At 38.0% G+C, this 47,021-nt stretch carries 44 protein-coding genes, 1 tRNA gene, 1 pseudogene and 1 CRISPR repeat array (1 of these 47 only partly in view); of the genes and pseudogenes, 10 read left to right on the forward strand and 36 right to left on the reverse strand.

The window, feature by feature from the left end:
• The 8 genes from cls to ilvA all read right to left on the reverse strand — a co-directional run.
• Positions 1-1,045, reverse strand: partial view of a cardiolipin synthase gene (gene cls, locus LKE05_RS08825; RefSeq protein WP_022230849.1) — the 5' portion only. The gene continues 491 nt to the left of window position 1, outside the view; the window shows 1,045 of its 1,536 coding nt (coding positions 1-1,045); its start codon is at positions 1,043-1,045; its stop codon lies beyond the left edge, outside the window.
• A 22-nt stretch (positions 1,046-1,067) separates the two neighbouring features.
• The gene (locus LKE05_RS08830) at positions 1,068-1,589 is read right to left on the reverse strand and encodes a DUF5662 family protein (protein WP_022230850.1); all 522 of its coding nucleotides are present in this window, start codon (positions 1,587-1,589) and stop codon (positions 1,068-1,070) included.
• Positions 1,590-1,716: 127 nt separating this feature from the next.
• Complete coding sequence (gene hisIE / locus LKE05_RS08835; RefSeq protein WP_308456572.1) at positions 1,717-2,355, reverse strand: bifunctional phosphoribosyl-AMP cyclohydrolase/phosphoribosyl-ATP diphosphatase HisIE; 639 nt, start codon at positions 2,353-2,355, stop codon at positions 1,717-1,719.
• A gap of 36 nt (positions 2,356-2,391) precedes the next feature.
• Positions 2,392-2,943: a CDP-diacylglycerol--glycerol-3-phosphate 3-phosphatidyltransferase gene (gene pgsA / locus LKE05_RS08840; RefSeq protein ID WP_022230852.1), complete on the reverse strand. Its 552-nt coding sequence runs from the start codon at positions 2,941-2,943 to the stop codon at positions 2,392-2,394.
• The gene (rimO, locus tag LKE05_RS08845) at positions 2,943-4,271 is read right to left on the reverse strand and encodes a 30S ribosomal protein S12 methylthiotransferase RimO (protein WP_022230853.1); all 1,329 of its coding nucleotides are present in this window, start codon (positions 4,269-4,271) and stop codon (positions 2,943-2,945) included. The genes pgsA and rimO overlap by 1 nt, the downstream gene beginning before the upstream one ends.
• A 4-nt stretch (positions 4,272-4,275) precedes the next feature.
• Positions 4,276-4,758, reverse strand: coding sequence for a regulatory protein RecX (locus LKE05_RS08850; RefSeq protein ID WP_308456573.1), 483 nt, complete (start codon positions 4,756-4,758; stop codon positions 4,276-4,278).
• Positions 4,755-5,942, reverse strand: coding sequence for an HD domain-containing protein (locus LKE05_RS08855; protein WP_308456574.1), 1,188 nt, complete (start codon positions 5,940-5,942; stop codon positions 4,755-4,757). Before LKE05_RS08855 ends, LKE05_RS08850 begins: the two co-directional genes overlap by 4 nt.
• Positions 5,943-5,948: 6 nt before the next feature.
• Complete coding sequence (gene ilvA / locus LKE05_RS08860; protein ID WP_308456575.1) at positions 5,949-7,157, reverse strand: threonine ammonia-lyase; 1,209 nt, start codon at positions 7,155-7,157, stop codon at positions 5,949-5,951.
• 442 nt (positions 7,158-7,599) lie between these two features.
• Here ilvA and LKE05_RS08865 point away from each other — a divergent pair, with 442 nt between their 5' ends.
• Complete coding sequence (locus LKE05_RS08865) at positions 7,600-8,958, forward strand: MATE family efflux transporter (RefSeq protein WP_308456576.1); 1,359 nt, start codon at positions 7,600-7,602, stop codon at positions 8,956-8,958.
• Positions 8,959-9,094: 136 nt separating this feature from the next.
• Here LKE05_RS08865 and LKE05_RS08870 read toward each other — a convergent pair.
• Positions 9,095-9,171 (reverse strand) — tRNA-Pro (locus LKE05_RS08870).
• 117 nt (positions 9,172-9,288) lie between these two features.
• Positions 9,289-10,422 carry an acyltransferase family protein gene (locus LKE05_RS08875; protein WP_308456577.1) on the reverse strand — a complete coding sequence of 378 codons (1,134 nt, stop codon included), beginning with the start codon at positions 10,420-10,422 and terminating at the stop codon, positions 9,289-9,291.
• A gap of 273 nt (positions 10,423-10,695) precedes the next feature.
• Between LKE05_RS08875 and rplM the strand changes: the two genes are divergently transcribed.
• Complete coding sequence (rplM, locus tag LKE05_RS08880) at positions 10,696-11,136, forward strand: 50S ribosomal protein L13 (protein ID WP_022229377.1); 441 nt, start codon at positions 10,696-10,698, stop codon at positions 11,134-11,136.
• A 14-nt stretch (positions 11,137-11,150) separates the two neighbouring features.
• Entirely contained in the window at positions 11,151-11,546 is a 396-nt protein-coding gene (gene rpsI / locus LKE05_RS08885) for a 30S ribosomal protein S9 (protein ID WP_022229376.1), read from the forward strand.
• 211 nt (positions 11,547-11,757) lie between these two features.
• Here the strand turns inward: rpsI and LKE05_RS08890 are convergent, their stop codons facing one another.
• The 3 genes from LKE05_RS08890 to LKE05_RS08900 all read right to left on the reverse strand — a co-directional run bounded on the left by LKE05_RS08890 (position 11,758) and on the right by LKE05_RS08900 (position 15,233).
• Entirely contained in the window at positions 11,758-12,981 is a 1,224-nt protein-coding gene (locus LKE05_RS08890; RefSeq protein WP_308456578.1) for an ATP-binding protein, read from the reverse strand.
• 691 nt (positions 12,982-13,672) lie between these two features.
• Positions 13,673-14,842 carry a glycoside hydrolase family 88 protein gene (locus LKE05_RS08895; RefSeq protein WP_349164113.1) on the reverse strand — a complete coding sequence of 390 codons (1,170 nt, stop codon included), beginning with the start codon at positions 14,840-14,842 and terminating at the stop codon, positions 13,673-13,675.
• A gap of 151 nt (positions 14,843-14,993) precedes the next feature.
• Positions 14,994-15,233, reverse strand: coding sequence for an ABC transporter permease family protein (locus LKE05_RS08900; protein ID WP_308456580.1), 240 nt, complete (start codon positions 15,231-15,233; stop codon positions 14,994-14,996).
• Between the two features lie 44 nt (positions 15,234-15,277).
• Between LKE05_RS08900 and LKE05_RS08905 the strand changes: the two genes are divergently transcribed.
• Positions 15,278-15,874 carry an immunoglobulin-like domain-containing protein gene (locus LKE05_RS08905; RefSeq protein ID WP_308456581.1) on the forward strand — a complete coding sequence of 199 codons (597 nt, stop codon included), beginning with the start codon at positions 15,278-15,280 and terminating at the stop codon, positions 15,872-15,874.
• 17 nt (positions 15,875-15,891) lie between these two features.
• On the opposite strand, the gene LKE05_RS08910 is transcribed toward LKE05_RS08905, so the two are convergent.
• Genes LKE05_RS08910 through LKE05_RS08920 form a run of 3 tightly spaced genes read right to left on the reverse strand, consistent with a single transcriptional unit; the run spans position 15,892 to position 18,411 of the window.
• Complete coding sequence (locus LKE05_RS08910; protein WP_308456582.1) at positions 15,892-16,278, reverse strand: DUF4186 domain-containing protein; 387 nt, start codon at positions 16,276-16,278, stop codon at positions 15,892-15,894.
• Positions 16,265-17,818 (reverse strand): 4-alpha-glucanotransferase, encoded by a 1,554-nt coding sequence (gene malQ, locus LKE05_RS08915; protein WP_308456602.1) that lies wholly within the window; start codon positions 17,816-17,818, stop codon positions 16,265-16,267. Before malQ ends, LKE05_RS08910 begins: the two co-directional genes overlap by 14 nt.
• Positions 17,749-18,411: an HAD family hydrolase gene (locus tag LKE05_RS08920; protein WP_308456583.1), complete on the reverse strand. Its 663-nt coding sequence runs from the start codon at positions 18,409-18,411 to the stop codon at positions 17,749-17,751. Before LKE05_RS08920 ends, malQ begins: the two co-directional genes overlap by 70 nt.
• A gap of 159 nt (positions 18,412-18,570) precedes the next feature.
• On the opposite strand from LKE05_RS08920, the gene LKE05_RS08925 reads away from it, so the two are divergent.
• Entirely contained in the window at positions 18,571-19,167 is a 597-nt protein-coding gene (locus tag LKE05_RS08925) for a DUF5067 domain-containing protein (protein WP_308456584.1), read from the forward strand.
• 262 nt (positions 19,168-19,429) lie between these two features.
• Here LKE05_RS08925 and LKE05_RS08930 read toward each other — a convergent pair whose 3' ends face one another.
• The 6 genes from LKE05_RS08930 to LKE05_RS08955 form a co-directional block, all read right to left on the reverse strand.
• Positions 19,430-20,449, reverse strand: coding sequence for a GGDEF domain-containing protein (locus tag LKE05_RS08930; RefSeq protein WP_308456585.1), 1,020 nt, complete (start codon positions 20,447-20,449; stop codon positions 19,430-19,432).
• 133 nt (positions 20,450-20,582) lie between these two features.
• Positions 20,583-20,936, reverse strand: a complete 354-nt coding sequence (gene rplT / locus LKE05_RS08935) for a 50S ribosomal protein L20 (protein WP_022229366.1) — start codon at positions 20,934-20,936, stop codon at positions 20,583-20,585.
• 22 nt (positions 20,937-20,958) lie between these two features.
• A complete protein-coding gene (gene rpmI, locus LKE05_RS08940) occupies positions 20,959-21,162 on the reverse strand; it encodes a 50S ribosomal protein L35 (RefSeq protein ID WP_022229365.1) in 204 nt (67 codons plus the stop codon).
• 29 nt (positions 21,163-21,191) lie between these two features.
• Positions 21,192-21,689, reverse strand: a complete 498-nt coding sequence (gene infC, locus LKE05_RS08945; protein ID WP_337599319.1) for a translation initiation factor IF-3 — start codon at positions 21,687-21,689, stop codon at positions 21,192-21,194.
• Positions 21,690-21,940: 251 nt separating this feature from the next.
• Complete coding sequence (putP, locus tag LKE05_RS08950; RefSeq protein WP_308456586.1) at positions 21,941-23,500, reverse strand: sodium/proline symporter PutP; 1,560 nt, start codon at positions 23,498-23,500, stop codon at positions 21,941-21,943.
• 75 nt (positions 23,501-23,575) lie between these two features.
• Positions 23,576-24,931 carry an MATE family efflux transporter gene (locus LKE05_RS08955; RefSeq protein WP_308456587.1) on the reverse strand — a complete coding sequence of 452 codons (1,356 nt, stop codon included), beginning with the start codon at positions 24,929-24,931 and terminating at the stop codon, positions 23,576-23,578.
• A gap of 182 nt (positions 24,932-25,113) precedes the next feature.
• Between LKE05_RS08955 and LKE05_RS08960 the strand changes: the two genes are divergently transcribed.
• Positions 25,114-26,037: a DMT family transporter gene (locus LKE05_RS08960; RefSeq protein ID WP_022229361.1), complete on the forward strand. Its 924-nt coding sequence runs from the start codon at positions 25,114-25,116 to the stop codon at positions 26,035-26,037.
• A 208-nt stretch (positions 26,038-26,245) separates the two neighbouring features.
• A CRISPR array of direct repeats spans positions 26,246-27,897; the repeat unit is 33 nt; unit sequence ATTTCAACTCACACGCTCCGTGGGGAGCGTGAC.
• A gap of 145 nt (positions 27,898-28,042) precedes the next feature.
• On the opposite strand, the gene cas2 is transcribed toward LKE05_RS08960, so the two are convergent.
• The 9 genes from cas2 to rbr form a co-directional block, all read right to left on the reverse strand.
• A complete protein-coding gene (gene cas2, locus LKE05_RS08965) occupies positions 28,043-28,333 on the reverse strand; it encodes a CRISPR-associated endonuclease Cas2 (protein ID WP_022228957.1) in 291 nt (96 codons plus the stop codon).
• A gap of 9 nt (positions 28,334-28,342) precedes the next feature.
• The gene (gene cas1c / locus LKE05_RS08970) at positions 28,343-29,365 is read right to left on the reverse strand and encodes a type I-C CRISPR-associated endonuclease Cas1c (protein ID WP_022228956.1); all 1,023 of its coding nucleotides are present in this window, start codon (positions 29,363-29,365) and stop codon (positions 28,343-28,345) included.
• A complete protein-coding gene (gene cas4, locus LKE05_RS08975; RefSeq protein ID WP_303672448.1) occupies positions 29,362-30,006 on the reverse strand; it encodes a CRISPR-associated protein Cas4 in 645 nt (214 codons plus the stop codon). Before cas4 ends, cas1c begins: the two co-directional genes overlap by 4 nt.
• Positions 30,003-30,854 (reverse strand): type I-C CRISPR-associated protein Cas7/Csd2, encoded by an 852-nt coding sequence (gene cas7c, locus LKE05_RS08980; RefSeq protein ID WP_308456588.1) that lies wholly within the window; start codon positions 30,852-30,854, stop codon positions 30,003-30,005. The genes cas4 and cas7c overlap by 4 nt, the downstream gene beginning before the upstream one ends.
• A gap of 16 nt (positions 30,855-30,870) precedes the next feature.
• Positions 30,871-32,652, reverse strand: a complete 1,782-nt coding sequence (gene cas8c / locus LKE05_RS08985) for a type I-C CRISPR-associated protein Cas8c/Csd1 (RefSeq protein ID WP_308456589.1) — start codon at positions 32,650-32,652, stop codon at positions 30,871-30,873.
• Positions 32,646-33,368 (reverse strand): type I-C CRISPR-associated protein Cas5c, encoded by a 723-nt coding sequence (cas5c, locus tag LKE05_RS08990; RefSeq protein WP_308456590.1) that lies wholly within the window; start codon positions 33,366-33,368, stop codon positions 32,646-32,648. Before cas5c ends, cas8c begins: the two co-directional genes overlap by 7 nt.
• A gap of 10 nt (positions 33,369-33,378) precedes the next feature.
• Complete coding sequence (gene cas3, locus LKE05_RS08995; protein ID WP_308456591.1) at positions 33,379-35,523, reverse strand: CRISPR-associated helicase Cas3'; 2,145 nt, start codon at positions 35,521-35,523, stop codon at positions 33,379-33,381.
• A gap of 231 nt (positions 35,524-35,754) precedes the next feature.
• On the reverse strand, positions 35,755-37,275 hold the full coding sequence (locus tag LKE05_RS09000) for a right-handed parallel beta-helix repeat-containing protein (RefSeq protein ID WP_308456592.1): 1,521 nt from the start codon (positions 37,273-37,275) through the stop codon (positions 35,755-35,757).
• Between the two features lie 195 nt (positions 37,276-37,470).
• On the reverse strand, positions 37,471-38,010 hold the full coding sequence (gene rbr / locus LKE05_RS09005) for a rubrerythrin (RefSeq protein ID WP_308456593.1): 540 nt from the start codon (positions 38,008-38,010) through the stop codon (positions 37,471-37,473).
• Between the two features lie 124 nt (positions 38,011-38,134).
• Between rbr and LKE05_RS09010 the strand changes: the two genes are divergently transcribed.
• Positions 38,135-38,905, forward strand: a complete 771-nt coding sequence (locus LKE05_RS09010; RefSeq protein WP_308456594.1) for a MerR family transcriptional regulator — start codon at positions 38,135-38,137, stop codon at positions 38,903-38,905.
• Between the two features lie 39 nt (positions 38,906-38,944).
• Here the strand turns inward: LKE05_RS09010 and LKE05_RS09015 are convergent, their stop codons facing one another.
• The 5 genes from LKE05_RS09015 to LKE05_RS09035 form a co-directional block, all read right to left on the reverse strand.
• On the reverse strand, positions 38,945-39,928 hold the full coding sequence (locus LKE05_RS09015; protein WP_308456595.1) for a Rho termination factor N-terminal domain-containing protein: 984 nt from the start codon (positions 39,926-39,928) through the stop codon (positions 38,945-38,947).
• Between the two features lie 382 nt (positions 39,929-40,310).
• Positions 40,311-42,485 carry a hypothetical protein gene (locus tag LKE05_RS09020; RefSeq protein WP_308456596.1) on the reverse strand — a complete coding sequence of 725 codons (2,175 nt, stop codon included), beginning with the start codon at positions 42,483-42,485 and terminating at the stop codon, positions 40,311-40,313.
• A 97-nt stretch (positions 42,486-42,582) separates the two neighbouring features.
• Positions 42,583-42,804 (reverse strand): hypothetical protein, encoded by a 222-nt coding sequence (locus LKE05_RS09025; RefSeq protein WP_308456597.1) that lies wholly within the window; start codon positions 42,802-42,804, stop codon positions 42,583-42,585.
• The gene (locus tag LKE05_RS09030) at positions 42,788-43,204 is read right to left on the reverse strand and encodes a hypothetical protein (protein WP_308456598.1); all 417 of its coding nucleotides are present in this window, start codon (positions 43,202-43,204) and stop codon (positions 42,788-42,790) included. Before LKE05_RS09030 ends, LKE05_RS09025 begins: the two co-directional genes overlap by 17 nt.
• 48 nt (positions 43,205-43,252) lie before the next feature.
• Complete coding sequence (locus LKE05_RS09035; RefSeq protein ID WP_308456599.1) at positions 43,253-44,407, reverse strand: hypothetical protein; 1,155 nt, start codon at positions 44,405-44,407, stop codon at positions 43,253-43,255.
• 287 nt (positions 44,408-44,694) lie between these two features.
• On the opposite strand from LKE05_RS09035, the gene LKE05_RS09040 reads away from it, so the two are divergent.
• From LKE05_RS09040 to LKE05_RS09050, 3 genes and pseudogenes are all read left to right on the forward strand, one after another.
• The gene (locus LKE05_RS09040; protein ID WP_308456600.1) at positions 44,695-44,871 is read left to right on the forward strand and encodes a helix-turn-helix domain-containing protein; all 177 of its coding nucleotides are present in this window, start codon (positions 44,695-44,697) and stop codon (positions 44,869-44,871) included.
• 19 nt (positions 44,872-44,890) lie between these two features.
• Positions 44,891-46,462 (forward strand): type I restriction-modification system subunit M, encoded by a 1,572-nt coding sequence (locus tag LKE05_RS09045; protein ID WP_308456601.1) that lies wholly within the window; start codon positions 44,891-44,893, stop codon positions 46,460-46,462.
• Positions 46,446-47,021 (forward strand): annotated as a pseudogene (locus tag LKE05_RS09050) (restriction endonuclease subunit S); the annotation flags it as partial. The gene LKE05_RS09045 and the pseudogene LKE05_RS09050, both read left to right, overlap by 17 nt.

The raw sequence follows: 47,021 nt of genomic DNA on the forward strand, positions 1-47,021 counted from the left end.
GCTTTCCGACATAAACTTCATCAAGCGGAGTATCGCCGAACGGTATTACAAATCCGTCCGTACTTACGGAATATTTTTTTGACGCTTGGATATATTCACCGCAATCCTCAATGTGTTCATCATTTACGTTCCACATTTCAAGAAACATCGCCGTAAATCCCGCGACCGCCTCGCCTCTGAGCATAAATCCCGTATCTTTCCAATGCCCGAAACGCATCTTTTCATTAATATATTCATCTGAAATATTTATCCCACCGCAAAACGCCACCGCACCGTCTATAACCATTATTTTTCTGTGGTCACGATTGTTTTGGTGAGTTGACAAAAGCGGTACAATCGGCGAAAATATACGACATTTAATCCCCTGTCTTTCAAGATATTCATTGTATTTTCGCGGAAGCGTCACGATACAGCCCATACCGTCATACATAACGCGAACTTCAACGCCCTGTTTAACTTTTTTCTTTAAAATTTCAAGAATTTCATTCCACATACGGCTCGTGTGATTTATAATAAAGAACTCCAAAAATATGAATTTTTCCGCTTTCAAAAGCTCCTTTTTCATATCCTCAAACATTCTCTCGCCTATGCTGTAATACTGTACACCCGTATTTGTGTAAGCAGGAGAACCGCCGTATTTCGATAAATACCTTGCAAATCCGTCCTGATTTTTATCGGTCTGATAAATATTTTTCATAACATCATTGTCTTGAACAAGATACTTTTTGTTTGCCTCTTGAATATTCTTGTAATCGTCACCTATATTCATTGACACTCCCTGTGCCCTTGTAAACAGATAAAACAAAGCACCGAATATAGGTATAATCGCAATAAGCGTTATCCACGTCATTTTAAAAGTAGATTCCTCTGTACGATTAATTTCAAATATTATAAGTACGGCACTCAAAACAGTCGAAAGACCGAACAAAACCTTTGAATAGTCGGAAATCCATATATACATTGCAACAAACGTAATGATTTGCATTAAAAGCATTACCATTGCAACGAATTTGTTTGAATATAAAAGTCTGTAAATCTTTTTCATTCAAAATCCTCCTTTCAAACGGCTATTTTAAATTTTTTATATACGCAAACGTTTTTTCTTCCCCTTCTTGCTGCAACATCATAAGCCACCCTTCAAGCAGCTTTGCAGTGTTTGGGTGCATACTTGTTTTAGCATTTCCCTTTAAGAAATATTCTATCGGATTATCGTTTGTATATTTGTCGTCCAAATAAATTTTTCCTGCCGCAACACGGTCGCAAAACATTTCTTTAACATATTTTAACGGCATTTCGACCGCCTCCATACGTCTTGTTTTGGGATTGTAGTCTGTCCAATATTCAAAGTGATGTTTGTTTCTTCCTTTGTGGTGCATCCAAGCCTTTGAATAACCGTATTCACGTCTTTCGCCCTCTGTCGGACTTCTGTCACCGAGATAAAATCTTGCTCCCGGTAAAAATTCAGTCGGTGAATATTTCGACAAATCGTGACGCATACCCTGCCACAAAATTCCGCACCTTAGGCAATGATACATTACCTTGTGACGGTGCCTTGTGATTGTCATAAAATGTTTTATAAAATGCCACATACAGTGATTCTTCCTTTTTCTATAATAGTTTATTATATCACAAATACCGACATTTTACAATACCAAAACGTTGCACCTCTCAAAACAAAAAAAATCGGCTGCCAAAATTTCGGCAACCGATTTTCGATTAGTTACTTCTTCTTTCCATTTCCTTATAAATATCTTCCCAAGTCATACCGTTGTCAACCAGCATAACAGTAAGGTGATAAATAAGGTCAGCGGTTTCGTAGCTGATTTCGTCCTTATCGCGGTTTTTACCTGCAATAACAACTTCGGCAGCCTCCTCACCGACTTTTTTCAAAATCTTATCTTCGCCCTTATCGAACAAGTAATTTGTATAACTGCCCTCTTCAGGGTGTTCTTTTCTGTCCATAACTACAGCCTGTTCACGCGCAAATACATCTGTCTTAGTCTGTTCCTTTGCGTCCTCAACAAGCTTGCCGTCCTCAATCTTTCTGAAGAAACAACTTCTGTTTCCCGTATGACACGCAGGACCGGCAGGATTAACAAGCACAACAAGACAATCGCAGTCGCAGTCAACGCGAACTTCTTTAACGTACATATAATTACCCGAAGTATCGCCCTTTACCCAAACTTCCTGTCTGCTTCTTGACCAAAAAGTTGCTCTGCCTGTTTCAAGAGTTTGCTTAATCGTGTCCGCATTCATATATGCAACCATAAGCACCTCGTTAGTTTCAATATTCTGCACAACCGCCGGAATAAGTCCGCTTGCGTCAAATTTAAGAGTATTTATTAATTCGTCCATTTATGTAATTCCCCTTTCAATTTATATAAAACAAATTCATTTCATTTCCATTAAATTCCAATTCTTTGCTATATAGTCCACACCCGAAATTATTGTGAATACAACCGAAATCCAAATAAGTATATCTGAAATCAATTTAGGGTGTACACCTAAGAATGTATTCTGAATCGGAAGCAAAAGCATTGCAACGATAATTGCAACCATTTGCGTAACGGTTTTAAGTTTGCCCCACATACTTGCGGCAACAACCTTGCCTTCCCCCGCCGCAACAAGTCTTATACCCGCGACCGCAAATTCTCTTACAAGCACAATCATCAATGCCCACACACTCATACGGTCATAGTACATCAATATCAAAAATGCCGCCGTTGTAAGTACCTTGTCCGCAAGCGGATCGACGAATTTGCCGAAAGTCGTTACTTGATTATATTTTCTTGCAACGTGACCGTCTATTGCATCAGTTATCGACGCAAGTACAAAAACACCAAGTGCCGCATAATGACACATTACGTTATCTATCATAAACAACACCATAAATATCGGTACAAGAACTACACGAATCATTGTAATTTTATTAGCTGTATTCATCAAATCACCTCCGCTTGACCTGTAAGGTCATATTCATCTGCGTCAAGAATTTTCACTTTTATAATATCGCCCGGAGTAACTTCTTCCTCCGTTGCAAAATATACTTTTCCGTCAACATCAATACTGTCGCCGCGACTTCTGCCGTAGAACAAGAAACTTTCTTCATCGTATCCCTCAACCAAAACTTCAAGTGTTTTGCCAAGCTTAGCCTTGTTAAGTTCAAGCGATATTCCCTGTTGAAGTGTCATAAGTCTGTCAAGACGTTCTTCCTTGATTTCCTCATCAACCTGATTCGGAAAATCAGCCGCAGGAGTATCTTCTTCCTGTGAATATGTGAAAGCACCCATTCTGTCAAAACGCACCTTTTTAACAAATTCATAAAGGTCGTTAAACTGTTCCTCCGTTTCACCCGGAAAACCTACAATTATAGACGTTCTGATTGTGCAGTCAGGCATTTTTTCTCTTATTTTATTGATTCTCTCAACCATTTGTTCTTGAGTTGTACGTCTTGCCATACGTCTTAAAATCTCATTGTTGCCATGCTGTACGGGCATATCGATATAATTGCATATTTTATCATATTTAGCCATTGTATCAATAAGACTGTCCGTAATAGCCTCGGGATAGAAATAATGCACTCTTATCCACTTGATACCGTCAACCGTGACAAGTTTTTCAAGCAACTTATCAAGCGAATATTCGCCGTACAAATCTTTTCCGTAACGTGAAGTATCCTGTGCAATAAGTATAAGTTCCTTAACACCGTTTTTCGCAAGATTTTCAGCTTCTTCAACTATATCTTCAATTTTTCTGCTCCTAAAATGTCCTCTAATCATAGGAATAGCACAATAAGTACAGTTATTGTCACAACCGTCGGCAATTTTCAAATATGCCGTATATGACGGTGTTGACAAAATTCGCGGAAGCCGTTCATCTGGAGTTCTGTCATTATGACCGCATATTACAGGCTTTTCGCCCTTAAACGCCTCGCGGATAACCTCCGCGATTTTATCATAATCACCTGTTCCGACTATTGCGTCAACCTCGGGCAGTTCGATTAAAATATCACTGCTGTATCGTTCTGCCAAGCAACCTGTCGCAATAAGCAATCGACATCTTCCGTTTTTGTATTGAGCCATTTCAAGTATAGCGTCTATTGATTCCTGTTTAGCCGACTCGATAAAACCGCAAGTATTTACGATTATGACATCGGCGTCTGACGGATTATACGTTATATTAAAACCGTCATTTGCCAATATACCGAGCATAATTTCGGCATCTGTCTGATTTTTCGCACAGCCAAGCGAAACAAGACCGATGTTATACATAAGTTTACTCTCCATATTCTTCTTTTATATTATCTATACAATTTTTAATGTCAGAAAAGCCGTAACCTCTGTACATAAAATATCGTATACATTTATCAATGTTTTTCTTTTCAAAGTTACCTTTAAGCCTTTTTTCAACAAGAGGCAAAAGCATATCTTCTTCGTCCTCCTCAAGATACGAAACCGCCTCCTCAACGTATTCCGTGTCTATGCCCTTGCTGTAAAGCTCGGACTTAATACGTCTTTTACCGTATTTTTTCAAATTCTTTAAATCTTTTGCCTTTGCAATCGCATACTTTCTGTCGTCCAAAAAGCCGTAATTTCTGCAAAATTCAAGAATTTCATCTATATCTTCTTCCTTTGCGCCGGCTATTTTCAGCTTATCCGAAAGTTCACGCTCACTGTGTGAACGAAATTCAAGCAATCTCAAAGCCTTATCTTTAGCCTCATCAAAGGTCAGTTCTTTTTTTTCTCTGTTATATCTCATAATACAAAGTAATCAAATAATTCTCCAAAATTAATTCCGCCGATAACCTTATCCTTGTATTTGCCTTTCAAATGGTCATATCCGCCCTGCATTTGCTCTGACTTAATGCCATAGCTAAGCGACATATATGCCTCAATGTATGCGGAAAGGTGGTCACATCCGCGTATAATCTGTCCGTCTATCGGATTGTATTTGTCTTCATTATACTTTTCGTTTATCAAGTCCGACGTAACCATATTGATTTCGCCGTCATCAATAATTTTAGAGTCAAATTCATTCTGCGTGTAATACTCTATCTCCCTGTGCCAAGCAGGCGGTAAAAGCGGATAAATAACTTCACGCATTTGTTCATCTTCTATTTCACTGATTATGCTGTCCAAACCCTTGACGCTGTTCTTTACCGGTGACACAATATCCCTTGTCAAGACCTCGGGTAAATCGTGAAAAAGTCCCGAAAAGAAGTTGTTTTCAAGACGTTTTCTGCAAGGATTGTCAAGTTCAAGCGACATAAAGTACGACAAAATCGCAACGACAAGCATATGCCCCATAACAAAAGTTTCGGGCATTCTTACTGCTTTTGCCCACCTTTGTTGGTATCTCAGCTTTCCTATAAGCGACAAAAACTCTTGAAGATACTTACTTCCGGCAAAATATCTGAAGCCGTGAAAAGTATCGCAAGCCGCCAATCCCTGTGCCATTTCGGTTTTAACCTGTTCTATACCGAAAGTCTGCGGATTCATAGGGTAAATTATTTTAAATTCCCAGTTGCTTGCATGGTAATGTGCGGCTTTTAAAATCTGTTTTTCAAGAGATGCGTAATCTTTGTCAAGATAATACTTTTTCATTCTCTCAAAGAAACCGCCGCCGATACCGTCCATATGTTCTTCAAGCTCAGAAAGTACCCAATTATCTATTTGAAAGCCTTTTTCTTTTACAAGTTTATGATAAATAGGCGGTTTAATGTCAGTAAGCACAATTCTGTGGAAAAACTCAAATATTCCGCCCTCAATAAGCTTTATCATATTAACGCTTTCGCCCTCACACTTTGCAAGCACATAAGCATAAAACATCTTGTGTGCCTGCTTGTCAAGCTCCGTAAAGCCGGTCCAAGGACGGATATGGTCGTTCCAACGCTGAATAGATGCCGCCTCATACATCAGAGAAATAAGAGATTTTTTAATCATTTAATTTTACTCCATCACAATATTATAACCGTTCTTTTCAAGTACCTTAATAACTCTTTCGCCGTGTTCTCTGCCGCCGACTTCACAAGCAATATGAATAATTGCCTCGTTAGGATCAAGGTCTGCACTCAATCTGTCGTGCTGTACCATTACGATATTTGCGTTTGCCTCGGCAAGAATGTGTGAAAGATGTTCCAAACTTCCCGGAATATCAAGAAGTGTAGTCTTGAATTTAAGCTTTCTCTCACGCGTAACAAGACCAAGCTCGATAATTCTGTGAATAAAGCTAACATCAATGTTACCGCCAGAAAGTACGCAAGCGATTTTCTTACCCTTAACGTCAACCTTGTTGTTAAGAACAGCCGCAAGCGGTGTGGCACCGGCAGGTTCAACAACTTGCTTTGTTCTTTCAAGAAGCAGTAAAATAGCCTCTGAGATTTCCGCATCTGATACCGTTACAACATCATCTGCATACTTGTTGATAAGTTCAACAGTTTTGTCACCCGGTATTTTAACCGCAATACCGTCTGCGATAGTAACGGCAGAATCAGTAGTAACGTGTTTTTTCTCTTTAAATGAATTGTAAATTGCAGGAGCGCCCTCAGCTTGTACACCTATAATTTGTACACGCGGATTGATTTGCTTTATGCAAGCCGCAACACCGGCCAAAAGACCGCCGCCACCTGCCGGTACAAGTACCATATCAACAGTAGGTAAATCCTCAAGGATTTCTATACCGATTGTACCTTGTCCTGCCATAACTTCAAGATCGTCATATGGGTGAAGAAAAGTTGCACCCTCTTTTTCTTGAATTTCAACCGCTTTTTTGTAAGCGTCGTCATAACAATCTCCGTAAAGCACTACCTTGGCACCGTAACCCTCTGTCGCACTCACCTTAGCGATAGGAGCAGACTTCGGCATAACGATAGTTGCGGGAATGTTGTGAACGTGTGACGCATACGCAACACCTTGTGCATGGTTGCCGGCAGATGAAGCAACGGCTGAAGTAATTTCGCCTCTTTCAACAAGTGCGGCAATCTTATTTGACGCACCTCTTATTTTAAATGAACCTGTTTTCTGTTGGTTCTCAAATTTTAAATATATCTCTCCGCCTGTCATGTCAGAGAAAGTTTTAGATGATTCAATCTTAGTTCTGTGAATAGTCGGCTCAAGACGTTTAGCCGCAAGTTCAATTTCTTTTAATTCCAAATCCATTTTTTTCGCAAGTCCTTTCTTACTTTTCCTTATCTTATAATTATACCGCAATTATATCTATTTTTCAATAGCAGATTTTATTTATATGCAAAATCATTATATTATTCACAAAACAATTCTCCGTTCCTCCCATTCATTCGTATAGGGCGGCACACATAACATCCCTCATGACTCCCCTTGAGGGGAGCTGGCGGCTCAGCCGTCTGTTGAGTGGCTTTTTTATTTTCTCGATTGCCACCTCTCCGTCACTCTGTGACACCACTCTTCCGTAGGGGCGACCAGTGGTCGCACGTTATCCCATATACTTTCCACTCGGGCGGTCAGTGGTCGCCCTCTTACCATACACAAAAATCCCACAATCCCCTCACCTTCCCTTGCAAACCGCCACAAAATATAGTATAATAAAAAAGTTGCATACAGAGATCGAAAGGAGTCACAATAAATGGAACAAACGAAAGAAAATAAAATGGGTACAATGCCTGTAAACAAGCTGCTTGTAACAATGTCACTGCCTATGGTTATATCAATGATAGTGCAAGCACTTTATAACATAGTCGACAGTATATTCGTATCAAGACTTTCCGAAGACGCATTGACAGCCGTTTCAATGGCATTTCCAATGCAAAACCTTATGATTTCCGTAGCAGTCGGAACAGGGGTAGGTATAAACGCAATGCTTTCACGCGCACTCGGCGAAAAAAAGTTTGAAGCGGCAAACAAGACCGCCGAAAACGGTATATTTATAGAAGTTCTCGGATATGTTTTATTTTTACTTATAGGAATTTTCGTAACAAAGCCGTTTTTTCTTGCACAAGCGGGTGCAGGCGATATTGCAAATATGGGTATTGAATATACAAGAATTTGTCTGCTTATGTCATTTGGTATTTTTATGCAGATTGGTTTTGAAAGAATCCTTCAATCTACCGGACGAACAATATTCACAATGATAACACAGTCAACAGGTGCAATTATCAATATCATACTCGATCCTATATTAATTTTCGGTTTATTCGGTATGCCGAAAATGGGTGTTGCCGGTGCGGCGATTGCGACTGTAACAGGTCAAATATGTGCGGCAATTCTTGCGATTACATTTAACCTTACCAAAAATCCCGATGTACATATCAGCTTTAAAGGTTTTAAACCGCAGATTATATTTGTAAAGAACATTCTTTCTGTCGGTATTCCTTCAATAATTATGTCGTCAGTCGGCTCTGCAATGACTTTCGGTATGAATAAAATTCTTATAACTTTTTCATCAACTGCCGTTGCGGTATTCGGTGTATACTTTAAACTTAACAGTTTTGTATTTATGCCTGTATTCGGTCTTAATAACGGTATGGTGCCGATTGTTTCATATAACTACGGCGCACAAAACAAAAAACGTCTTACAAAAACCATTAAGCTCGCAATTATGTACGCGGTTTGTATTATGTTTATAGGAATTATGCTGTTCCAGTTTATACCCGATGTACTTTTGAGATTGTTTGACGCTTCAGACCATATGCTTGAAATCGGTATTCCGGCATTGAGAGTAATCAGCCTCAGCTTTGCATTTGCAGGTATATGTATAGTTATTTCATCAAGCCTGCAAGCATTGGGACACGGCTTTTTAAGTATGATGATTTCTATAACACGTCAGCTTATCATACTTCTTCCGTCAGCATATATCCTTGCAAAATTCGGCGGTATCCACGCGGTTTGGTGGTCATTCAACATTGCCGAAATCGCCTCATTGACGTTATCATTGTTATTCTTTAAACATATGTATAACAAGATAATTAAACATTTAGGAGAATAGTAAATATCCCCCGGCTATACCGGGGGATATTTATTTAGCACAGATTCTTTTATCACTTCTGATTCAGTATTATTTCTGCTCACATTTGGCAATAAAAAAAACAAACCGCATAATAATGCGATTTGTTTGCCGTTTTTGGTCGGGATGACAGGATTTGAACCTGCGGCCCCTACGTCCCGAACGTAGTGCTCTACCAAACTGAGCCACATCCCGATATGACCTATAAACAACATAGATTATTATACCACCACTCTTCCGCAAAGTCAACCACCAAAATAAAATTAATCCAATATTTTTTACAAAGCAAAAAAGACGGATTGCTCCGTCTTTTTAAAAATCGGTTTCATCATCGTCTGCAACCGAAACAGGTTGTTTAACAATTTGTTTTTCTTCATTTTTTTCTTCAATTTTTTCTTCTTTAACTTCATCTACTCTCAGTTTCTTCTTATTAAATATACGCGCAACGGTATCGTCTACAAGATAATGCGATATAAGCGCACACAACACAGCAATAGCATAAACCGCCGCAACATATCCCATATTACCCACCAAACCGATTTGCACGAATATATCAACAACAACCATATGATACAAATACAATCCGTACGACAAATCAAACTTAAATCTGATTTTACCGAAACTGTAACCGAAACCGACAGTCATAAGGCAAAGCAAAAGCACTTGAATCATATCCATATACTCGCCTATCCTCACGCCGAACCTGTCGCAATAAATCGTACGGGCAATAAACAAAATCACACACAATATTTTTGTTTTTGAAAGTATCGGCACGTTTTTTTCACGATAGCGGTACATAAACCAACCTGCAAAATACATATAAAAATACGGCATACACGAATGTGAGATGAGCAACCGTCCCGTTTCGGGCAATATTTCCTGTAAATGCGGCACAACAAGATTAAGTGCCATAGACAATATCATTACAAATATCCATACCCACAGTTTTCGATTTTTTAAAAATCTGTATATTATCGCAGTAATAATGTAAAACTGGACTGTAAATATCATTGTCCAAAGATTTGCTTGAAAATTTCCTATTCCGAAATTACTTATAAAATCCGGTTGTGGCAAATCCCGTATAAAAACAAGCTGTCCCAGAAACCACGTCACAAAAGTCTTGTTCAGCACAAATCCGCAAAATGCCGCCGCCACAATCACTCCGACAATTATACACACCCACAGCGACGGAATTATTCTAAGTACACGTTTTTTCAAAAACTCCCACGTGTTTTTACTTCTCTCCATAGATGCCGGAACCAAAAAACCGCTTATGCAAAACAGCACAACGACACCGTTCCACCAATCAAATACAGGCGACACTTCCTGTAATCTTATATGTCGGAATATGTGCAAAGTCATAACGTAAAATGCACTGTACAGTCTAAGCACATCAAAACAGTTGTTCGCAAAATCAAATTTAATCTGTTCTTTTACCTTGTTCATCACTTCACCCCAATACTTTTTGTCGTATATTCTTATTATATGTCATAAAATATTATTAGTCAAGTGAACAAAATAATACAGCAAATTTTAAAATGAAAGTTGTGATTTAAAGAGTATTAATGAGAAATAAAGAGAAAATAAGAGATTGTTATTTGATTTATTAAAAATTTTTCAAAAAGTGTTGACAACAATCAAAAAACATAGTAAAATAGCCGTTGTGAGTTAAAGAAGTAAGCTTTAACATGAATAGATTAAGTATAGGAGGACACAACTATGAATTCAAGCTATTTGCAAAAGCCACAAGACGTAGAAAGAAAGTGGTATGTTGTTGATGCAGCTGACAAGCCACTTGGTCGTGTTGCTGCAACAGTTGCAAGCATTTTAAGAGGTAAGCACTTACCTACATTTACACCAAACGTAGATTGCGGTGACCACGTTATCGTTATCAATGCTGATAAGATTATCCTTACAGGTAATAAGCTTAACCAAAAGGTTCGTTACTACCACACAGGCTGGGTAGGCGGAATTAAAGAAATCCACTACAACAAGCTTATGGCAGAAGAACCTGAAAAGGCTGTTATGTACGCTGTAAACGGTATGCTTCCAAACAACACAATCGGAAGAAAAGCTCTTACAAGACTTCGTGTTTACAAGGGTACAGAACATGATCATCAAGCACAAAATCCAATCGCTTGGACAGGCGAAATAAAGTAAGGAGGACAATATAAATGGCTAAAGAACAATACTACGGTACAGGTAGAAGAAAATCTTCTGTTGCAAGAGTTCGTCTTGTTCCGGGCAACGGAAAAATCACAATAAACGGCAGAACAATCGATGAATACTTTGGTCTTGATACACTAAAGCTTATCGTTCGTCAGCCACTTGAACTTACAAAGACAACAGATAAGTTCGACGTAATCGCAAAAGTTGAAGGCGGTGGTTTCACAGGTCAAGCCGGTGCAATCCGTCACGGTATCTCAAGAGCACTTCTTGAAGTTGATACAGAAGCTTACAGAGCAGACCTTAAGTCAGCAGGCTTCCTTACAAGAGACTCAAGAATGAAGGAAAGAAAGAAGTACGGTCTAAAAGCCGCTCGTCGTGCTCCACAGTTCTCAAAAAGATAAGTTTTTTATCAAACAAATCCCACAATCATGCCGATTGTGGGATTTATTTTTTGTCTTTTACCGCAATTTTGCCACAAATAATTGTGGTAATCAGTAATATATCATTTTACACAAGAGTAATTTGTATAATTCTTGCTTTTAGCATATTTTTTTATTTTCAACCGGATTCATGATACCACCTCGATTTTGTTTCTTCTAAATACAACATAAATTAAATCATCCAAATAGGTACAATATAATTGTCGCTATCAACTGCGGAAAGAGTTTCTTTCATACAAATAATTGCACCTTTACCTCTTGGAACAGATGCTTTATCTAATAATTTAAACGGTTTTATAAGTTCGGTTCCGGGACTGGCAGTTCTTTTTATTTCAATAGGATGAAGCATACCGTCACTTTCAATTACAAGGTCAATTTCATTACTGTTTGTATCACGGTAATACCATATAAGGCATTCTTTTGCATTGTTGTGATACGTTTTGATAATCTCAGACACAACGTAATTTTCAAGTATTGCACCATTAATTGCACCGTTTGCTAAAATCTCAGGAGATGAATATCTTGTAAGATATGCAACAAGTCCGGTGTCAAAGAAATACATTTTAGGAGTTTTTATTGTTCTCTTTAGCAAGTTATTTGAATAAGGACGCAAGAAAAATACAATATCAGATTTTTCAAGAATCTTTAGCCAACGCTTTGCCGTATCGTTAGAAATCCCAACATCTCTGGCAATATCTGACACATTGAGCATTTGACCTGCTCTACAAGCAGCAGAACGAATAAAATCGCTAAATATCATTGTATCATCAATATCAGCTATCTCTTTTACGTCTCTCTCTATATAAGTTTGAAGATAACTGCTATAAAACAGATCTCTGTCTGTGTATTTTCCACTTATATGTCCGGGCAAAGAGCCACTCCATATACGTCTGTATATTTCATTAAGATCAGCCGGCTTATTTATTTTACTACGTTTCTTTAATTTATCTAAATCAACAGAAAATGGTTCGGTTTTATCATTCCCATAGATTTCATGTTGTGAAAGTGAAGGCATATGAATAATAGCAATTCTTCCGGCCAGAGATTCTTGCGCAAGTTCCATGAGCTTAAATGGTTGAGAACCCGTTAGCCAAAATGAACCGGGAGCAGCGCCTTTGTCTATTGCCATTTTTATATAAGAAAACAGTTCAGGTGCATATTGAACTTCATCTATCAAAATCGGTAATGAGTGCATTTGCAAAAAAAGTGCCGGATCCTTTGATGCTAATTTTCTTTCTTCTATATCATCCAACAAAACTTCTTCACGATTATCATCCATTAATCGCTTTAGTACAGTGGATTTACCAACTTGCCTTGCACCTGTTATCAAAATACAAGCATATTCTTTAGAAGCAGATTTAATTTTTTCCTCTAAGTCACGATTTATATATGTCATGGATATTCTCCTCTCATATTTTAATCCAATTATATTATATATCAATCACGCATTATTGTCAACGTTAATTTAAGATTGCATCGTAAATCAGCCTAAAACATTTGTCGATTGTTTCTATCCAAAAAAATCACGTTTTATATTTTTCTCTTGGCGGTACATAGCTCTTATCATAATAACAAATACTATAACTACTATTATCTATCATCTCATAATTTGCTCTACATAAACAAATTCTCTGATATTATTTTTTAATAATTAAGTATCTTCTAAATCTTCCATAACATCACCATAAAATATTATAGATATAATATACATCTATTTATTGACATTATATCACATAATATTAATAAAATAAATCCAATAATTAAAAATTGTATTTTTAACTTATATGCTATACTCATTTAGGAGTCACTCTCTTAACCACTGCTTTCTTTTTTCATAAATACTAATGTGTTATATTTTAAGAGAGTAAACTCCTTTCGATAAACGTTATATGCGAATTTGTAAGTTCTGAAAAGTTATGGAACCCCTTGAGCAGTCTACCGTGTATAACACGTATGCAAAATTTGGTGTGAGAAATCCCTTGTTTCAAGGCTTTTCAAGATATTAAAACATTATCAAAAAGATAAGTTTTACGACATATCAAAAATACCGCAGTCTTACGACTACGGTATTTTTTATTGTCTATATACTAAAACCAATACGGATCCCAGTCGCTTGTCAGACGTGTTAGTGCCTCCATATAGAAATAATCTCCCCATGTATTACACTCATCAACACCGCCGTTATTACATGTATTATGCGGTGTTTTCTTTGCGTATGTACCGTGAAGTAAAAGTCCGTTAGACTCTTTACTGTCTTTAACGGCACAATTATCAATAATTGCTTTAAGCAATCTTTTAGCCGTCTGCGTATAATATTCAGCCTCATCTTTATCAAGATATTTAGCCATTTCAAGCATACCGCATACCGCTATAACACCTGATGAAGAATCACGCGGTTCATCACTGCCGGTATCAAAATCAAAATCCCAATAAGGCACTAAATCCTTCGGCAAATGTTCCATAAAATATTTTGTTACACGTTTAAATATATCCAAATATTCTTTATTTCCTGTTTTAGAATACGCAACCGCACTGCCGTATATTCCCCAAGCCTGACCTCTCGCCCAAGCCGAGCCGTCACGATTCCCCTGACAAGTAACACCCTTTGTAGGTTTACCTGTTTCCATATCAAAGAAATATGTATGATATGTCGAATTATCGTCACGCACGATATTTTCCATCGCTGTTTTTATATGCGCCTGTGCTTTTTCTTCATACTTTTTATCACCTGTCACCTTGCTCGCCCAGAAAAGCAACGGCATATTCATAAGACAATCTATTATAAGTCTGTAATTGTCCTTATCGCCTATTTTGCCCCACGCCTGAAAGAACTGACCTTTTTCGTGAAAACGTTTCATCAAATTATCCGCCGCCAAAAGTGCCGCACGTTTACCAACTTCACTGCCTGTAAGCTTATATGCCGCAACGCAAGACGGGCTGTACAAAAAGCCCATATCGTGATGGTCGGTATTAATATGATGTTCTATTCTGTAAAGGAAGTTGTCCACTTGACAAAGTGCCGCTTCCTTTAATTTATCGTCTTTGTTACTCTCATAAGCAAGCCACAATTCACCGGTCCAAAACCCCTCTGTCCAGTCTGTATTTTCTGTTTGCCTGTAAAAATTATTTTCACTGTTTGCACCCGGAAAACAGTCAAAAAACTCGTCAACATTATGTTCAATAAGCGAAACCGCCTTATTGTGTGCATCACGAATTTCTTTATCATCAGCCACCGGATAGCCTTGTAATTCTTCCATAGTTATCATACTTAAAATCACACTCCTTATATAATAATTATACCAACACGGCCAAGTTATTTCAATAGCAATAATTTAATGTCAATAAATTGAATGTATAACAATAGGCAAGCCGAAAATATAGGCTTGCCTATTCAGTCTACCTCTTTAATTATCCTTTAACTCCCGAAGATGTAGCGTTTTCAATAAAGAATCTCTGACAGAACAGGAATACTACGATTATCGGCAGCAATACAAGTGTAGCCGCCGCCATTTGTGCACCGTAATCCTGAACTTGTCCGACTGAAAACAACTTAATACCTACAGAAAGCATTTGTTTGTTTATATCCGATATGTACAAGTACGGACTCATATAGTCGTTCCATGTCCATACAAATGAGAACAATATCATTGTTGCGATAGACGGTTTATGTTCGTTTCACGGCAAACAAGAATATGACCCCGACCGATTTTGTAAAGATTAAATCGCTAAAACTGTACGAAATTGAAAGAATGGCTGATACAGCCGTTGACAGTGCCGTAGCGGCAATCACAATCGATAAACTTACAAGCACACCGGAATGTGTAGAGCAAAACATCACTTTGCCGCAAATCACTTCAGACGACGCAGAAGTAACATGGACATCTTCCGATACATCGGTTATCGGCAATGACGGTACATTCTACGGTTCATCAAAGGCGACAGACGTTACAATGACGGCACAAATCACAAATAAAACAGACAGCTTTACAGTTTATAAAGACTTCCGTCTTTCTGTTCTGGGTGAAGAAACAGTAAAATTGAGCAAAACTTTTGACGACAACAGCATGAACGTAACAGTTAAGAACAATTCTTCGGACAGCTTAACTATAAAGGTTACAGTCGGCGTATACAACGACAATGATACTCTTAACACGGCTAAACTTCAAACCGTTACACTTGATTCAAAAGCAGAACAAACAATTTCATTTGCAGGTATCACCTCCGACAAATCAGTTTCAATATTTGCATGGGACAAGGATATGACACCACTTACAAATGTATTGCAATAACACAAAAAATACACCTATCATTCGATAGGTGTATTTTTCATTTGTTTTTCAATCCAAGCCATAAGCAAATTCACTATTTTTTCTTGTTGGGCAGGAGTAAGTTCAACATTTTTCGGTATTCTGTACCACTTGTTAAGGCAACCGCGGCAGCAGCACGCCGTTGCGTGTTGTGCAATAAACACAGGGTGTCCGCGCATGGGTGTTTGCTTGCCGTCATTTGCAATAAATGACGGTGCAAGTCTGTCACGAACAAAGTCGCGTGCGTGTGAACGCACAGTATCCATACCTTTATTTTTTACATACTCCCTATCCTTTTCTTTCAGCTTAAAACTACTTCTGAACTTTGACTTTTCCAACTTTAAAAGTGCCTGTTCAATCGTCTGCATAAAATCACTGTCTTTCATATCTTCCGTATGTACAGGTTATATCGGCAATTTTCTTTGCGAGTTTGTCAGTCAAATCATTCTTACCCATTCTCCACTGCCAGTTGCCGCCGAGTACAGACGGTATATTCATTCTTGCCTCACTGCCGAGTTCAAGATAATCCTGCATTTGAATTATCGCCGTATCGCTCACACTTGCCATTGCGGTTTTAATGAGTTTCCAAACAATATCATCCTCCGAATCAATGTACTTTTTACAAAATTCAAGTGTATCTTCGTCAAGCTCATCAATCCAACCAATCACTGTATTATTATCGTGCGTGCCGACATAGACAACGCTGTTTGAATTATATGTATACGGCAAATAATTACTTTCTTCACGCGGATCAAATGCAAATTCAAGCACTTTCATACCCGGAAAACCCGAATCCCTCAACAGCTTATGCACGTCCTCAGTCAAAAATCCCAGATTCTCCGCTATAATCGGCAAATCGCCCAATTCATTTTTAACGGCATTGAACAATTCAATTCCCGGACCTTTCAGCCACTGACCGTTTTCGGCGGTTTTATCCCCGTAAGGAATCGAATAATACCCCTCAAATCCTCTGAAATGGTCGATACGAACAACATCATACAATGACGTTGCACTCTTTATTCTGTCTATCCACCAATTAAAGCCGCATTCTCTGTGCCTGTCCCAATTATACAGCGGATTTCCCCAAAGCTGACCTGTCGGAGAAAATGCGTCCGGCGGACAACCTGCAACAGCTTTCGGCACAAGATTTTCGTCAAGTTCAAATAAATCGGGATATACCCACACTTCCGCACTGTCAAGCGCAACGTAAATCGGAATATCGCCGATTATCGACACACCGTTGTCATTGGCATACTTTTTAAGTTTGTTCCACTGTTCAAAAAATTTAAACTGCACAAACTCCCAAAACATAACGTCATCTTCGTGCGACGACTTAAATTCCCATAACGAATGAGAATCACGTTTTCTTAGTCCGTCCTCCCATTCAAGCCAAGACTTGCCGTCATTTTCATTCTTTATGCTCATAAACAACGCATAGTTTGAAATCCATCTTTCGTTTTTCTGCAAGAAGTCGTAAAATTCCGACAAATCACCTTTTTTAAATTCTTCAAAAGCAATTTTCAAAACCTTAAAACGATTTTCATAAATTGTTTCGTAGTCAACATTTTTTCTGTCTTTACCCCACTCAAGCTTTGAATAGTCCGATTTTTTCAAAAGACCTTCTTCACGCAAAATATCCATATCTATAAAATACGGATTGCCTGCATTCGTTGAGAACGACTGATACGGCGAATCGCCGTAACTTGTCGGGCCAATCGGAAGAATCTGCCAACACTTTTGTTTTGCACTCTTTAAAAAATCTACAAATTTATATGCCTCTTTGCCCATTGTACCGATACCGTAATCAGACGGCAACGATGATATGTGCATTAAAATACCGCTTTTTCTCATTTCTTCTACCTCCCGATAAGTTGTAAAATTACATGCGGATTTTCCGCAATATAGTCTGCACCGGCTTGTACCAATTCATTTCTTGTTCTGAATCCCCAAAGCACTCCGACCGACGTCATTTCGGCATTTTTCGCCGTAAATATATCAACATTGGTGTCACCCAAGAACAGGCACTCTGACGGCTTTACACCGAGTTTTTTCGCTATTTCAAGCGCCGTAAAAGGATTGGGTTTTGTCGGCATACCATCAATAACTCCATGCACCGCGTCAAAATAATTTTCACCGAAAATATTATCGGTAACAAAATGCACGACATTATCCGGTTTATTTGAGCATACCGCAATTTTTATGCCGTTCTCTTTCAGTTCTTCAAGCAATTCTCTTATTCCGTCATACGCATCCGTATCATAAAGATAATCATTTTCATAATTTTCGTCATACACATCACGCACTTTTTCAAACATTTCCGCATTATCCTTGCCGTAAACTCCGAGCATTCTGTGAATAAGTTTATCTCTGCCGTCACCGACATATATTTTATAATCCTCTACCGGAATTTCGGGCAAACCGAATGCCGCAAGTGCAATATTACCAAAATGTGCAATAGCATTTATCGTATTTGTAAGCGTACCGTCAAGATCAAATATACACGCTTTAATATTACTCATAAAATCACCTCATTATGTTAATTATATATCTTGAAAACTATTATGTCAATGTGAATAGATTATGAATTTTTCTTGATATGCTTGATTTTTAAAAAACACTGTGATAGTATATCATTAAAGCTTCTACAAAAATTTTTTTTGAAGAAAGGATATGTAAATATGAAAAAAAGTTTAATCGTTATTGCCGCATTAATTCTTGCAATGTCAGTTGCGGGCTGTGGTAAAAAGACAGAAAATACAAATACAACACCTCAGCAGACTGCGCAGGCAGATGCGTCGGGTGCATACGAAAACGGCAGTGCAACAGAAACTCTTGACGGTCAGGACTATTCAAAGAATGTCGATATGGCGGCAGTTGAAGGTACAGAGGCAAAATCAGATACAAAAGCGGACAGCTATTCGGGTGAAGTAAGCAACAATGATATTTCTATCGAGGAAGCAAAACTTATCAATTATGATGACAGCGACGTTGTTGTTGTGTCATTTGAATTTACAAACAAAACCGATTCAGACCAATCATTCAGCGGAGTATATGACGTCGTCGCCGAACAAAACGGTTCTTCATTAGCTCCTGCAACAGTAATCGGCGTGGACGGTGTTGAACTTCTTACACTTTCACAAAATATTGCTCCGGGTGAAACAATCACTGTTCAAAAAGCGTACAAGCTTGACAGTAAGTCGTCACCGCTTGAAATAACAGTTCAGCCGTTCTCTTCAGACGACGAATCATTCGTTACAAAGACATTTAATTTCTAAAGCAAATAAACCGTAGACAAAACCATAATGGTTTTGTCTACTTTATTCTTGGGTGTTTGAGGTGCTAACCTCATTAAAAATCATTTCTGACGACCTGTGCGACAGAAATGGCTTAAAATCTAAAGTTTCAACTTTAGAGGAACTTTAGATTTTTTCTCTAAAAATACTCAAAAATTACATCGCAAGATGTGATTTTTGGAGCTGTCGACATCTGTCGACAGGCTCAAAAAAATATCTCTGCACAATGCAGAGATATTTTTTATTATGCTTTAACAACCACATTTTTACCGTTAATTTTGCCTCTGTACAGCAATTTATCGGCACTTTCAAGAAGAACATCATCGACTTTACCGCTATCACGTTCGATAATTCCGAACGTCATCGTAACGTAAATATTGTTATTTTCATAAACAAAATTTTTATTTTCGATAGTTTTTCTTAAGTTTTCAACTTTTACAAATGCGCTGTCAATATCATCATTACAGAACATAAACACAAATTCTTCACCGCCCCACCTGCATATATCAATATTCTCCAAGCCAAGCGATTTTCTCATAATCTCCGAAATATTCTGCAGTACATAGTCACCGCATAAATGACCGTATGTATCGTTTATTTTTTTGAAATCATCAATATCACCGATACAAATGACCACAGATTTATTGTCCTCGCTGTCCTTAATTCGTTCCATAAACATTCTTCGGCTTTGCAAGCCTGTAAGTCGGTCGTAATTTGCAAGATTGTTAAGAGTCTTGTTTTCATCAACGAGCTTTCTATGCGTTACAGTTGCCGATACGTCCGATATGTACGCACCTATCAATATAATTCCGACTGCCAAAACGGTATTGTATATTGAAACAAAAACGATATGTACTTCTGCCTCCGAGTAAATATGACGGCAATGCAACGTCAAACCTATATACAACAGTACCTCACATATCGAAAATATATATGTTACACTCCGATGTTTAAACGGATTAAAATACACAAATGTTGCCATAGAAATCAAATACAAGGCAAAATCCGACGAATATCCGCCATTTAGCACCGTCACCGTAACAAACGCCGATACTTCCAAATGCACCAGTACAATACAAACGCGATAATATCCTTTCAGCACAACAAACAGCATTAATATATAAAATATCACACTGCCGATATTATACATAAACGGTATCTGCATTGAAAAATGCTTAAATATAAATAGAAACGAAATATGGAATATTTCACATAAGACAATAATCTGTGTGTAGACACTTTTAACATTGTCTTTAATTCTCATAATATATCTCCCTATTCTCTATGAGTATATTATACACGTTTCTTTCGACAAAAACAAGATTAATTTAGAGTTATTTTTCATTTTTTGCATAAAAAAAGTGACAGACTGAAAATCTGTCACAATGTACTCCAAATTAAAGAGCAGCCTTAGCTGTTTCAACAAGCTTTGCGAATGCAACGCTGTCAGCGATAGCGATTTCAGAAAGCATCTTTCTGTTCATTTCGATACCTGACTTCTTAAGACCGTTCATAAATGTTGAATAGTTCATACCGTTTTGCTTACAAGCAGCAGAGATTCTTGTAATCCAAAGACGACGGAAATCTCTCTTTCTTCTTTTTCTGCCTACATAAGCATTTTGCATTGAACGCATAACAGCTTGGTTAGCAATTCTGAATTGCTTGCTTTCAGCACCTCTGAAGCCCTTAGCAAGCTTTAATATCTTCTTATGTCTTTTTCTTGTATTTAATGCACCTTTTACTCTTGCCATTAGTTTCTACCTCTCTTTCGAATTATTTGTAAGGAATAAGCTTTTTAATAACTGCTGCGTTAGCCTTTGAGCAGTAAGCTTGCTTTCTTAGATGTCTTTTTCTCTTAGTTGTCTTTTTGTTCAAAATGTGTCTTCTGAACGCCTTGTTCATCTTAACCTTACCATTCTTAGTTACGTTGAATCTCTTAGCGGCGCCTCTGTGAGTCTTTATCTTAGTCTTAGCCATAATGCACACTCCTTCCGAATTAAATAATATTATGACAAGGGAGCAAGAAACATTGTCATATTTCTGCCCTCAAGCTTAGCCGGTTTTTCAACAGTTCCGGCTTCTTTAGCCTGTTCTGCAAATCTTTCAAGCAAGGTATAACCAATCTGTGAATGACTTACCTCTCGACCTCTGAAACGAACTATAACCTTTACCTTATCGCCCTTTTTAAGGAACTTTATTGCATGATTACATTTCGTATTGAAATCATTTGTATCGATAGACGGTGAAAGCTGAACCTCTTTGATGTTAATAACCTTTTGGTTCTTTCTGTTTTCTTTTTCACGCTTATTAAGCTCAAACTTGTACTTTCCGTAGTCCATAATCTTGCATACCGGTGGCTTTGCCTGCGGAGCAATCTTAACCAAATCCATTCCCTTTTCATACGCAATATCCTGTGCCTCTTTTGCACTCATTACGCCAAGCTGTTCGCCATCAGCTGAAACAACTCGAATTTCGTTATCACGAATTTGTTCGTTAATCTGCAAATCATTCTTACTAATTGTTAATCCCTCCTTAAAACATAAACAAAAAAACGGCTGCAAAACGCACCCGCACAATACACCGATACCTAAAGTATCTGTATATTTACCGCAAAGCCTTCGCCGTACGGTGAGAACGGATTGTTCTGCTTGTTTTCTTTTCTGAAATATTATATCAGATTATTTATTCACTGTCAAGCATTTTTATTAAATATTTTCAAAAAAGGTTGCCGGCATTAGCCGACAACCCTTTTATATTATACATCTGCTGTTTTAACCGATTCAAATTCTTCTATAACTTCCTTTGACGGAGCTTTTGTGGCAAGTGACACTATAAAGATAAGTGCAAGCGATACAATAAATCCAGGAATAATTTCATATACGGTAAATATACCCGGAAGATTATCCGCACCCCATATAGCGGTCGGAACATATGCCCACAAAAGTGCTACCGCACCGCCGGATATAACACCTGCCAATGCACCGTATTCATTACAGCGTTTCCAGAACAAGCTGCAAAGAATAACCGGACCGAATGCCGCACCGAAACCCGCCCATGCGTGAGCAACGATTTCAAACACCGATGAATTAGGGTCAAGTGCAAGCAAGCAAGCTATAATTGCAACAACCACAATCGTGATACGGCTTACATTAAGCAATGTCTTTTCCGAAGCATTCTTGTTGAAAAGCGTGTTGTATATATCCGATGAGAATGATGATGACGCAACAAGAAGCTGTGAATCGGCTGTTGACATAATAGCCGCAAGTACAGCCGAAAGCAACAATCCCGCAATCACTGTCGGGAACATATTCTGTACAAGTACCATAAATACTTTCTGTGTATTTGCGCCCTCAAGCATACCGTTTGCATTCAAAATGCTAAGTGATGAAGGGTCTGTAATCTGACCTGTTTTGAACATATATTGAATATACGGCGATGCCAATATACCAACCAATACTGCCATAGCAAGACTTACAATAACCCAAACCATAGCAATTCTTCTTGCAGGCTTAATATCCTTTGACGACTTTATGGCCATAAATCTTGTAAGGATATGCGGCTGACCGAAATATCCAAGTCCCCACGCAATAGCACTGACTATACCCATTGCACCGAAACCTTCCGATACACCAAGTGTAATTTTACCGATTTCCGACCATTCAAATGTATTTGAATTAAGACCTTTATACATAAAGCAAGGTACAACGATTATTGCGGCAAACATAAGCAATCCCTGAAACAAGTCTGTCCAACAAACCGCTTTAAATCCGCCAAGGAATGTATATGCCGTTACAACGACAACGCTCAAAATAAGTGCAGGTATATATCCGATACCGAATACATAATCAAACAAATTAGCACCTGCCGCAAACATTGACGATGTATAAACCGTAAAGAATATCAAAATAAACAACGCCGAGAATATACGAAGTACGTTTGATTTTGAATGAAATCTGTTTTGCAGAAAGTCTGGAATTGTGATTGAATTGCCTGCAATCTGTGTATATTTTCTAAGCGGTTTTGCAACGATTAACCAGTTAAAATATGTACCGAGTGCAAGACCTATTGCAGTCCAAATTGCGTTTGTAGCACCCGAACCCAACAAATATGCAGTACCCGGAAGTCCCATCAACAGCCAACCGCTCATATCCGAAGCCTGCGCACTTAGTGACGTTACCCAAACGTTCATACCGCGTCCGCCAAGTACATAATCGGAATGTGTTGAATTTTTTTTGTAGAAAACAAATCCGACCATTACCATAGCGATAAGATACAGAAGTAATACAATACCCTGTATTATACTTTGTGATGTCATATTAATACCTCTCTTTTTTTAAATATACTACTCATTATATCAAAAAAGGATAAAGTTTGCAATATTAAATATACATCAATAATTAATTTTAGCGAAATTTGCTTTTTTAATAATGCGATTTATGATAATGAAGTAAGCAATCATAAGCCAAATTGTCGCCCCAAACCACGCAACAGGTGACGCAATACATACCGCCGCAAACTTCAAATACGACACAAGCACAAATGCAACAAGCGAACGCATAACCAGTTCCCAAACACCGCCGAAAAACGCAATCATACTACTGCCTATACCTTGCAGAGCATTTCTGTAAACGAACAGTAAACCGAGTATCACATAGAATACGCCGTTTAGAACAAGGTATTCTTTTGAAAGCGACATAACTTCATTCTGACCGCTGCCGACAAACAATGCAACAAGCGGTTTTGCGAACATAATAACAACAAATCCGCCTACAATACCGCAAACCGTTGCGATAATCGCCGCACCCGTCACACCTTTTTTAATTCTTTCAAGCTCTCTTGCGCCGTAATTTTGTGCGGTGTATGTCGCAACCGCAACGCCCAATGATGCAAGCGGCTGTGTTGCAAATTGGTCTATTTTCGAGCCGGCTGTAAATGCCGCAACGGCAGTTGAACCGAGCGAATTAAGTGCCGATTGGATTACCATTGTACCGATGGCGGTTATCGAAAACTGAAACGCCATAGGCAAGCCGACTTCAAGGTGTTGCCAAGCAAATTTCCAAGAGAATTTCCAATCGTGCTTTGTAAGTCTTAGAATCGGGAATTTTTTCAAACTGTATACAAAGCACAATATACCCGAAATAAATTGTGCGATAACAGTTGCCCAACCCGCACCGGCAACACCCATTTTAAATGTAAGAATAAACACAAAGTCAAGTATAATATTGATAATACTTGCGATTATCAAGAATACAAGCGGTGTTTTACTGTCGCCGAGCGAACGGAGTATACTTGAAAACAAGTTGAAAAATACCGCTGCCGCAATACCTTCAAAAATTACTATTATGTAGTTGTACGAATCGTCTATAATGTCGGACGGAGTTTTCATAATCTCCAAAAGCGGTCTTGCCGCCAATACGCTTATCGCAGTCATAACAATCGTTACGGCTATACCTAAAATAATGCTTGTCGCAACGGAACGCCTTACGCCGTTTTCACTGCCTGCACCGAATCTCTGTGCGGTTATAACCGCAAAACCGCTCGTCACACCTTGCACAAATCCCACAATCAAAAATGAGATTGAACCTGTCGCACCAACCGCCGCAAGTGCCTCAACACTTATAGTTCTTCCGACAATAATCGTATCCGCCATATTATAGAACTGCTGAAATATATTACCTATAAGAAGCGGTACCATAAAGCTTAATATCAACTTTATCGGACTGCCATTAGTCATATCGTTAGTCATATGTAATCTCCTCTCTTTGTTTAATGCTTGAACTATTATAGCACAATGTTTTTATTTTTCAATACTTTTTTCAAAAATTATCAAATAATCGCAAAAGTTATAAAAAACCAAAAATTTTTCTTGTTTTAATTGTGATTTTGTGGTACAATCGAATGGTTGTTTTTTTTGAGGAGGGTAATATTATGAATAAAAAATTATTAACAAAAACACCTGTCGTCTGCGGACTTGCGATTATATGCTGTCTGCTTTGGGGAAGTGCTTTTCCTTGTATTAAAATAGGTTATCAGATGTTTAACATTCCGTCCGGTGCGGTCGGCTCACAATTTCTTTTTGCCGGTATTCGTTTCACACTTGCCGGTATACTTACAATTCTTTTCGGAAGTATTTTAAGCAAAAAAATACTTGTACCGAAAAAAGAATCACTTTTTTCTGTTTTTAAACTTTCTATGGTGCAAACAGTTTTGCAGTATGTGTTTTTCTACATAGGCTTGGCGAATACATCAGGCGTAAAATCTTCTATTATAAATGCCGCAAACGTATTTCTTTCAATATTATTCGCAGTATTTATATTCAAGTACGAAAAAATGACGGTTTTAAAAGTTTTGGGATGTGTTGTAGGATTTTTAGGAGTTGTTGTAATTAACCTTGCGAACGGCGGTTTTGATATGAGTATAAAACTTTCCGGTGAAGGTGCTATATTGCTTTCAGCGGCAGCTTATGCACTTTCATCGGGTATGATTAAAAAATATTCTAAAGATGAAAACCCTGTGGTTCTTAGCGGTTATCAGTTCTTTTTAGGCGGTATTATTCTTGTCGTTGTCGGAATAGCAACAGGCGGTAAGATTTCCGGATTTACTCTTGCATCTATCGCACTTCTTATATATATGGCGATGATTTCAGCCGTAGCATATACTTTGTGGGGAATATTGCTTAAATATAACCCTGTCGGTAAAGTTGCCGTTTTCGGTTTTACAAATCCGATATTCGGCGTTATCCTTTCGGCTGTTTTTCTCGGTGAGAAAAATCAGGCTTTCGGTGTTCAGGGTCTTGTAGCACTTGTCCTTGTTTCAGTCGGTATTTTTATGGTTAATAAATCTAAAAATTAGTTATTCTTCGGGCGGTTATTCACCGCCCATTTTTTGTTTGCTTGCCACTTAGCCGACTTCGTCACCGGCTCCCATCAACGGAGCCTTTTATACCTCTCCTTGAGGAGAGGAGGCACGCAGTGACGGAGTGGTGGCTCCGTAAGGCGGTAATCTGCCACTTATCTCCTATTTTCTGTAATTACTATTTTGTATAGGATGGCACCCCGACGTCCTCACTTACACGCTCCGTGGGGAGCGTGACTTTAACCCATACAGTCGCGAAATCGAACAGTTGATTTCAACTCACACGCTCCGTGGGGAGCGTGACACGAACTTGAAATTGCACAGATGATTAATTACCTCAATTTCAACTCACACGCTCCGTGGGGAGCGTGACTGTACACGAAATGGACACAACAGAGATTATTCAAAATTTCAACTCACACGCTCCGTGGGGAGCGTGACGTTAAAAGAGACAGTATTGTTTGAACAGCTAAAAATTTCAACTCACACGCTCCGTGGGGAGCGTGACGCAAAGGAATTAGGTATCAACGCAAATACTGACAATTTCAACTCACACGCTCCGTGGGGAGCGTGACTTTACATACACAAACGGGTCCGCCGCATATCCGATTTCAACTCACACGCTCCGTGGGGAGCGTGACCAACAAAAGCCGAAAATATAATCGGAACATTCGATATTTCAACTCACACGCTCCGTGGGGAGCGTGACCACTCACACTGTTCGATTTAATGGAAAGTGAGGAATTTCAACTCACACGCTCCGTGGGGAGCGTGACCTAACCCCATTGTCGATTGGAATGATGAAAACATAATTTCAACTCACACGCTCCGTGGGGAGCGTGACCTTGATATTGACTTATCAGGGGATTGGTATAGACCGATTTCAACTCACACGCTCCGTGGGGAGCGTGACCAATAAGGAGGTTAAAACATGGCAAGAACGAAGAATTTCAACTCACACGCTCCGTGGGGAGCGTGACTAAGCAATACAATTTCTCACGAAGATTATGTGACCATTTCAACTCACACGCTCCGTGGGGAGCGTGACCGACACCCCCGAAGGCGCATTAATGGAAAGTGTTTTAATTTCAACTCACACGCTCCGTGGGGAGCGTGACCAAGCAATACAATTTCTCACGAAGATTATGTGACCATTTCAACTCACACGCTCCGTGGGGAGCGTGACCCCGCCCATTGCGAAACTGTCAGCCTTTCCGGTCATTTCAACTCACACGCTCCGTGGGGAGCGTGACCACGCTGAAATCTAATTATATTTGGAGATTTCATGAATTTCAACTCACACGCTCCGTGGGGAGCGTGACCATCCAACAGGCTATAATAAATGAATACATCTACATTTCAACTCACACGCTCCGTGGGGAGCGTGACATACAAAGGTACGATAAGAGGACCGCAAGGCATACATTTCAACTCACACGCTCCGTGGGGAGCGTGACTTTTATCAACAATTTCAGTTTCATCACCGTAACCATTTCAACTCACACGCTCCGTGAGGAGCGTGACTATGAGTTGGTGGTATTCGGCGACCTGTTTCGTATTTCAACTCACACGCTCCGTGGGGAGCGTGACGCACCTTTCGGGGTGCTTTTTTCGTACAAAAAATATTTCAACTCACACGCTCCGTGGGGAGCGTGACAAAAAGAAGTGTGGGAGCGTCTGACTGCCGTAGAGATTTCAACTCACACGCTCCGTGGGGAGCGTGACTACCTCTATATCCGAATACAAGACAACTTGCAAGATTTCAACTCACACGCTCCGTGGGGAGCGTGACGGCGAACACAAAAACAATATTATTGAGGCGGCATTTCAACTCACACGCTCCGTGGGGAGCGTGACTCTACATATTGTATATGTGAAGTCACACCACCACAACAGAGCGGACATTTTACTAAAAATCACTTTAAAAATCGATATTTTTTACATAATATGTATTATTTTTTCAGCGAACCTCCATATAAAACCAATATCACTGCACGTTCGCTCACAAAATCAAACTGCCCTCAGGGTCATATGTTTCCTTTGCACCTATATGCTCCACTCTCCTCTTCCAATTATTACCCAAATAATAGAATCGAAGGCTATCTTGTTCTTCATCAATAATTTTCATAAGTCTATCTTTTAATTTCAAGAATGTTCCGTAATCAACATCAACTTCAAACACAGAATTTTGCACTCTTTGTCCGTAATTAACACATTCCTTTGCAACCTTGCGAAGTCTTTTCCTGCCTGCCGCATCGACAGTTGACACATCATAACTTACCAAAGTCATCATCAATATCACCTACTTTGCCAAATAACACGGATACTCGTCAATTTCACCACGCACAAATTTTGCAAGCAACATACTTTGCACATACGGCAAAAGTCCAATAGGGATTTTTTCCTTCAAATACGGATGTATCATATCGGTACGTTTTTTCTCCTGCCATTTTGAGAGCACCTTTTTCCTGCCGTCATCATTCAAGAAAACTGCACCGCTTAACTGTACATCAAAATCTTCGGGTTTAATAATTTTAAGATTTATTAATGTCAACACAAATCTTTCAACAATACATCTCCCCTCCTCGACCAAATCACACGCAAGCGATTCACGTCCGGGGCGAAGCGAATGATAAAATCCCATATAACTGTCCAATCCCACACTTTCAAGTGCCGCCGCATATTCACGGGTAAAAATCGTATATAAAAACGACAACATTGCATTCACCCTATCGAGCGGAGGTCTTTTACTTCTCATTGCAAAACAGAAATCGTCTTTTTGATGAAGAATAAGGCTGTCAAACACATCAAAATATGCCTTTGCACCGTTCCCCTCCGTACCGAGTATGCCGTCATAATCATCTGTGATATACACGCTTTTAATACAACCGTCCAAGCGTTCTATACAATGAGTCAGCTTGCCGTCCTCATCAATTTGCGGATAATCTTTAAGCGTTCTTTTCACAACACTTTTTGTATTCGCCAATTTTGCGGCAACGGTATTTTGTCTTAAAAGTGCAGGCGGTTTTGAAAAAAGTTCGTATTGACGTTTTCTCAGCAACACATTTCCGTGTGACGCACCCTGCACGCGAGCCAAAAATCTGCCTGACGGAGATATGAAGTTAATCGGTATGCCGTAATCGGCACACTTTCCCATGAGTGCAGGCGAACAGCCAAGATAGCTGAAACAAAATATTGCCTCAATATTTGAAAACGGAAGTCGTAATTTAACCTCATTATTTTCCTTACATACAACATTTTCGCCGTCGAGAGTCATGTATATATTTTCATTCGTGACATACAAAGTATTCAAAAGTTTTCTCATACGCAATCCTCCTCAATAAGCTGTTTAATGCTGTACTTTTTCGTTTTAGGCATACACAAATCTTTAATCGAGCAACCACTGCACTTTTGACCTTTTATTTTTGGAGGAATAACACCGCTTTCCATTACGTTTTGCATTTTACCGACCAAATCATCTAGCAATGCTTTATACCTGTCGTACTCCTCATCAAACGGCATTTTCACACGTTTTTTTGTATCGGCATAATATATGCACCCCTCACTGTTGCATTTCCAAATATAGTCCGCACACAATTTTTGAGCAAACACCTGTATCGCGTCAGTTTCTCTTATAGAGCCGTCTTTAGGCTGTGTAGGCTTGTATTCCACAAGTCTGACAGTGTACTTTCCGTCAAGACCGTCTATCGGTACGCCGTCTTTATTTTTGCAAAACTCTATACAATCCGCAACGCCATACAAACCAAGTTCATCATTATACAAAGTAACCGAGCTTAAAACAACCTTGTTATTGCTTTTGAATTGGTGTTTGCCTGAATGTACGTTTTCGTGCATAATATTCGCCAACACAACCGAAACATTTTCAGCCCAAGCATTCTCAATTTCAAGCAATCCGAATCTTCTCGGGCAATACATATAATGCTGTATTGTCCTTATATTAATCATGATTTTTCCTGAAGTTCTACTCCTTCAGGCATATTTTTATCAACAGTGATTTCATAGTCATTGAAACTTCTCGGAACTTCCACTCCGTCTTTTTTGCTGATAACAATTTTGTCAAACAACACATTCGCCGGAGCATTTCCGAGTAAGGAATCATGCTTGAATACATAAAGTTTTCTTACGCACATTTTACCTCTTGCGGCACTTCTGTCGTGTTCAAACATATTGATAATGGCCTTCCACAAAAGTTCAAGATCTTCTTCCGAAAACTTAGTAATTTTCTGTGCAAGCATAGCCGACACATATCCGTCAGCTCTGTACAAGCCATACGGTACTATGCTCTTTCTGCCCATAGTAGCACTATCACTTTCATTTGTTCTTGCCTGTCTTGTAATTGTTATATCCTGTGTAAATATCGGATCAACACTCTTTGCAAAACTAATCTGAACAGGACCTCTGACAATACCGCATGGGTCGTTACCTGTACTCATAACCGCACCGAATGTTCTTACATCAAAATAATTTTGACATATGTAATCTCTTGCTGCTCTTACCGCCTCAGGATTTTTACCCTTTTGACCTGTCTTTTCGCCTATTACCTCATATGCCTCCGTAAATTTTGTGTTAAGTGCCTTATCAGGCTTTACTAGAATATTATAATACGGCTCATCTTCTTTAAAAATTTCCACAAAGTTGCGAATTTTTCTCTTTAAGCACACATCTGTAACAAGTCCTGCCGACGTTTCGGGATCAATTCTCGGCATATTGCCTGCATCGGGATCACCGTTGGGATTTCCGTTTTCTACATCAAAAATAACTGTAAATTCGTATCTGTTTTTAATTGGTTCCATAATTTTCTACTTCCTTTCATATTTCCTTAGTTTTTGTGTCATTTGGTTTATATAAATCTTGCATTTGCTGATAATAGCCTATAATAAACTTACCTTGCTCGCTAAGCGGTAATGTCTTTGGAAATTTGCCGTTTAGCTTGTCCATAATTTCACCCGTAACTATCTTATATTTAACTTTATATTCAAGTTTTTCAATGTGGTATTGCGAAAGCTTTATAAGTTTCGGAAATACCGTTGACGGATTTGCACAAGCTGACGCAAAATATGAATCCTTAATTGTTCTGTTCAATCCAGGTAATGCGTCCGATTGAACCTTTTCAAGTACGGCAAAAAGTCTGCCGCACAGATACGCTTGATTATTATTTTCAATATCAAGTGCCATTTTTATCTCCTCCTTATTTTTTGAATATCTATCTTTTCTGTTTATGCAAGCCTTGATAATACCTGCACGAACATAATTTACCGATTTATCCGTTTTCACTCGTCTTACGGCATTTTCAAGCAAAGACTCGGGATAACGTGTACCGTTTATTATCGCACCGAACACCGAAGCCATAAGCGGCGGCGGTGTGGTGTAATTTGTGCTTTGAGGCGGTTTTAATTCTCGGAATATTCGCCACATCGGTATATTTCCTTTTGAATTAACAATCATCATATCTGCTTGGTGTCTTGCTATATGTGAAAATATGTTGCCGAATTTATCACGGTATATAAATTTTTGTGCAAGACGCGAAACATTCGGAGCAATTCCCACAATATAAAACTCAACATTTTTATCAATATCGAGTTCTGTAAAATCGGGACTTTTGCCCTGATTTACGTCATTAAGCGATTTAAGCAAAATACCGTTCATTTCATCTGCATCAATCTTATCGTCAAAGCCAAGCATTGAAGCAAACAAATCCGTTTCTTTTGAATCGTCATCTGACATCGCCCAAAATACAACTGTCATATCATCAAGATATATTCTGTGATTTTTGTCTGCGATTAAAGTGTTTAATGCCTCTGTGTAGTGTTTCATAGTAGTTTGCGTTATGGAACTGTTGTACGCCTGTTCTTTGCCGTATGAACACTCTGCCGTATTATTTACGCAAACCATTAACGCACCTGTTGCATTTGCATTTCTTACACCCTTGATTTTATCGTGCGTTACCGATATTTCGCCTTTTTCTCCCGTAACGGCACATATGTCATTACCCTGCACCGGTCCGACTGATTTTTTCAGTTCCGTTATCTTTTGAGCAATTTCGCCGTCAGTATCGTGCAATTTTATTTCAGGGTGTCCGTCAAGACCGAAAATAAAATTCGCCGTCGAGTATGCCTTGCCGAGATTTACAAGCAACTCATTTTCGATTTCGTCCTGCGGATTCCACTTTTGCAGAAAGTTTCTGTATGCCGTAACTATATCCGATGTCATACCCTCTGTAAATTCAAGGTTTTTGTCCACAAACGCTTTATGCGATTTCTTCGCCTTATCCGTACTGTCCTCAGTTGAATATGTACCGCTCTTATTGTCGTAATTAAGTCCGAAAATATATAACGGTCTGTGTTCGACAATATTTCCGTCTATACCAGGTTTCTGTGTTCTCTCCGGCAAAACCACCGATATAGGCTGAAGTTTGGTTTTACCCTTACTGTCGGGTTCACTTTCCTGCTCCACGTTTATAATATCGCTTACTGTACCGTCTTTTCTCAGCATAATCATATGCGTGATATTCTGTCTTGAAAAACCGTCTTTGCAAACCTTGTCATTTCTCGCAAGAATATCATAATATTCATTCAAAGCCTTTATCAGCATTTCATCATCTCCCTATATTTTGCTACATCTATAACACCGTCAATCATATGCGGTCTGTAAAAAAGTGCGTCTGCCTTGTCCGAAAAATTACGTTTATCCCAATCATTATCTTTCGGATGTCCACCGTCCTCAAACTTCATATGATACAGCATAAATCCTAAATCCGTATCACCTTTTAACGTATCCGAAACATTTTCAAGCGGAAATTCCTCCACAAGCTCAATACTCTTTACGGGAAATTCACGACACCCAAGCACAGGTTGTCTGAATTGTTGACCGTTTCTTAAACGTCTTAGAAGAATATTATTATGCTTTTCCTCCGACTCGTCATCATGGTCACTCTGTATACCCGTAAGTTCAAAGTGAAATTCCACGCCGTAACATACATCTTTCAAAATCATACTTCCGCGTTGATTTATCATATCCTTAGTATAAATCGTTGCATCACCTGTACCGTTTTTCATACTTTTTTGTACCGACTGCAATTTTATTTTTTCCTTAACCTCATTACGGCGAACATTGATAAATGTTATCGGATTAAAAACGATAATCTTATCAATTACATACCGAATTGCCGGTTTCCAATACACCGACTTTATCAGTCCCTCAAGAGCTCCCGGTGTCGGAACATCATAACTCACACGTTCAACTTTCATTTCAGGGCGGTTAAATGCGGCATAATCGCCTTTAACCATAATTTTAAATCCGTAACTCATTTTAACCTCCTCATACAAAATAATCTACATCATTTTCCAACGTCAAACCCACGTCCGACTTATAATAATCTGTATTTGCAAGTATGCAAACACCACAATCAAGCTGTTCTATAATCCCCTCTTTAATCATTTCTTCAAGCTCCCAAATATGTACGGACGCGCTGTACTGCTGTAATTTTCGTTTTACGGACAGTTTTCCGTATCTGAGCTGTTCAATCAAATCTTTATTTTCATCACGCGGAATTACTATTCCTATAACTTGATTTTTGATAAACTTAAAATTATCGGCATACGTTCTGAACGGTATTTCATCAAATTTCAAATTTTCACCCATAAGCGAAGTTATGGTACTTTTGTCTATATTGCCGTCATTAAATGCAAATAAGCGACTGTAATATTCTTCAATACATTTGTCGGTTGAAATATTGTCAAATTCCTCAAATAAATTTCGTGTTATATTTGATTTAAGCTGAATTTCACCTTTTCCGCCGTCTGTTTCAAAAACAAACACATCGCCCATATCCATCTTACCCTCACGGTTACATCTACCGCCGGACTGCAATACGTTATCAATTCCCGCAATTTCTCTGAACACCGCCTTAAAATCAAGGTCAACACCCGCCTCAATCAGTGATGTTGAAATCACGGTCGTATTAATTCCGTTCTTTATATCTTCCTTTATTTTTGCAATAATCTCCGAACGGTGCAAAGGCGTCATATATGTTGACAAATGATACTTGTTACCGCTGCAAATATCATATAATTCCCTTGCCGTTTTCCTTTTGTTCACAATTATAAGTGCATTGTCATATTCCTGTGCCTTTTCTGCCAGTGAAGCAAGTTCACACTTTCCGATATACTCATATCTGCACTTATCAAATACGTTAAACAACGACGTATCCTTAACCGCATTTTCTATTTTGACACCTGACATATACCTTTCCATAAATTTATCATAATTCGGCATTGTCGCCGACATCAAAATTGCTGTACTGTTAAGATACTTCGTCACATACCCTATCGCCCTTAAACAAGGCTGAATATAGTTAATCGGCAGCATATGTATTTCGTCAAATATGATAACACTGTCCGCCAGATTATGAAGTTTCCTAAGTCGTCTGCCTTTATAATGATACAGTGATTCAAAAAATTGAATATTCGTTGTTACTATAAGTTTTGCGTCCCAATTTTCACAGGAACGTTTTAATTTTTCCGAAGTTATTTCGTTCTCATCTTCATTTTTATCATCATCAAAATCATAATTTGAATGGTGCTGCAACACAGGAAGTACATCACCGAAAATATCCTCGAATACCTTTGCTGTCTGTTCAATTATACTGACATACGGAATTACATATATAATACGTTTTTTCTTATTCTCTATCGCAGTTTTCAAAGCCGCTCTTATACTGCAAAGAGTTTTTCCGCTGCCTGTCGGCATATTCAATGTATACACATTCGCATTCGATTCAACGCTTTTATAAACCTGTTCTTGTATAATACTTCTTGATTCTTGAAGTTTGGTTTCTATTTTAAAAGAATTAAGTTTTTCACATACTTTTTCGTATGCTTTTTGAAAATCTCCGTCTATACCTCTGTCTGTGTTGGTAGTTACAAACCGCTCCGTATCTATAAAATCCGCATCCGTAAGGCATGAAAACAAATATCTTGTAAAAAAAGAATACCTTTCAATAATTTCTCTCTGATTACTGACATCAAAAAGTTCTCTCAAATTATCTTTGGGATATTCAAGTTTAACTTCATTTTCATACGCAGAATAATCGCCGGTTTTTCGTTTCATTCTGCCGTGCAAGGTCGGATCTTCTTCACCGTCAACTTTCGTTCCGCCGTCAGGTAAACCCGAATGATGTCCTGCAACGCAATACTCAATCATAGGCACATATGATTTCGGCGGTGCTTTCGCAACTTCTTTTGCACCGCATATTGCGTGTTCCACTCGGATATTTTCCGCACCGTTTATGCGTTTTTGAAACCCCGATGTATACTTGCCTATATCGTGTATTTGCCCCACAAATTCGGCTATATCCGCCCAAAATTCATTTGCATTTTCACGACATAACTTCGACGTTCCGTTCAAGTGGTCCAAAAGCAGCTGTTTCCGTCCGTCGTCTGATGTATGTCCAATATATTCCATAGCAATCATCCTTTTTGTACAAATTATACTTTTATCATATCACTTTATTCGTGCAATTTCAACATATATTTTACTTTTTAGTAATTATCTATTAAATATACCTATAATTTTTATATATTTGCACCAAAAAAGGAACATATAAACAAAGCATACGCATTGTTTATATGTTCCCCAATGATTAGCTTAATTGAGTCTGCAGACAAATCCGCAACGATTTTGACTGCATTCTGTTTAATTATTATTGATATTAAAGCAATATCTCGCCTTTTCAGGCACTGAGCCTATCATACAAGGATTATGAATACTGAAATAATCCATAACATAACCCTTGTCGGTATAGATGTTTACACTCTTTTTGTCTTTCATCATTCCCGTATTATTTTCGATAACAATCTTCTTTATTTTTTTACAGTTGATTTCAATGTCCGAACGAGTGTAATTGCAAGCAATACTTGCATCTGTATTTTCCAAATTCATAGAATTGTTCAAAATGTATATTCCCTTGTACTCATCATCTCTGTTCGAGTAAGAAGAAAAGCATCTCAAACCTCTTGTTTCGATAGTATTTCCTATATATTTCTGTTCAAATTCAGTCGTCAGCTTAATATATATCGCCTCTGTAGAGCCGGTATAACGCGCAACGGAATTTTCGCCTGTATTTTTTACCGTATTGTGATAAACCAATTCATACGGACCTTCGATACCCGTTTCAACGCAATTTTGTACAACGTTATTTTTCACAATCGTATTAGGGAGCGATGTTCCCATACCCGCGAATATCGCCGCACAACCCACACCGCTTGTAAGTGCGTTCGTATCATTTACGGACGGTTTGCCGAAACCGATATTTTTGCACACATTATTTTCAATAACATCTGCATATTTGCCCGAAACAGTCGGAGTCCAATAATCAATCGCCCCCCAAACACTGTTGTTAATCGTGTTATTTCTTATAACATAATCGTCAACATCGCCGACAAAACTTATCGTCTTACCGCAGCTGTTCTCGAAAGTACAATTTTCAATAAGCACATTTTCAGCCGGACTTTGTGCATCACCGACTATTCTTATACTGTAACCGCTATTTGAACTGTCCGAAATCTGATTGCCGCAATTTGTGAACTTACTGTTCAAAATCGCGATATTACTGCAATCTCTGAACACAATTCCGTTGTTTTCAAAATTGCTAAAAGAACAGTTGTTGAAAATAATATTATCGCAATTTTCAAACTTTATCATAGGAAAATTTTCAAAATCTATATTTTCGACATATAAATTCTCAACATTCTTCACAATCTGATATGACGGCACATCGTCCGAATAATCTGCAACAAGTGTTGCCCGTTTTCCGCCGGAAGTTTTTATCACCGTGTCTGAATTAAATATTGACGGATATTTTCCGTATTTAATTGTACTGTGAACTTTGTATTCATTCGGAGCAAGTGTGTTTATTGTTCCATCTTTGCCTTTTATGTCGTTTGAAACACTGCCGGCAGAAAACTCATACAAGTCAGTTCCCAACAGTACTGATGACGTATCATAATTCTTAAAATCCGCTTCGGCGATTTCTTCGGGTGTAAGTTTAAACAGTTCACCGTTTTTCGATTGAATGTTCGACTTGTGACTGTCTATCTCCTTACGTATTTGCAAAACAGCATTGCGTGCCGAATTACTGTCCGCTGCGTATACAAAATCCGCACCGAATGTCATGCACATCATCAATACCGTTAAAAGAGCCGTAATTTTTTTCATTTTCAACTCCATAGCCTTTCTCAAATAAAAAACCAACTTTAATAATAGCGTCTGTAAAATAGCAAATTCAATTCATACAAATTTCAACCGCCATTACATACATTTTATCATTAATTATTCATTTAATCAAGACTTTTCGATTAATATTTTCAAATAAAAAAGCATATCATTTCCAAAAATGATATGCTGAAATTTTTAATAATTTTCTGCGTGAATTTCAAAATATGCTTGCGAGTGATTGCACACAGGACAAACCTGCGGAGCTTTTACGCCTACAACAATATGACCGCAGTTACGGCACTCCCAAACCTTGACTTCACTCTTTTCAAAAACCTCTTTTGTTTCAACGTTGTGAAGCAATGCACGGTAACGTTCTTCGTGAGTTTTTTCTATTGCGGCTACCATACGGAACTTTTCAGCCAATTCGGTAAAGCCTTCTTCTTCGGCAGTTTTTGCGAACTCGGCATACATATCTGTCCATTCAAAATTTTCGCCCTCTGCCGCCGAAACAAGATTTTCTGCAGTTGTTCCGATTCCGTTTAATTCTTTAAACCACATTTTTGCGTGTTCCTTTTCATTGTCGGCCGTTTTCAAAAACAAATCCGCTATTTGTTCAAAGCCGTCTTTCTTTGCTTTCGATGCAAAATATGTGTATTTGTTACGCGCTTGCGACTCACCCGAAAAGGCAGTTCTTAAATTTTCCTCTGTTTTTGTTCCCGAATATTTGTTTGCCATTTATATTACCTCCGTAAATTTACTCATATATAATATATACCACTATACACGAATTTTAAACAACATTTTTCTATGTCTTGCATTTTTCCGTTTTTTGTATTAATATATGTTTTGGGGTGATGATATGAATGTTGAAAAAAATATGTTTACGATCGGTGAAATGGCAAAATCAATCGGAATTACAAGAAAAATCATATTGAATTACGAAGCAAAAGGATTGATTACTCCGGACTTTAAAGACGGTAAAAACGGAAATCGTTATTATACCGTAGATACGTTCACTAAAATTCGTACAGTACGTATTTTGCAAAAGCTCGGTCTGTCGCTTGATGAAATTCACGCCTATTTAGACGGCGAAACCGATTTATTACCGCTTATCCGCCGCCTTGAAGCTATGCGTGACGAAATAAATTTGAATATTGAAAAGTTGTATGAAAGAGCAAACACCAATCCCACACAAATCAAGGAAATCCACATTGACAAGCAAACGATTTATCGACGCACTTTTACTACGGAAAGTATTCTCGATAAAACAAATATTTTGCGCGATACCGCAATACTTGCCATGCGTGAATACGGTACCGATATGACAAGGCGAATGTATTTTTTAGAATACTCATTGTCCGCACCCAACGAAATTTCTTACTGTGTTGCCGTACCGCCTGAAAGCAGCGGCGAACATATCGTCGTACTGACACCAATGCGTGCAATTTGCATTTATCATCACGGTGCATATGAGGAACTCCCGAAAGTTCGCGAAAAACTTTTGTTGTATGCCAAAGAGCATAATCTCACACCTTTGGGAATGTGCCGTCATACATATCTTGAAGGTCCCCCGCAACATAAGGATAAAAAACTTTTCATAACACAAGTGGCTCTGCCGATAGAAGAATAAAAAAACTCTCGAACATATAAGTTCGGGAGCTTTTGTTTTTTACATAAAGAACGGGAAAAAATCGTTCTGAACCATATATCTGTTATTTATTTCTTCGATTTGCAAATCGGTATAACCTCTGTTTACCGCTTTTCTTGTGTTTAAATTAACAGCTTGTACCAAACCAATTACTTTTTTTGCATTATTATCATTTAATTCAACATTATACTTGTCAAACAAGCTAAGAATATCAGGAGCGTTTTCATTGCTCATTTTACATTCCATTTCAATTTCAAAGCATAAGTTTTCGCCCTTTACTTCATCCATACCCATTCTCTTAATCAAGTAATGTCTAAGCGCAAGATATTCGTTGGTTTCTTCAATATATCCCGGGTTAGCCATTTTCATAATCTTTTTTCTTGACGGAATATAGAACGGTTTGTTACCTTGCGTTTTCAACAAATCATCATAAAAACCTTCTTCCAAAACATAAGTGTTTACAATCGAATTGTTGTATATTTCCCACAAATCCATTTTACCGTTGACAGTATTAATCAATTCCATAAAATCTTCTTTTGAAATATCATGATTTTGCTTGTCGTATATTTCAAAAACCTTGTCCAACGGAACAATTTCGTATAGTTCCGCAAAAACATTGCAGTAATTTATTATTTTATCTCTGACTTCCAAACCGCCTTTTGATTCGTTTGTATAACATTTAGCAACTAAGTATTTTACTTCGTCACACAAGCTGTACTGTTCATTTTCAAATGATATATAACCTAATTCCAATAAAAGTCTGATTTTGAAAACGTCTGACTGTTTAATTTCATTGCTCTCGCACAAATTTACAAGACATTCTGTTTGTTCTTTGTCAAGCGCCGCAAGAACCGTCTTAAAATACTCGTCTGATAATAATATTTTCGATATGCTTTCTGCCACTTCGCCCTTGTTCATTTTTGAACGACCTTTTATATTAAGCTCTTTTGCCAAGTCAAGCATTTCGGGCTTTTTCCAAGACATTATATTATCAAATATTTTCATTTTTCTACCCCTTAATATTTTTTTAATATTATATCATTAAATTTTCACATATACAAGCCATAAAAATAAACAATACTTTCCGCAAATTCTATCCGTCAAGTCAGCCAAACATCTAAAAATTCCGCATAAAGCAACACCTGCGGCAAGTGTTAGAGTTCAAGGCAACGCCCTTAGCTCCCTCACAAATACCGCAGGTGATATTTTAAACTATATCAAATTGTTTTGAGAATGTCTAACTTTTATGTGCCCCTCTTTTTTAATCAAAGCCGGTAAGAGGGTTATATTAATCATATTTATCTTCTTTGACACTCACAGTCACTGTCATATTCCGTCTCGGATATGTGACTTCGTCCCCACCTCAAATAAACCGTATATTATTTTATCAGCCTACTGCTTCATTCGGGTCATCATATGCAGGCACACTCGGTACTACCCAAATCAACTGATTGTTGTCGTCCCACTCAACACGACAATCCAATGCATCTGTTATATCACGAAGTTTAAAGTAATTGTTTCCGTCAATATTATAGCACGTTGCCTTTATAGGTACTCCGTCCAGTGTTAAAAACGCCGATGACGAAAAGGCTGTCCTTGTAACATCGTCGCCCGGTGTTAATTCGCCGCCAACCGATGTATAATCATAAAAGCTTAGCATATCAATCGAATTTGTTGCTCCGTCATACTTAACATCAAATGTTTTAATTGTTCCGTTTAAGATTTGTGCAATATCTCTGAGCTTAAAGTAGTTGTTGTCATCAATGTTATATGCAACGGTGTTATATTTGCGGCTATCCAGACAAATAGTCTGCGTTTTGGCAACAGAGTTTTTGCTGAATCCGTTTCCGGGATAATAAGTAAATGTTTCCCGACTTTCATCCTCTTGAACCAAATAGCGAATCTCTCCGTTATAGTAAATAGTATAGATTTTTCCTGTTATAATCCAAGGCTCTATTTCTGAAGGATCTATTCCGGGAATGTTCCTCATATCCTCATCACGGTCGAACGAAAACTCTTCAATGCCGTATACATTTACCCAGTCTTTGTCTTCTATTTTATTGATTTCACCGTTGTTTGAACTAACCCATTCACTGTATTCTAAGGCCTTATCCATATCAGCGTTGATATATCCGAAACGATACTCTTTCAGTTTTGCAAGTCCTTCGGCAGAATAGGTCAACGCACCCCATTCACCCCAAGCCGTATCTACGGACAGAACGCCTATAGGTGCACCAAGCTTTGCTACGTCATCAGCTGACTGTGTTTTGGTTAAATCGACAAGATTACTTGTCGGAATATAACATACCTTTGAGTTGAACCAGATTTTTGAATTTGTTCCGTCATAATCTTTCTCGATAACATCTATTACTGTACCTTTTTTAACCGAAGAACCGTCTGAAATATCACAATCCGCATTTGCCTCAGCTTTGTAGGAAATTAGCGGTTTTTCGGTGTTTGCAAGTTGTATATTGACATATTTGGATTCAACATAATATAAACCGTGCTTGTAATAAATTTTATAATGTCCGTTTTGTGGTGTTGCATCAACTATTTGAACAGATTGATTTATTTTATAAACACCCGATTTTACATAATCCGTTTCGTCAGGAGTGGTTTTTACCATCAAATTAGCGGTTGCCTTGCCGACAGCTTCAATTTTTGGAGCAGTTGCCACTTGATTGTTAATATCTAAGATATAACAATTTTTTCTTGGCAGAAAATATACTCCCGGTTTCCAGCTTGTGAAAGCTCCACCGTCTTTTCTTCCGCTACAATCTATAATTGAACCACGGGATTCGTCAACTCCGCCCTCGCTCCATACGGCAACCCAATTTTCGTTATAAGCAACAACATCAAATTCACTTGATGCACCTACATAAAATGCTGTGTTGGCATTTGCCTCTGTTCTTGACTTTTCTGCAAACGGAGGATCATAGCCGATTTCTTTAAGTTCGTCCAATCTCTTAGAGTGATAATTAATCGGCGGATTGCCCGGATAGAAAGATGCTTTTACCGAGCCGAATTTTCCCTCATCGCCTATATGCACAACAGCCATTCCAACCATCGGTAACGATTCAGGTCGGTCATGCCTTACCCATTCAGTCGGGACTTTTGCATAAAAATTTCTTTCATTGCCCTCGGTTGTTTTTGAGCCGCCATAGATATAGTCGGAAAGAAAATACATATTTATTGTATGTTGATACTTATCCGGATCAGATGACGCTGTCGATTTCTCTATTTCTTTTTCTGCAACCTCTGCTGTTTCAAGTGTATCCTTTCTGCCGGCAAGAGCAGGAACATAGCCGATTGTACCGTCTTGGAGCTGAATCTTATGAAATGTGCCGCCATCTCCGACTACATTAGGCTCCAAAATTGTTACTTTGTTGTACTGGATGACCACTGCAACAGAACGACCGTATGATGGATTTTGATAAACAGACATACTTTCTATTCCCGCCTTGACATAAGCCGTATCACCCGCCTGAAAATCAGCAGCCGACACGTTTGTGCAAAATAACATTAATGTACAAATTAATGAAGTAATAAAAATTTTCAACATGATAAATCCCTCTTTTCTTAATTTTTTTATTTCGTCTTGGCAGACTATGTTCTATAATTATTATACATCGTACATCGGTGTACGATGCAATAGATTTTCAAAAAAAATTAATTTTTTTAATTCTGAAACAAAAACTTTTAATATCATATTTGTCGTTTCCGGCAGTTGCAATAATATCATATAATAGCATATCAAAAGGAGTTTTATTTTTCATTGCTAAAGCTACACTGAACCTCGGAACTGTCTGTTTTTCATAATACAGCAAAACCTCCTGCATAATCACAGGAGGTTTTTGTACTGATTTATCTTCGGCATCCACAGTCACTGTCATCTTCCGGCTCGGATATGTCATCTTGATCACATTCCAAGAATTCGCCCCTCTCAGGCGGGAAGAATTCGTCAACCGGGAAGTCTATTCTCTCAAATAAGTCACAAGGATTGTCATCCGTTGCCCCTACACATTCTTTTTGAGGGATACAGAAGTCATATGACGGAATAAGAAGTTGAACGTGGCGTTCGATTTTAATTATGGAGAAAATACCTAAAGATACGAACACACGTTTTGCCTCATTGCCTGTTACGAACTGATCGTCAAACACTCTGCAAACCGACGCAGGCACAGATGCCAAATCGAAATCATCATCACAGCAACAAGATTTTCTGTCACGTACATCAACAAGCTTTGCACCCAATGTTATCGGGTCTACCACCTCTACCACAGACCACAAAATGCAAGGTCAATTTTTTATCTAATTTATTATAGTCTATTAATAATACTCAGCCTGCATTTCACTTTGATATTCAGCAATTGCATCAAGCATAGAATCGCACCCATCTAAAAAATTGATTAATGCCTTAAAATATTTATAAACATTATTTAAATCCAGTATTTTGTCATCAAAGCGATATTCTAAACTATATGATGTTGGATAGCGAAAATTATCTCCATTCTTATCCAAAGCATTAATCTCATTAATTAATCGTTCTACAATATCCACAATCTCAGTGTCATTACCAGAACTATTTGCATATCTTAAAATAACTGGTTTCACATTTTTCCATAAGTCCCTTTTTATTAAATGACTCTTTCTTTTAGAGTAAAACACTTTTAATGGTACGCCGTTATCCACTGTGCTATAAAATAACCTTTTCAAACACAACTCTATTGTGTTTCTAAACATAAACATAAGCGGATAAAATTTTGTTTCTTTTGAAATCTGTTGATTGTTGTATATAAAATCAATAACGCTTATATATCCATTAACTTTTACATGAAAACCTTCATCTGACAGTTGTTGTCTCAGCCAGCAGTTTCCAAATCCGTGTGGTGCAAAAATAAAAAATTCAGGTTCTAAAGTTTCATTAAACTTATTTTCATCATCAGGAATGCCTTTTTTAAGACACTTTTTAACCAAAGCAAATGCCTGCAACAAATTATTTGCAACATCTACATTATCTAAAAATTTGCCTTGATATTTTGAAAGGAATTCATCTTCAAAAGGGAATCGAAACATATCAGATTTACTATCAACATCTTCTAGTGAAAGCAAATAATTAATCAACCATTCTCTTTCCTTATTTGTTAAATAATTTTCTTCACCTATAACAATATATTTTTGAAATAGCTTTGATACATCGTGACAACATTCTTCAAATGTATTCTGAATATCCTTATTCTTGTTATATATTCTACATAAAAGAGCTTTTAATCCTAGTTCAATACTTTGACGAATTAAAAAGATACCTGGCAAGAACCACATATCAGATTTTATATTATCATTTACATCTTCTATAACCTCATCAAATGTTCGATTTCCACATTCAAAAAATTGATAAGATAAAATCTTATAATCTTCAAAATAGTTATGACTCCATTTCACAGTTACTATGTCTTCATCACTTTCGATTTTCCAAAAATCCATATCTTCCGATGGCCATAACAACAAAGAAATCGCCTCTTTCCCAATATTTATTGCATAACAAAACTATTTACATCAAACTATAATTATAATCTAAATATTATCATATTATCCCTATAAAATCAAGTCTATCTGTAATTGGCAGTTATATAACTGTAAATAATCTGTATAATCTTGAAAAAACAGAGCGTTTGTTGTATAATATGAAGTGACTAATTGTAACCATTGATAATCGTAATGCAAAGAAGATGTACAGATGAAGATAATCTACAACAAATTGCAAAAAACTGATGATTGATAATCAACTGAAAAGACAAGATTTAATGCGTGCAGCAGAAATTATATCATACGCTGCAACAAAGATAAATAAGAATAAGCCGATATCTCTTGAAGTGCTGCTGAAAATATGTCAGGTATTTCATTGTGACATCGGAGATATATGCGAAGTTATTTTAGACGAAGATTAAAACACGGAGGTAATTATAGATGGCAAGAGCTGCTAAACCAAAGAAAGAAATATCAATGGAAGAAGCACTTTGGAAAAGTGCTGATAAACTGAGAGGTTCTGTTGAGCCTGCGGAGTATAAGCACGTTGTTCTGAGTTTATTCTTCCTTAAATTTGCCAGTGACAAGTTTGAGGAATGCCGTAATAAGATTATTGCTACACACGGCGAAAAGTATGCGGATATGAAGCCGTTTTATACTCAGGAAAATGTATTCTATCTTCCTGAAGAAAGCCGTTGGAAGTACATTATTGAAAATGCAAAGCAGGACGATATTGCCCTAAAGATAGATACAGCACTTTATACGATTGAGAAGAACAACCCGGCACTGAAAGGTGCTTTGCCGGATAACTATTATTCCCGCTTACATATTGATACGGCAAAGTTGGCTTCTTTGCTTGATGAAATCAATCGTATCAACACTGATGATAAAGAGAACGACATTATAGGTCGTGTATATGAGTATTTTCTTAGTAAGTTCGCTCTTGCAGAAGGAAAAGGTAAAGGAGAGTTCTACACACCAAAGTGTATTGTAAACCTGATTGCCGAAATGCTTGAGCCTTACGATGGAATACTTTATGACCCTTGTTGCGGTTCGGGCGGTATGTTTGTGCAGTCCATCAAGTTCGTAGAAGCACATAGCGGTAATAAAAAGAAAGTGTCTATTTACGGTCAGGAATACACAAATACCACTTTCAAACTGGCAAAAATGAATTTGGCTATCCGTGGTATTTCTGCAAATCTTGGAGAGATGGCAGCCAATACATTTACCAACGACCAGCACAAAGACCTTAAAGCAGATTTCATTATGGCAAACCCACCTTTCAATCAGAAGCAGTGGAGAGCCGAAAATGAGCTTGTAGACGACCCTCGTTGGAACGGATATGAAGTTCCGCCAACAAGCAACGCAAACTATGGTTGGATACTGAATATTGTTTCCAAACTCTCTCAAAACGGTGTGGCAGGTTTCCTTCTTGCCAACGGGGCCTTGTCTGATGACGGAACAGAGCTTAAAATAAGAAAGCAGCTCATTGAAAACAATCTCGTGGAAGCTATCATCATTCTTCCGAGAAACCTTTTCTATACAACCGACATCAGCGTTACTCTTTGGATTCTGAATAAGAATAAAAAAGCCCAAACTGTTGAACAGAACGGAGTTTTAAAACACTACCGCAATCGTGAAAAAGAAATCCTTTTTATGGATTTAAGACAAATGGGCAGTCCTTATGAAAAGAAATATATTGAGCTTACCGACGAGGACAGAACAAAGGTAACATCTGTCTATCACGCATGGCAGCAAGAAGGATACGAAGAAACATATCAGAATGTTCCTGAGTTCTGCTATTCTGCATCATTTGAAGAAGTTGAGGAAAAAGGCTTTACCCTTGTTCCGAGCCGATATATTGAATTTGTAAACAGGGATGAAAATATTGATTTTGATACAAAGATGAAAACTTTGCAGTCAGAATTAAAAGAATTGCTGATAGCCGAAGAAAAATCAAAGGCAGATTTACTTTCGGTATTCAAGGGGTTAGGCTATGAAATTAAATTATAAATTAGGCGAATTGATACGAAACATAGATGTGAAAAACAAAGACTTGCATTGCAACAATTTAAAAGGTCTAAGCATGACAAAAGAGTTTAGAGCATCAACTTCAAATATTGTTGGTACAGATCTTTCAAAATATAAAATTGTAGCTTATAAACAATTTGCGTGCGATTTTATGTCTGCTATACGAGTTCACAAAATGCCTATTGCTTTTAACTCAGAAATGGAAGAAATTCTTGTTTCACCTGCGTATGCTGTTTTTGAGGTTATTGATGAAAATATAATCCTTCCCGAATATTTGATGATGTGGTTTAGAAGAAGTGAATTTGATAGATATGCCGATTTTAGAAGTGATGCAGCAATTCGAGGCGGATATGGTTGGAATGAACTATGTGAAACTGAAATAAAGCTTCCTAGTTTAGAAGAACAGAGAAAAAAAGTTCAAGCATACAAGACAATTACAGACAGAATTGAGTTAAAGAAGAAGATAAATGATAATTTACTCGACTCAGTTCAAGCTATCTTTAGGTCTTGGTTCGTTGATTATGACCCATTTGACGGTGTT

Source organism: Hominilimicola fabiformis, from assembly GCF_020687385.1.
GTDB lineage: Bacteria > Bacillota > Clostridia > UBA1381 > UBA1381 > Hominilimicola > Hominilimicola fabiformis.

Coding starts and splice junctions, on each gene's coding strand:
- LKE05_RS08830 (WP_022230850.1), bottom strand. CDS start 1,589: ATGTGGCATTTTATAAAACATTTTATGACAATCACAAGGCACCGTCAC.
- hisIE (WP_308456572.1), bottom strand. CDS start 2,355: ATGGACGAATTAATAAATACTCTTAAATTTGACGCAAGCGGACTTATT.
- pgsA (WP_022230852.1), bottom strand. CDS start 2,943: ATGAATACAGCTAATAAAATTACAATGATTCGTGTAGTTCTTGTACCG.
- rimO (WP_022230853.1), bottom strand. CDS start 4,271: ATGTATAACATCGGTCTTGTTTCGCTTGGCTGTGCGAAAAATCAGACA.
- LKE05_RS08850 (WP_308456573.1), bottom strand. CDS start 4,758: ATGAGATATAACAGAGAAAAAAAAGAACTGACCTTTGATGAGGCTAAA.
- LKE05_RS08855 (WP_308456574.1), bottom strand. CDS start 5,942: ATGATTAAAAAATCTCTTATTTCTCTGATGTATGAGGCGGCATCTATT.
- ilvA (WP_308456575.1), bottom strand. CDS start 7,157: ATGGATTTGGAATTAAAAGAAATTGAACTTGCGGCTAAACGTCTTGAG.
- LKE05_RS08865 (WP_308456576.1), top strand. CDS start 7,600: ATGGAACAAACGAAAGAAAATAAAATGGGTACAATGCCTGTAAACAAG.
- LKE05_RS08875 (WP_308456577.1), bottom strand. CDS start 10,422: ATGAACAAGGTAAAAGAACAGATTAAATTTGATTTTGCGAACAACTGT.
- rplM (WP_022229377.1), top strand. CDS start 10,696: ATGAATTCAAGCTATTTGCAAAAGCCACAAGACGTAGAAAGAAAGTGG.
- rpsI (WP_022229376.1), top strand. CDS start 11,151: ATGGCTAAAGAACAATACTACGGTACAGGTAGAAGAAAATCTTCTGTT.
- LKE05_RS08890 (WP_308456578.1), bottom strand. CDS start 12,981: ATGACATATATAAATCGTGACTTAGAGGAAAAAATTAAATCTGCTTCT.
- LKE05_RS08895 (WP_349164113.1), bottom strand. CDS start 14,842: ATGGAAGAATTACAAGGCTATCCGGTGGCTGATGATAAAGAAATTCGT.
- LKE05_RS08900 (WP_308456580.1), bottom strand. CDS start 15,233: ATGATATTGTTCTCATTTGTATGGACATGGAACGACTATATGAGTCCG.
- LKE05_RS08905 (WP_308456581.1), top strand. CDS start 15,278: ATGACCCCGACCGATTTTGTAAAGATTAAATCGCTAAAACTGTACGAA.
- LKE05_RS08910 (WP_308456582.1), bottom strand. CDS start 16,278: ATGAAAGACAGTGATTTTATGCAGACGATTGAACAGGCACTTTTAAAG.
- LKE05_RS08920 (WP_308456583.1), bottom strand. CDS start 18,411: ATGAGTAATATTAAAGCGTGTATATTTGATCTTGACGGTACGCTTACA.
- LKE05_RS08925 (WP_308456584.1), top strand. CDS start 18,571: ATGAAAAAAAGTTTAATCGTTATTGCCGCATTAATTCTTGCAATGTCA.
- LKE05_RS08930 (WP_308456585.1), bottom strand. CDS start 20,449: ATGAGAATTAAAGACAATGTTAAAAGTGTCTACACACAGATTATTGTC.
- rplT (WP_022229366.1), bottom strand. CDS start 20,936: ATGGCAAGAGTAAAAGGTGCATTAAATACAAGAAAAAGACATAAGAAG.
- rpmI (WP_022229365.1), bottom strand. CDS start 21,162: ATGGCTAAGACTAAGATAAAGACTCACAGAGGCGCCGCTAAGAGATTC.
- putP (WP_308456586.1), bottom strand. CDS start 23,500: ATGACATCACAAAGTATAATACAGGGTATTGTATTACTTCTGTATCTT.
- LKE05_RS08955 (WP_308456587.1), bottom strand. CDS start 24,931: ATGACTAACGATATGACTAATGGCAGTCCGATAAAGTTGATATTAAGC.
- LKE05_RS08960 (WP_022229361.1), top strand. CDS start 25,114: ATGAATAAAAAATTATTAACAAAAACACCTGTCGTCTGCGGACTTGCG.
- cas2 (WP_022228957.1), bottom strand. CDS start 28,333: ATGATGACTTTGGTAAGTTATGATGTGTCAACTGTCGATGCGGCAGGC.
- cas1c (WP_022228956.1), bottom strand. CDS start 29,365: ATGAGAAAACTTTTGAATACTTTGTATGTCACGAATGAAAATATATAC.
- cas4 (WP_303672448.1), bottom strand. CDS start 30,006: ATGATTAATATAAGGACAATACAGCATTATATGTATTGCCCGAGAAGA.
- cas7c (WP_308456588.1), bottom strand. CDS start 30,854: ATGGAACCAATTAAAAACAGATACGAATTTACAGTTATTTTTGATGTA.
- cas8c (WP_308456589.1), bottom strand. CDS start 32,652: ATGCTGATAAAGGCTTTGAATGAATATTATGATATTCTTGCGAGAAAT.
- cas5c (WP_308456590.1), bottom strand. CDS start 33,368: ATGAGTTACGGATTTAAAATTATGGTTAAAGGCGATTATGCCGCATTT.
- cas3 (WP_308456591.1), bottom strand. CDS start 35,523: ATGGAATATATTGGACATACATCAGACGACGGACGGAAACAGCTGCTT.
- LKE05_RS09000 (WP_308456592.1), bottom strand. CDS start 37,275: ATGAAAAAAATTACGGCTCTTTTAACGGTATTGATGATGTGCATGACA.
- rbr (WP_308456593.1), bottom strand. CDS start 38,010: ATGGCAAACAAATATTCGGGAACAAAAACAGAGGAAAATTTAAGAACT.
- LKE05_RS09010 (WP_308456594.1), top strand. CDS start 38,135: ATGAATGTTGAAAAAAATATGTTTACGATCGGTGAAATGGCAAAATCA.
- LKE05_RS09015 (WP_308456595.1), bottom strand. CDS start 39,928: ATGAAAATATTTGATAATATAATGTCTTGGAAAAAGCCCGAAATGCTT.
- LKE05_RS09020 (WP_308456596.1), bottom strand. CDS start 42,485: ATGTTGAAAATTTTTATTACTTCATTAATTTGTACATTAATGTTATTT.
- LKE05_RS09035 (WP_308456599.1), bottom strand. CDS start 44,407: ATGGATTTTTGGAAAATCGAAAGTGATGAAGACATAGTAACTGTGAAA.
- LKE05_RS09040 (WP_308456600.1), top strand. CDS start 44,695: ATGATTGATAATCAACTGAAAAGACAAGATTTAATGCGTGCAGCAGAA.
- LKE05_RS09045 (WP_308456601.1), top strand. CDS start 44,891: ATGGCAAGAGCTGCTAAACCAAAGAAAGAAATATCAATGGAAGAAGCA.